Genomic DNA, 57,671 nt, shown 5'->3' on the forward strand with positions numbered 1-57,671 from the left:
AGAGCGGAGCTCGCTCCGCTGCTTTTTTTCCACGTTCGAGTCCACGAAGCCGAGCAAGCTCGGCTCTACGTGGAGCGGGGCTCGATGTCGCCCGGCTCAACCCGCCGGATTGAACCGCTCAGCCTGCGCCTGGAATTCCCGCACGATAAAGTCGATCAGCGCGCGCGGGCGCGGGGTGTCGCGGTTCCTGCCCAGCGACGCCTCGTCGTGGATCACCGGCGTGGTGCTGGATGTCGCCGGTGGCCGAATCATGCTCTGATCCGTTTCTGTCCCCTTCCCCCTCGACGCCATGAACCGGACCGACGCCTACCTGCGACATCACTACTGGACCGACACGCAGCTGGCGAACGCATGCGGCCTGACGCTCGAACAGCTGGATGCGTTGCTCGCGGAAGACCTGGTGCCCGCGCCCTCCTACGTCGTCAGCGCCGACGGCACGCTGCACTCGGCCGCGTTCGGCGAATTCCCGCAGACCGGCGCGACGCCCGGGCGCTACTTCCATCCCGGCACCGTGGCCTGGGTCACCCGCGCCCAGGAGGCTCGCGCGCAAGGCGGAGCCGAGGCCGCCCGTGCAACGCTGGAACAGCGGTTCCGGCATGGCTTCGCCGCCGCGCTGGCCGGACTGGATCGGGAACTGGCGCGCCTGCCCGACAGCTTCGATGATCACGGCACACCAATCGCCGCCGGCCTGGACACCCGTACCGCCGGCGCCTGGGACGCCTTCCGACAGGGCATCTTCGGCCTGTGCGTGGCCGATCCGGCGACCGAACAGGCCATCGCGACCAAGGAAATCCTGCAGGAAGCCTTGACCACACTGCGGGAACGGCACCTCCGGGACGCTCCCGGCGCGGACATCGACCGGACCGCCGCGCTGGCCCTGATCCAACGCTATGCGCGCGCCGCGATGCCGTTCTCCCCGCTCGAATACCCGCGCAGCAGCCGCAAGCGACTGGTCGAGGACTTCGCCGCTGACCTCCATACCGGCGCTGTCCCGGGCTGATCGGATCGACGCCAGCCACAGGCCTCCGTAGAGCGGAGCTCGCTCCGCTGCTTTTTTTCCACGTTCGAGTCCACGAAGCCGAGCAAGCTCGGCTCTACGGGCACCCGGCGTGCTATCGCTCAATCCAGCTTCACCACCAGCTTGCCGAAGTTGCGTCCCTTGAGCAGGCCGAAGAAGGCTTCGGGCGCGTTCTCCAGGCCTTCGATGATGTCCTCGCGATACTGGATGCGGCCGTCCGCCAGCCATTGGCCCATCTCTTCCAGGAAGCGGGGAAACAGATCGATGAAATCGCGCTGGATGAAGCCGCGCACGCTCAGGCGCTGGCGCAGGATCTGGCTGAAGAATCCGGGCAGGCGATCCGGTCCCGGCAATACCTGGCCGCGCGCGTTGTAGGTGGCAATCGTGCCGCAGACCGGGATCCGGGCGAAGTCGTTGAGCAGGGGAACGACCGCGTCGAACACCTTGCCGCCCACGTTCTCGAAGTACACGTCGATGCCGTCCGGTACCGCGGCGCGCAGCTGCTCGGAAAAATCATCCGCGCGGTGATCCAGCGCGACGTCGAAGCCGATCGTTTCCAGGTACCGCCGCTTGGCCTCGCCGCCGGCGATGCCGACGGTGCGCGCACCGCGCATCTTCGCGATCTGGCCGACCGTGGCGCCGACCGGGCCGCTGGCGGCGGCGACCACCAGCGTTTCCCCCGGCTGCGGCTTGCCGATCTCGTGCAGGCCCGCGTAAGCAGTGAAGCCCGGCATTCCGTACACGCCCAGCGCCGTGCTGATCGGCAGCGTCATGCCGTCGAGCCTGCGCGTGATCGCATCGCCATCGACGACCACGAACGTTTGCCAGCCGCCCGTGGCCACGACCTGATCGCCCACCGCGAATCCGGGATGGCGGGATTCCAGCACCTCGCCCACCGTGCGCCCTTCCATGACGTCGTCGATGGCCACCGGCGGCGAATAGGAACGCCCGGCATCCATGCGTCCGCGCATGTACGGATCCAGCGACAGGTAGCGGTTGCGCAGCAGCACCTGGCCCGGACCGGGCGCGGGCACCGGCAATCGTTCGAGCCGGAAGTGGGACGCGTCGGGCTCGCCACTCGGACGCGCCGCCAGGACGATACGGGTGTTGATGGGATTGCTCATTCGCGGGAACCGGGTTCAGGGGGGCCGACAGCATCGCACCGGCACCACTCTCCCTGCCCGGGAACCCGCTCGAAATCTGTGTTCCATCGGGAGCGGTGAACCAACGGGGCGGCCGTCCTCGCCTGCACCGGGGACATGCGACGTCAATCTGCCTTCCATCAGGCAGGTCGGGTCCCCGCGGGAAACGCCGTCCTTTGGCCGACGGGTGCCGTGCTTGGCAGACGGGCGTGCCGGGACTAAGGTGGCGGTCCGCCACGCCGCCGGCGCCGCCGATGAAGTCCTCCGCCCGGGGAACCCTGCAGGCTCGGATCAACCGCCGCGTCCGCCTTGAACTGCGGGCGGTGCGGCGCGCGCTCGCCGATCGGCGTCATCCGCACCGCGCGGTGCACGAGGCGCGCAAGGCCATCCGGCGCCTGCGCGCGTTGCTGGCGCTGGCCGTGCGGCGGCTGGAGGCGATCGAAGTCGTGGACCGGGAGTTGCGGCGCCTCGGCGACAGCCTGTCCCGGCTGCGCGATGCGCAGGTCGCGCTGGAAACGGCCGAGGCCATCGCATCGCAGGAACCGGCCTCTGCGCAGAACGTCGTGCGCTGGCTGGCCGAACGCCGCGATCACATGCTGGAACGCGCGCTCCGCCGCGATCCCGACTTCGCGCGCCGGCAGATGCTGCTTGATGCCTGCACGCGCGCGCTGGAGACGGTAGCGTGGTCGGAACTGGAGGACGACGACCTGCACGAGGCGCTCCGTCATTCGCGCAAGCGCCTGAAAAAAGCCGAACGCAAGGCGGAACGCGATCCGTCGCCGGAGCATCTGCACAGGTTGCGCCGCCGCGCGCGGCGCCTGCGCATGCAACTGGAACTGCTGCGCACGCTGGTCCCGGATTTCCATCCGGAGACGCTTCACGGCGAGACTCCGGGCAAGGCCATCCGCATCCTGCACAAGCAGAGCAATCGGCTGGGTCAACGCCAGGACAAGGAGCACCTGGCCGATGTGCTGGAACGCATGCCGATGACCTTCGAGCGCGAGGTCATGCGCCGGCGCATCGAACGCGAGCTGAAGGAACCGCGCTGACCGGGGCTGTCGCAACGGATACATGATGCCGTCGCGACGTCCCGCCGCACGCTATCGCCGGGAAACCACCCGCCGGTCCGCGTCCAGCCGTTCCATCACCACCTCCAGCGGTGCCGGCCTGGCCACGTAGAAGCCCTGCACGTAATCGCAGGCATTGTCGCGCAGCCAGTCGTACTCTCCCTTTTCCTCGACGCCCTCGGCGATGGTGCGCAAGCCAAGGCCTCGCCCCAGCGCGATGAGCGCGCGGCAGATGGAAGCATTCTTCTCGTCGCGATGCACGCCGATCACGAAACTGCGGTCGATCTTCAGGTAATCCAGCGGCAGATCGCGCAGGTACGCCATGCTGGAGAAGCCCGTGCCGAAATCGTCGATGGAAATGCAGACGCCCTGGCGCTGCAGTTCCTCCAGCGAAGCGCGCACGGCCTCCCGGCTCTTGAGCATCGCCGTTTCCGTGAGCTCCACATGCAGGGCGCCGCGCGGCAATCCATGCCTGTCCTGCACCTGGCGAAGACTCGATGGCAGGGTGCCCTGCAGGAACTGCACGGCGGACACATTGACGGCGATGGCGATGTCGTCCCAGCCTGCCGCGCCCAGCCGCGCCCTCGCCCGGGCCGCATGCTCCAGCACCCATTCGCCGATCGGCACGATCAAGCCGGATTCCTCGGCCAGCGGCACGAAATGGGCCGGCGGTACGTAGCTGCCGTCGTGCTGGCGCCAGCGCAGCAAGGCCTCCATCGCCACGACGTCGCCGGTGGTCAGGCAGGTGACGGGCTGGAAGAACAGCTCGAACTCGTTGCCTGCGATCGCACGGCGGAGCCGCGACAGGATGGCCAGGCGCTCGGCGGCCTGCTCGTTCATTTCCAGCCGGAACACGGTCGCGGGCTCGTTCTCGTTGCGGGAATGCAGCGCCGCCAGCGCGGCGTGATCGACCACCTGCTCCGCGGCGCCGGGCACCACGCCCGGTGAATCGGCCACGCCAATCCAGGCTTCGACCCGGTGGCTGCCGCCTTCGAATTCGACCGGATCCGCCAGCACCCTGACCACCTCCGCGACGAGCCGCTCGATCTCGCGCGCGTCCCGTGCGACGAGCACGAACGCATCCGAAGGCAGGTAGGCGGCCGGCCCGTAGCGGCCGGCCACCGCGGCCAGCCGGCGCGAGATCTCCGACAGGATGGCTTCGCCCATCCGCCGGCCGAGCGTGGGGGAGACCACCTCCAGATCCCGCAGTTGGAGGTAGACCGCGCCATAGGGCGTATGCCAGTTCTGCGAGCGCGCATTCACCTGATCGATCAGCGCGCGCAGTTTCAGCAGGCCCGTGCTTTCATCGTGAGTCGCCCGCCACGCCAGATCCTCCTCGTAGGCGACCCGTTCGCTGACGTCCTCGGCCAGCACCAGCCGGGCCGGGCGTCCGTCGAACTGGATGCTGCTGCTGTGCACGCGCACGTACATGGGGCGTCCGTCGCGGCTGTAGTGGATCCAGACATTTTCCGATTCGCGCGGCTCGGCGGTATCGTGCACCGACTTCAGCACCTCGGCCTGCTCCTCGGGCGAACGGATCTGGAGGATGGTCATGCCGAGGAACTCCTCGCGCGAATAGCCATACTTGCGGATGGCCGCCTCGTTCACCGCCAGGAACCGCAGCGATTCCAGATCGAATACCCAGAACGGCAGCGGATTCAGATCGAACAGCTCGCGGAACTGGATTTCCGCGCGCTCGATCTGGGCCTGGCTTTCACGGCGTTCGGTGATGTCGACGATGGTGCCGGTCATCAGCGGCTTGCCGGCTTCGTCTGCCACCCGCGCACCGCGCGCGCTGATCCAGCGGATCCTCCGATCCGGAAGGACGACCCGGTATTCGGAATGGAACGACTGCCCGCTGGACAGCGAGTCGGAGAACTCGCGGCTGACGCGCTCGCGATCCCCGTCGTGCATGCGTTCGAAAAAGTCCTCCAGCGGAATCAGGTCCGGCTTCTGGTCGAATCCGAACAGCGCGGCCGCCTGCGCGGAAGCGCGGACCTTTTCCTGATCCAGCTCCAGCGCCCAGACCCCGGCACGCGAGGCCTCCTGCGCCTTGGCCAGCCAGTCGGCATGCCGCGCCAGCTCGCCCTGCGTGGCCATGCGCGCGGTTTCCGAGGACAGCAATCGCCTGACCAGATAGGCGGCGCCCAGCCAATAGAAGATCAGCAGCAAGGACGCGCTGATCACGTAATTCCACCACGGCGCCAGTACTTCGCGTTCGGCGATGCCGACCGTCACCACGAACGGATAGCCGCTGGTGGAGGTGAAGCTGGCATAGCGCCGGATGCGGTCGATGGGGCTGACACGCCTGACCTGCGCGGTTCCTCCCGCCGCGAGTTCGGCCGGGATGTCGACCCGCTTGCCGATATCGCCCGCCTCCCCCTGGCGCGCCAGCAGGTATCCGCCGCGATCCAGGATCGCCGCGCTGCCCAGCTGGCCGATGTCCAATCCTTCCAGCAGGCGTTGCAGTTCGCCGGTCCGCAAACGCGCCACCAGCCAGTTGCCATCGGGGGTCCGCAACGCCAGCGGGACCACCGGATGGCTGTGGCCCTGTATCTGCAACCTGCCGATCCTGAGATCCCCCTCGCCCGACGGCGGCTGGAAATTGGTTCCCGAGGAATACTCGCTGACCCCGCGCCTTATCGGCTTTCCCTCGCGGTCGTAGAGATCGATGTCCTGGAGTTCGGCGTTTCTGGAAATCACGCCGCGGATGGCCGACGAGATATCCCAGGTGCTCTGCGACGGATAGGCGCGCACATGACCGTCGGCGTCGCCGGCCATGCCGCGCAGCGCGCGTTCCAGATGGCGGATTTCGTAGTGAAGCAGGCGGTCGACGCCCACCGCGACCGCCAGGCTGTGGCGCTCGGCGGCTTCGACCCGGGTGGCGCGGTCATGCACGATCGCCGCCAGCAGCGCGACGGTGAGGGCCAGTCCCAACAGGATGCCGAACCTGCGGAAGGCCGGCAGGGAGCGGGCCAGCGTGGCGAACCCGGCGGGATTCATGTCCTTTGAATCGTCAGTCATGGCGGGAAGATCGATCCGGACGACCCTCGTTCCACGGTGGAAGGATTTTTACGTTACCCAGTGCATAGGCGCGTTTTTGTGATGAACGTCGTCACTTGCCGTTGACCCGGAGTGCCCGGTCCCTCCGCAAGGACTCAGGCGCTCGATGCTTCCGCGCCCAGCACGCTCACCCGGTATTGATCACGGCCGTTCTCCTTCGCCTCGTACAGCGCATCGTCCGCCGCCACCAGCAGATCCTCCTGCGCCTCCACTTCGCGGGCGAAAGCGGCGCCGATGCTGGTGGAGATCTGCAAGGTCAGATCCTCCAGCTGCAGCGGTTCGCGGACGCTGGCGATGATCTTCTCGGCGACCACCTTGACCATCACCGGGTGGGTGATGTGTTCGAGCAGGATGACGAACTCGTCGCCGCCCAGCCGCACCACCAGATCGGTCGCGCGCACGCACGACACCAGCCGGCGCGCGAATTCGCGGATGACCCTGTCGCCGACCGCGTGTCCATGCGTGTCGTTGATGCACTTGAAGTGGTCGATGTCCAGGTACATCAGCGCCAGTGCCTCGCCGCTGCGCTCGATGCGCAGCAACGCCAGCGACAGCCGTTCCTCCAGTTGCCGGCGGTTGGGCACACCGGTGAGCGCATCCACCCGGCTCAACCGCTCCAGTTCGCGACGACTGGCTTCCAGCGCTTCTTCCGCCGCCACCCGCCGGCTGATGTCGCGCCCGGTCAGGATCAAGTCGTTCTCCGCCGGATTGTTCTCCTTGGGGATCGTCCGCATCACCACTTCCATCCACAGGTAGTGCCCGTCGTGGTGGCGGACCCGGTACTTGAGCGTCTGCGGCTGGCCGGAGGCGAGCACTTCGTCCATCGCCACCCGCTGCCTGCCCTGGTCCTCCGGATGCACCAGACTCCAGCGCAGGCCCAGCATTTCCGCCGGCTTCCAGCCCAGGATGTCCTCGGCGGCGGGCGAGACGTACACGCGCTCGCCATCCGGCCGCAGCCGCACCACCAGATCGCCGGAGTAGTCGGCCAGCAACCGGTAGCGGTGTTCGTTCTCGCGCACCTTCGAGGTCAGCTTGTCGCGCTCGGCCATGCCCAGCACCACCGGAATGGTGATCAGGCAGCCGCCGGCCAGGTACAGCTGAAACAGCGCGATGCGGCCGGCATCGCCCAGATCCTCCGGTCCCCACAACGGACCGTAGCCGTGGGCGGTCAGGGTGCCGCCGATGACGCCCAGCAGGATCACGCCCGCCGCCACGCCCGGGAACCGATGCCGGAACGCGGCCAGCAACAGCGGCGGATAGGTCAGGAAAAGCACCGGGTACGAAGTACTGAACACCAGCGCGCCCACCGCGGCGATCAGCGCCATGCTGATGACGAAGCTGCGCCGCTTGCCACGCGGCGCGATGGCCCGCCAGCCTTCCACGTGCAGGACCAGGGTGGTGGTGGCAAAGATCACCATGCCCACCACGTGCGCGGCATACCAGCCCAGGAAAGCCCGCACGAAACTGGACGGCACCGAAGCTTCCGCCATCCACGCCGCCAGCACGCCGGACAGCGCGCAGCCGGCCAGGGTGCTGGCGGTGGCGACGCCGCCCAGGGTCAACCAGCGCTGCGGGTCGCTCACGTTCGGCACCACCCGGCGCACCGACCAGGCGACCACCAGCACTTCAATCAGGTGGCAGGTCGCCAGGAACGCCGCGGCTCCAAGCGGCACCCCGGCCAGCCACTGGCCCAGCAGGTCCGCCGCGATGCCGACACCCAGACAGAACGGCCAGGCGCGCGTCTCGCGCGCCAGCAGCCAGCCGGTGAGGATGCCGCTGGATATCCAGACGGCGGCGAGTTCGTCCGCGCCCTTCCCCCATTTCAGGGAAAGCCACGCCGTCCCTCCGACCAGCACGGCCAGCGCGATGCCGTCGGACCATCGATTGACCTGCTTCCCAGCGCCCACCGCGCCCCCTCGCCACACCCGGCCAGACACCAGCCTGGCCTGCCTCCCGTCATCGACGTGTCGATGACCCCGCGCCAGTGTAGCCACCCTGGGGCCGGGGGATAACGGCGGCATGCATCGTCGGGGGGATTCGACGCTTCCTGGACGCCGGCCGTCAGCCGGCGCCGCGCACCGCCATCGCGCAACCCCATCGTCCGCCGGGTCCGGCCTGCCTGCGCGAGCCCCCCGCGGACGCGATGCTCAGACGACGCCGTGCCGCTTCAGCAGCGCCTGCTCGTCGCCCGATACCCAGCCGAAGACCCTGGCCTCGCCGCCCCGAATCTGGACCAGGTAATGCACCTCGAAATCGATCGCCGTTTCGGCAAGATCGTCGCGCGCATAGGTCGCGGTCCATGCCACGCTGGCCATGCAGTGAAGCCCGTCGATGGGCGCGACGCGGATATCCCGTATCCGCATCCGCCGGGTACCGATGTCGCGATAGTGCGCATACCCCTGGGCCATGACGTTCCTGAGCTGCTGATCGTTCTTGCCCGACATCACCCCGGCCGGCGAAGCGGCGATGAAGTCCGAGGCATACAGGGATGCGACCTCGTCCATGTCCGCCTCGCCCGCCAGGGCTTGCCGGAACAGCCGCTCGTAGCGTTCAAACAGCCTTCTTGTTTCCGTTTCCATGACAGGCGCTCCGATGAGGGTGCCGGCCCCATTCTGCCTCCCCGGAGCGGTGGCAAGCCGGTGAAGGCGCCGCCTGCAGCAGGATCGTCCCTCCTGACGCCTGCTGTCGCGTCCGCTGGCATGCACGGGTGGAATCCGGCACCCCAACCGGGGACCCGCGCCCACTCGCCGGCAAAGGCGCGCTTTTCACGACCCGACCACACTGGCGGCCGCAGGCTCGCCTGGCACCGCCGTGCCTCCGGAGATTCCGCCATGATGCGTCGTGGTTCGCATGCAGGGCTCCTGCTTGCCGCGTTGTCCGGGATGGCGGCGATTACCGGATCCGGCCAGGCGCACGCGGCCACGATCACGGTGGGCAACTGCGACGACACCGGTCCCGGAAGCCTCCGCGCGGCGGTGGGTTCCGCCGCCAGCGGCGACATCATCGACCTGCGCGGGCTGGCCTGCGATCGCATCGTGCTCGGCGGCAGCCTGTACTTCGGGCAGGGGGACCTGACCTTCAAGGGTCCCGGGCGCGCGCGGCTGGCCATCGACGGCAACTGGTACGGCAACCGGGCCATCGAGCACTGGGGGCGCGGGACGCTGCGCATCGAGGATCTTTCCATCGAGAATTCGCGCGACGAGGTCGGCGGATCGCACGACATGGGCGGCTGCATCAAGTCGCTGGGGAACATCGAGATCGTGCGTTCCCGCGTGCACCACTGCCTGCTGGTCGTCCGCGATGACATCTACTGGACCGAGGAAGGCCGTGGCGGCGCGATCTATGCCTTCGGCAACGTGCTCATCGAGCGCAGCATCGTGTCCGATGCCCACGTGACGACCTTCGGCTATGGCGGTGCGGTCAACGCGGGCGGCACGGTGACGGTCCTGGACAGCCAGATCCGCGACAGTTCGGCGTACTACGGCGGTGGCATCGCCGCGAACGACCTGACCCTGCGGCGTTCGGTCGTGAGCGGAAACCGGGCGCGGGTCGGTGGTGGATTGCACATCGATGGCGCCGCGTTGATCGAGGACTCCACGATTTCCGCCAATGCCGCCTCCGAGCCGCAGCATCCGGCCCGCGACGAACCCCTGGCCGGAGGTGGGATGAACGCCTACTCCGGTCCCGTCATCGTCAACAGCACCTTCAGCGGCAACATCGCCGAATACTGGGCGGCGATGCTCCTGCAGGGCGCGGGGGTTCGCATCCTCAACAGCACCATCGCATTCAACGAGAACACCCTGGATTGCAGGGGCGCTCTGCGATCGGTCCTGGAGATCGACCTGGAAAGCACGGTGGCCGCACGCAACACCTGCCTGGGCGCGCCATCTGCCGACGTATCCGTCTACATCGATGGTGTCGTGGGCAGCCACAACCTGATCCAGTCGTCGCAGGCGTCGTTGCCGGCGGATACCCTCCAGGCCGATCCGCTGCTTTCGCCGCTGGCGGACCACGGCGGTCCGTCGCCCACCCACCTGCTCCTGCGCGGCAGCCCGGCCATCGATCGTGGCAGCAACCTGCTCGACCTCCGCCACGACCAGCGTGGGCGTCCCTTCCCGCGCGTGCGCGGCGACGCGCCGGACATCGGCGCGACCGAGAGCAGGTTCCGGGCGGAGTGATCAGTGCGCGCCGGATGCCGTCCGGTGCGTGATGCGATCATTCCACCGGAAGCATGATCCCGCGATCCGGGGGACTCGCGCCGCTGGAGACTCCGCCGGCGTTCGTTGCCACGACGCTGGACGGGCAGAAGCATCCAGCCATTGAGCGCATGCGGCTCGCCGGGACGGGCTTCATCGGGTCCCGCCTGCGGGCGCGGCACCTTCGCCGACCGGCGGATCCAGCCATGGGGTTCCATCCTCGCGCCAATGCACCGGCTGGATGCGCGGGGATCGCTTCGCCGTGCATTTCATGTCGGGCCCGGGATTGGCGTGATACACGATCCAGGCACTGCCGTCGGGCATGTCGAAGAAGCCGTTGTGGCCGGGTGCGTGGACATGGCCAGCGGGATTCTTCGCCAGGATGGGTTGCGGCGCCTTGGTCCACGACGAGGCTTGCAGCGGATCGCTTCCAGGGCGCGCGTGCAGCAGGCCGATCGCATAATCGTCCGACCAGCAGGCGCTGCCCGAGTATGAGAGGAACAGATCGCCTCGGGGCCCGGCGAGGAATTCCGGCCCTTCCAGGATCTGCCGACCGCCCTGCCGCTCCCAGTCCTGGTCCGGGCGCGCGATGATGGTTTCCTCGCCGACCAGCGTCCACGGATCGGACATCGCCACGATTGCGAGCACGCTGTCCGGGCCGACGTATGGCGAATAGACGAAGTAGCGCTTGTCACCGATGGCGAACGTGGTGCCGTCGATGCCGGGATACCGGGTGGCGAGCCGACCACGATCGCGCCATTCGCCGGTGGTCGGATCGGCGTTTCCGTTTTCCAGCACGAAGACGCCGCGATGATCGTCGTCATCGTGGCCGCTGGCCGCGGCGGTGTAGTACACGTACCACTTGCCGTCGATGCGATGCAGCTCCGGCGCCCAGATCGACTGGGCGTTCGGACCGCGCGCCGGCGGCCGCCAGATGGTCGTCTCCTCCGCCTCGGCCAGGTGCGCGAGATCGCGGGTCTTGCGGATCGCCAGCCGGTTGCCGTGCGTGCCCATGTAGTAGTAGATCCCGCCGTCGCGGACGATCCAGGGATCCGGCCCGGAAGGCAGCAGCGGATTCCGGAACTCCGGTGGTTCGGCGGCGTTCGCCGTGCTCGTGTACAGCAGGATTGCGCCCAGCAACAGGCGTGCCGGCCAATGGAACATGAGTCCTCCTCGGTTTCCGGTCAGCCCGGCGCCGCGTGATGCGGACGACGGCGGGAAGACGGGCCGCGTGCGACCCGGTTTGCATGGAGCCGCCAACGTAATCATATAATCCGACAATATACAAGCCGCCTCCGCGCCGATCGCGGCCAGCGGATCGCACCGCCCACATTCGAGCCTCGCCATGAACCACGCGCACGCGGACAGCATCGTCGGAATCAACTGGGGCAGCTCCAATTTCCGCGCCTATCTCATCGCCGCCGACGGCCAGGTGATCGACACGCTCGAATCCGCCTCCGGCATCACCACGCTCTCGCGCGAGGGCATGGTCGATGTCGCCAATCGCGTGCGCGCACGCTGGCCACAGGCCGGCGCCGTCTACGCGGCCGGCATGATCGGCTCCAACATCGGCTGGATCGACGCGGGCTATGTCGACTGCCCGGCCGGCCTGCGGACGGTGGGTGCGGGCCTGGTGCCCGTGTGCATCGGGGAGCTGTCGCTGCACATCGTTCCCGGCCTGGCCTGCGTGCGCGAGGCCGATGGCGCGCCGGACATCATGCGCGGCGAGGAAACCGAACTGTTCGGCCTGCTGGCCGGCGATCGACTCGGTGATTCGCCCGTGATCGCCCTGCCCGGCACGCACACCAAATGGGTGCGCCTGCGCAACGGGCGCGTGCATGACTTCATGACCGCGATGTCGGGCGAAATCCACGACCGCCTGTCCGCGGCGGGCCTGCTCGCCTCGGTCGTGGAGGGCCCGGGCCACGATGGCCCCGCGTTCCGGGACGGCGTAGGCGCGGCCGCGGCCCATGCCCTCGGCCTGGGCGCGCTGCTGTTCGGCGTTCGCGCACGGGTGATTCGCGGCCTGCTGCCGCGCGCGGACGCCAGCGCCTACCTGCGCGGCCTGTTGATCGGGGCCGAGATCGCCGACGCGCTGGCGCTGTTTCCGGAACTGCGCGCCACCACCGTGCCGCTGGTCGGATCGGCACCGGTGTGCGTGTTGTACCAGGCCGCGCTGGCGGTGCAGGGGATCGCCTCGCGGCCGGTCGCCTCGGCGGATGCCGTCGTACGCGGGTTCACCGGCATCCATGCGTTGCGCGGCTAGCTTGGCCGAGGCTGCTCACGCGGGCCGCGTGACCGAGGCCGCCTGCCATGTGTTGCGCCGCAACGTGCATATTGTCTGATTATATGTTTTTGTAACCTTCCACGCCGTTGGGAGAGGTCAAGAGCGATGTTGCTTGGCAAGGGGATGGCAGTTGGTTGCATGGGTGCGCTGGCGCTCGCGGTCGCCGCATCGGCGGGCGCGCAGCAGCGCACGGTCGTCGGCACGCTGCCGGACGGCACGAAGGTCGAATCCATCCTGCTGCGCGACGGCAGCGGCATGCAGGCGCGCGTACTGACACTGGGCGCGGCGCTGCATTCGCTGGAAGTGCCGGATCGCGACGGCAAGTACGCCGACGTGGTGCTGGGCGACGCGACGCTGCAGGCCACGCTGGCCAAGCCGCAATATTTCGGCACCGTCGTCGGGCGCTTCGCCAACCGCATCGCCCGCGGCAGGTTCACGCTGGATGGACGCGAATACAGCGTGCCCACCAACGATGGACCCAACAGCCTGCACGGCGGCACCCGTGGCTTCGACAAGGTGGTCTGGGACGTGGTCGAGGCCAAGCCTGATCGCGCCACCCTGCGCCACGTCAGCGCCGACGGCGACCAGGGCTATCCCGGCACGCTGACGGTCACCGCCACCTACGCGCTCGAAGGCGACGGCCGCCTGGCGATTGAATACCGCGCCAGCACCGATGCGCCGACCATCGTCAACCTGAGCAACCACGCCTATTGGAACCTGTCCGGCGAAGGTTCGGGCACGGCGATGGATCACGAATTGATGATCGCCGCCGACGCCTATACGCCGGTCGACGCCACCCTGATTCCAACGGGCGAGTTCCGGCCAGTGGCCGGTACCGTGTTCGACTTCCGCACGCCCAAGCCAATCGGCCGGGATCTTCGCACCGGCAGCGAGCCGCAGTTGCTGCATGGTCGCGGCTACGACCACAACTGGGTGATCAGCCGCGAACCGGCGAAGGAAGCCCGTGAGGTGGCGCGCGTGCACGACCCGCGTTCCGGCCGGGTGATGTCGCTGGTGTCCGCGCAGCCTGGCCTGCAGTTCTATTCCGGCAACTTCCTGGACGGCACCACGGTGGGCAAGAGCGGCCGCGTATACCGCCAGGGTGATGCCATCGCGCTCGAACCCCAGCTGTTTCCCGACACGCCGAACCAGCCCGCCTTCGGTTCGGCGCGCCTTGTGCCCGGCCAGCAGTACGTGAACCGCATGGTCTACCGGTTCTCCACGGACAAGGACGCCAGCAGCACCCGTTGATCCCGGCGCCAACCGGCGCCGCATGCCACCCACCGCGACGGCCCCGGCCGCCGTGGATGCCGGAGGCATGCCCGAATCCTCTCAGGTAATGGAGATGCATCCGATGCAAAAGTGGCTCACCCCCCTGCTTGCAATCCTGTTCGCCGCGACCGCGCCGATGGCGACGGCCGCCGACGGCGAACGCTGGTCGCAGGCCGAAGCGAAGAGCTGGTACGAACAGCAGCCCTGGCTGGTCGGCGCCAACTACACCACCTCCAACGCGATCAACCAGCTGGAGATGTTCCAGGCCGAGAGCTTTGATCCGGTGGCGATCGATCGCGAGCTCGGCTGGGCGCGCGAAAAGTTCGGCATGAACACCATGCGCGTCTATCTGCACGACCTGCTGTGGAAGCAGGATCAGAAAGGTTTCCTGAAGCGCCTCGACCAGTTCCTCGCCATCGCTGCGAAGCACGGCATCCGGCCGATGCTGGTGCTGTTCGACAGCTGCTGGGATCCGGATCCGGTGCTCGGCGCGCAGCGCCGCCCGATTCCCGGCGTGCACAACTCCGGCTGGCTCCAGAGCCCGGGCCGGCACGAACTGGTCGATCCGGCCAACGACGCGCACTTCCGCGCCTACGTACAGGGCGTGGTCGGTGCCTTCGCCAACGACAAGCGGGTGCTGGCCTGGGACCTGTGGAACGAACCGGACAACCCGGGCGGCGGCAACTACATGGACAAGCAACTGGACCGCGAGCAGGCGCGCATCGAGGAACTGCTGCCCAGGATCTTCGAATGGGCGCGCGCGAAGAAGCCGATCCAGCCACTCACCAGCGGCGTGTGGATCGGCGACGACTGGTCGCCTGGCGCCAAGAGCCTGAACGCCATCCAGCGCACCCAGCTGGAGCAGTCCGACGTCATCACCTTCCACAACTACGAACAGCCCGAAGCCTTCGAGGTGCGCGTCGCCCAGTTGCGCGGTTACGATCGCCCGCTGATCTGCACCGAGTGGCTGGCGCGCGGCAACGGCTCCAACGTGGACACCATCCTGCCGATCGCGCGGCGCGAGAACATCGGCATGATCAACTGGGGCTTCGTCGACGGTGCCATCCAGACCCGCTTCCCGTGGGACAGCTGGCAGCGTCCGTACACCATGCAGGAGCCGACCCTGTGGTTCCACGATCTGCTCAAGGCCGATGGCACGCCCTACCGCGCGCGTGAAGCCGAGCTGTTCCGCAAGCTTGCCGACACGCCCGGGAACGCCGTTCCCAGTCACTGAACCGAGACGCCCCACTGGCCGCTCCCGCGGCCGGCGGGTCGCTCATGCCCCTCTTCCGGAGAAGATGTCATGAACACTCGTTTTCCCCGCTCCCTGCTGTCGCTTTCGATCCTGTCCGCCCTCATGTTGCCGACGCTGGCCATGGCCCAGGATGGCAACGCCGGTACGACCGCGCAGCAGGCGCCGGCCGACCAGAATCCTTCCTCCCAGGACGCCACCAACCTGGATACGGTCGTGGTCACCGCGTTGCGCCAGAGCCTGCAGACCGCGCAGGCGATCAAGCAGGACGCGGACATGGTGGTCGATTCGATCGTCGCCGAGGACATCGGCAAGTTGCCCGACAACAGCGTGGCCGACGCGCTCCAGCGCGTGACCGGCGTGCAGATCGCGCAGGGCGGACAGGGCGAGACGACCTCGGTGGTGATCCGCGGCCTGCCCAACGTCATCAGTACCCTCAACGGTCGCGAGATCTTCAGCGGTTCCGGGCGCGGTTACGCTTTCCAAAACCTGCCGGCCACCGCGGTGAAGACCCTGCGCGTCTACAAGAGCAGCGAGGCCAGCCTGCCGCTGGGCGGCATCGCCGGCCTGGTCGACATCGAGCTGCGCCGTCCGTTCGACTTCGACGGCGCCGAAGTGGCCGGCACCCTCACCGGTACCCACAGCGAGTACGGCGGCAAGGTCGACCCCAACGCCAGCCTGCTGCTCAGCAACCGCTGGGACACCGACGCCGGCGAATTCGGCGCGCTGGTCAACTTCGGCTATCTGGGCAAGCACTACGCCTACGACGCGGTGTGGGGCGACTTCCCGAAGATCGTGACCGACGGAAGCAACAACCCGATACGCACCACCGAGGGCAACCTGATCGCCGCACCGAATGGTTGGGGCACGGCGTACAACCAGGGCGATCGCAAGCGCGGCGCATTCAACTACGCCCTGCAGTGGAAGCCCAACGATCGCACCGAGGTCTACCTGGAAGGGCTGTACGACTGGGTCCGCGACGATTTCGACCAGGCGTTCTACTTCTCGTTCCCGAACGGCGCGGTGGCCCCGTCGCAGCTCGGCGTCGGCAACCACTGCTATCCCAACCAACTGGACGGACCGCTGGCCGGCCAGACCGTCTGCGACGCGACCAGCGGTTCCTGGACCGGCGACACCTACGCCGCGACCAGCACCCAGGCACACAAGCAGCGCGGCCAGGACATCCAGAACGCGCTGGGGGTGAAGTGGGACGGCGACCAATTGCACCTGTCCACCGAGTTCACCCGCACGTCCGGCTACTACCGCGACGAGAACTTCATCATCGACACCTTCCTGAGCGGTCCGATCACCACGGTCTGGGAAGGCACGTCCGGCAGCCACCAGAACTGGTACCTGGCCGGCGACCCGGCGCTGGATCCGTCGCGCTTCTACCTCAACGGCCTGTTCCAGACCTGGGCGCACTCGCGTGGCGAGGAGAACAGCTGGCGTGGCGATGGCCGCTTCGAATTCCTCGACGGCCCGATCGCGTCGATCCAGTTCGGCCTGCGCTATGCGGATCGCACCGCCAGCGCCAAGGGCAGCGTGGAAATCTCCACGCCGCCGCCGGGTGGCGCGGGCACCGACAACATCACCGCCAACCCGAACCCGGACAACCAGGTGGTGGGCCTTTTCCCGGCCTCCAGCTTCTTCTGCAGCAAGCGCGACAACGCCGCGCTGCATCAGAAATTCCTGGTGCCCTGCTACGACTACCTGATCGACAACGCCGACGCGCTGCGCGCGTTCTACGGCCTGCCCGCCGGACTGGCCCCGGAGAATCCCGGCCGCTTCTTCGACATCGGCGAGCGCAAGGCCGCCGGCTACCTGCAGGCCAAGTACGACTTCGAGTTGTTCGGCCTGCCGGTCGACGGCCTGGTCGGCGTGCGGGTGGAGAAGGTGAAGCGCGATCTCAGCGCCTTCTCCTTCGATGCAAGCACCAGCGTCTACAGCCCGATCACGCGCCAGACCGACGACACCAACACGCTGCCCAACGCCAGCATGAACCTGCACTTCAGCGATGAGTGGCAGCTCCGCCTGGTCGCCGCCAAGACCATCAGCTATCCGGACTTCGGCGCGCTCAACCCGTCGATATCGCTCAATCCGGGCACCATCAACCGCCCCGGGATCGCATCCAGCGGCAATCCGGATCTGAGCCCGATCGAATCGATGAACTACGACGCTTCGCTGGAGTGGTACTTCTCGCCGGTGGGCTATGCCAGCGCGGGCGTGTTCTATCGCGACATCGACGGCTACATCCAGACCTACGTCACCAACGTGACCATCGGTGGCGCGCCGTACGAACTGTCCTCGCCGCAGAGCGCCGGCAGCGGGCACCTGCAGGGCGTCGAGCTGGCGTACCAGCAGACCTTCGACTTCCTTCCCGGCGCCTGGAGCGGCCTGGGCGCGCAGTTGAACTACACCTACATCGACGGATCCACCCGCTCGCCACAGTTCATCGGCGGACCGGAGATCTCGCGGCCGCTGCAAAACGTGTCGAAGAACAACTACAACGCGGTGCTGTTCTACGAGAACCAGGGGCTTTCGGCGCGACTTGCCTACGGCTACCGCAGCCGCTACATCGACTTCTTCACCCAGCCCACCGTGTCCGGCAACGAGGACCAGGTGGAACCGGCCAGCTCGCTGGACTTTTCGGTCAGCTACGACGTGACCCCGCAGACCACGCTGGTGTTCTCGGCCACCAACCTGCTGGGCAACAACCTGCACCAGTTCTGGGGCGACGGCGATACCCGTCCGCGCGACATCCGCTTCCAGGACAAGACCCTCGCCCTGGGCCTGCGGTTCAAGCTGTGAAGAAGCACGCGACGCCCCGCGTGAAGTGGCTGGCACCGGCGCTGCTGTGCGCCGGTGCGGCCACCGCCGCGCCGGCCACGGACGATGCCGCTCGCGGCGCGCGCCTGGCCGCGGGCGTCGGTTACGTGTCGGCGATCCAGTTGGCGCACCAGCCGCGTGCGGATGACAACGGGCGCATGTTGCTGGTGTTCGAGCCGTCCGCTCCGGGCGGCATTCCGCTGTACGAAAGCCGCGACGCGGGTGGGCATTGGCGGCAGGTCGGCGAGATCACCGACCGGCCGCACGGCGACGCGCGCCGCTGGCAACTGCGCTGGCAACCGCATCTGAGCGAGCTGGCCCGTTCCAGCGGCGACCTTCCGGCGGGCACCCTGCTGCTCGCCGCCAATTCGACCGGCCGCAACGAACGCGATCAGGTGATCGCGCAGGACCTGCAGCTCTACGCCAGCCGTGACGGCGGCCGGCACTGGGAGTATCGCGGCAGCATCGTGCGGGGCGGTGGCCAGCCCTCCGACCGACTCAACCAGGGAGTCTGGGAACCCTACATCGTGGTGCTGGACGACGGCCGCATGGTCGCCTTCTACTCCAGCGAGCAGCACAAGCCGGCCGGTTTCAACCAGTTGCTGGCGCACAAGGTCTCGCTCGACGGTGGCCGCAGCTGGGGCGAGGAGACCGTGGACGTCGCACTCCCGGGCGGCGTCGAACGCCCCGGGATGGCCATCGTCGAACGCGTCCCCGGTCGCGGCTACGCGATGGTGTTCGAGAACATCGACGGTGAACGCAACGGCCAGGTCCATCTGAAATTCAGCGCCGATGGACTGGACTGGGGTGCGCCGGAGGATCCGGGCATCGCCCTGCGCACCGCCGCAGGCGCCTGGCCGGCGGCGTGCCCGAGCATCCGCTGGCTGCCCGGCGAAACCGCCGACGGCGTGTTGCTGGTGGCCGCGCAACGGGCCGGCGGCGGTGGCGATGCGGGTGGCCGCACGCTCTATCGCAATGACCATGGCGGACGCGGACCCTGGTGGGAAGTCGACGCCCCGGTGCGCAAGGCCAGCGGCAACATCCACGCCGGCTGGACCCAGGCCATGCTGGTCCGCGCCGACGGCCAGTTGCTGCACATCACCTCCTCCTCCATCGCCTCGGCGCCCGCGCGGGCCGAGTCCAACGAGATCCTGCATGCCACCGCGCCGCTGGCGCTGGGGCGGTACGAAGCCGAGAACGCGGCCCGCCGCCGCGCCGCGCAGATCGACGACGCCGGCGCGTCGGCCGGCCGCAAGGTGCGCCTGGCCAGCGGCGCCGACGCCAATCTCGTGTTCGAGGTCCGGGCCGGACGCGCCGGCGATCGCCACATCCGCCTGCGCTACGCCGACATCGGCTTCGCCGCCGCGCCGCGCGTGCGGGTGAATGGCCGGGAGCTGCCCGCCCCCGCTTCCGCCGCCAGCACGCCCCGCGCCGGCTGGCGCGAGGCGGCGTTCGTCGCATCCCTGGAGGAAGGCGACAACCGCATCGTCGTCAGCAACGGCGACCGGCCGCTGGACTACGACTATCTGGACATCGCCCCCGCGTCGGTGGCGCCATGATTTCCCACGGTTCCCATGCCATGCCCCCAGTCGTGCTATACCCCTATTGTCGGATAATCAGAGTGGCCGCCGGACGCGGCGCACCGAACCCAAGGGGCTCCAGTGAAGCAAATCGCGGTACGCAATCTCTACGACCAGGTCATCCAGGCGATCGGCCGGATGATCGTCAGCGGCGAGATCAAGCCCGGCGAACTCCTGCCGCGCGAGGAAGTGCTGGCCCAGCGCATGGCGGTGAGCCGGACCGCGCTGCGGGAAGGATTGAAGGTACTCGGTTCCAAGGGCCTGATCGAAACCAGGCAGAAGACCGGCACCCGGGTGCGCGAACCGCGCCACTGGAACCAGCTCGACGGCGACATCCTGGCCTGGCGATGCGCCTCGATGCCGACCGAGGACTTCGTCGAGAAGCTGGTGGAGATGCGCGAAATCATCGAACCGGCCGCGGCGGCGGCGGCGGCACGGCGGCGCTCGCCGGAGCAGTTGGCGAAGATCAAGGCGGCCTACGAGGCGATGGCCGCGGCCACCGACCAGGACGCCTGGGCCAAGGCGGACCTGGACTTCCACGAGAGCGTGCTGGACGCGACCAACAACGAACTGATGGCTTCGCTGTTCTCGGTCATCGACGCGGCGCTGGGCGCGTACTTCCTGCTGTCGGCTCAGACCGCGGCGGACTTCAAGTACTCGTTGCCGCGCCACTTCGACGTCTACGACGCGATCCGGCTCAAGCGGCCGGAATCCGCGCGCGAGGCGATGCTCGGCATGATCGAGGACTCGCGCGCCAACATCAAGAAAGGACGAGGGCGCACGCGCAAGTCCACCCGCTGAAGGAGTTCCCATGAGCACCGCCTGGATGCAACCCCTCCCTCTGGTTGCCATCCTGCGCGGGCTCACCCCGCAGGAAGCGCCGGCCATCGGCCTGGCGCTGGCCGAGGCCGGCTTCCGGATCCTGGAAGTCCCGCTCAACTCGCCGCAACCGCTGGAAAGCATCGCGCTGCTGGCGCGCGCGCTCGGTGACCATTGCCTGGTCGGTGCCGGCACGGTGCTCACGCCTCGCCAGGTCGAGGACGTGAAGGACGCCGGCGGCCGGCTGATCGTGATGCCGCACGCCGATGTCGACGTCATCGCCGCGGCGCACGCGCTCGGGCTGCGCTGCACGCCCGGCGTCGCCACCCCCACCGAGGCTTTCGCCGCGCTGCGCGCCGGCGCCGACGCGCTGAAGCTGTTTCCCGCCGAGCAACTGCCACCGCCGGTGCTGAAAGCCTGGCTCAGCGTGCTGCCGCGCGGCACCGGCGTGTTGCCGGTGGGCGGCATCACGCCCGAACGAATGGCCGCCTATCGCGACGCCGGTGCAACGGGCTTCGGCATCGGCTCGGCGCTGTACGCGCCCGGCACCCCGCCCACCGAAGTGGCGCGGCGGGCGCGCGCCTTCATCGATGCATGGAACAAGACCAACCGGGACCCCACCCCATGAAGATCACCGCCATCACGCCTTATCTCGTGCCGCCACGCTGGCTGTTCGTCCGCATCGATACCGATGCGGGCATCAGCGGCTGGGGCGAACCCATCGTGGAGGGCCGCGCGCATACCGTGGCCGCCGCGGTGGAGGAGCTGTCCGACTACCTCATCGGCCAGGATCCGCGCCTGATCGAGGATCACTGGAACGTGCTGTATCGCGGCGGTTTCTACCGCGGCGGGCCGGTGCTGATGAGCGCGCTGGCCGGGATCGACCAGGCGTTGTGGGATATCCACGGCAAGGCGCTGGGCGTGCCGGTGCATGCGCTGCTCGGCGGCAAGGTGCGCGATCGGATCCGGGTGTACTCGTGGATTGGCGGCGACCGCCCGGCGGACACCGCGCGCGCGGCGAAGGAAGCGGTGGCGCGCGGGTTCACCGCGGTCAAGATGAACGCGACCGAGGAGGTGCAGTTCGTCGACTCCCACGAGAAGGTGACCCACGTACTGGAAAACGTGCAGGCCGTGCGCGATGCGGTCGGCCGCGAAATCGGCCTGGCGGTCGATTTCCATGGTCGCGTGCACAAGCCGATGGCCAAGGTGCTGATGCGTGAACTCGCGCCGTTCGGGCTGATGTTCATCGAGGAGCCGGTGCTGTCCGAACACCTGGAAGCCATTCCCGAACTGGCCGCGCTCTCGCCCGCGCCGATCGCGCTGGGCGAGCGCCTGTACTCGCGCTTCGACTTCAAGCGCGTGCTGCAGACCGGCGGCGTCGACATCATCCAGCCGGATCCCTCGCATGCCGGCGGCATCACCGAAACCCGCAAGATCGCCGCGATGGCCGAGGCCTACGACGTCGCGCTGGCCCTGCATTGCCCGCTCGGGCCGATCGCGCTGGCCGCCAACCTGCAGCTGGACGCGATCTGCTACAACGCCTTCATCCAGGAGCAGAGCCTGGGGATTCACTACAACGCCGCCAATGATCTGCTCGACTACCTGGCCGACCGCGCGCCGTTCGCCTACAACGACGGCTACGTGGCGATTCCCGGCGGCCCGGGCCTGGGCATCGAAATCAACCAGGCCTACGTGGACGAGCGGGCCTCCGAGGGCCATCGCTGGCGCAATCCCGTCTGGCGCCACGCCGACGGCAGCGTGGCGGAGTGGTGATCCCGATGACTGAAACAACACCTCCCGCGGGCGCGATGGCGCGCTATCCCAGCCTCGCCGGCCGCAGCGTGCTGATCACCGGCGGCGCCACCGGCATCGGCGCCAGCTTCGTCGAACACTTCGCCCGCCAGGGCGCGCGCGTCGCCTTCCTGGACATCGACGATGCCGGCGCCAAGGATCTGCTGGACGGCCTCGGCGCGGTCGAGCACGTCCCCGTCCACCTGCGTTGCGACGTGACCGACCTGGACGCGCTGCATGCGGCCATCGCCGATGCACGCCGGCACGTCGGGCCGATCGCGGTGCTGGTCAACAACGCCGCCAACGACGGGCGGCATGGCTTCGGCGACACCACGCCGGCCGACTTCGAGCGCAACATGGCGGTGAATCTGCGCCACCAGTACTTCGCCACCCAGGCGGTGGTAGCCGACATGCGCGCGCTCGGCGGCGGCTCGGTGATCTGCCTGGGCTCCACCGGCTGGATGATCAAGAACGCCGGCTATCCGATGTATGCGATGGCCAAGTCCGCCGTGCATGGGCTGGTCAACGGTCTGGCGCGCGAACTGGGCGCTGATCGCATCCGCATCAACGCGCTGGTGCCGGGCTGGGTGATCACCGAAAAGCAGCGGCGGTTGTGGCTGGATGCGGAAGGCGAGGCGCAGATCCGGCGCGCGCAGTGCCTGCCCGGCCATCTGCAAGCCGAAGACCTGGCGCGCGCGGCGCTGTTCCTGGCCGCCGACGACAGCCGCATGTGCACCGGCCAGGACTTCATCGTCGACGGCGGCTGGGTGTGAACATGGACGTGAGCATCGTGGTGCCCGCCGGCAACCGGCTCGGTGAAGGCGTGTTGTGGTGCGACCGCGAACAAGCGCTGTACTGGACCGACATCCATGCCGCGCGGCTGTGGCGGTACGCGCCCGCGAGCGGCAAGGTCGATCAGTGGCCGCTGCCGGAGCGCCTGGCCTCGTTCGCGCTGTGCGAGGCGGAGGGGTGGCTGCTGCTGGCGCTGGCCTCGCGGCTGGCATTCTTCCACCCGCAGCGCTACGAGTTGCGCGAGCTGCACCGCATCGGCATCGTGCCCGAGACCCGCGCCAACGATGGCGCCTGCGATCGCCAGGGACGCTTCGTGTTCGGCACCCTGCACGAACCGGCGCGAGGACCCCGATACGCGGTGGGCGGATTCCATCGCCTGCATGCCGACCTGTCGCTGGAAGCCCTGCCGCTGCCCCGCGTGGCGATCGCCAACAGCGTCGCCTTCAGCCCCGACGGCGCGACCATGTACTTCTGCGATTCGCTGCGGAAGGTCATCCAGCGTTGCGACTATGGCGACGCATTGGGTCCGGCTTCCCCCTTCGCCGACCTGACCACGCAGGACGGCGAGCCGGACGGCAGCGTGGTGGATGCCGACGGAGGGCTGTGGAACGCGCAATGGGGCGCGGCGCGGGTGGTGCGCTACCTGCCCGACGGCCGTGAGGATCGCCGCGTGTCGATTCCCGCCACGCAGCCGACCCGCCCGGTCTTCGGCGGCGCCGATCTGCGCACGCTGTACGTCACCAGCGCGCATGACGGCCTGGACGCGGATGCGCGCGAGCGTGATCGCCATGCCGGTGACGTGTTCGCCTTCACTCCCGGCATCGCCGGGCTGCCGGAGCCCCGGTTCGCCGGCAACCCCGACGCCAAGCCGCGCCGCTGACGCGCGCCCCCTCCCGCGGAGATCCCATGACGCTTTCCACACTCGACGTTGGCATCGTGCTGGCCTACCTGGCCGCCATCTTCATCCTGGCGCAGTGGGTCTCGCGCGAGAAAGCGGGACACGAGAAGTCCGCGCAGGATTACTTCCTCGCCAGCCGCGCCCTGCCCTGGTGGGCGATCGGCGCCTCGCTGATCGCGGCCAACATCTCGGCCGAACAGATCATCGGCATGTCCGGTTCCGGCTACGCGATCGGCCTGGCCATCGCCTCCTATGAGTGGATGGCGGCGCTGACCCTGTTGATCGTCGGCAAATGGTTCCTGCCGATCTTCCTGCGCAACGGCATCACCACCATGCCGCAGTTCCTGGAGGAGCGTTACGGCAATCGCATCCGCACCCTGATGGCGGTGTTCTGGCTGGGCCTGTACGTGTTCGTCAACCTGACCTCGATCCTGTGGCTGGGATCCATCGCGGTCTCGCAGGTGGCCGGCCTCGATCAGAACCTGGCGCTGATCCTGCTCGGCACCTTCGCCCTGGCGTACCAGTTGTACGGCGGCCTGAAGGCGGTGGCGCTGACCGACATCGTGCAGGTATCGCTGCTGGTGCTGGGCGGATTGCTGGTCACCGGCATCACCCTGGGCCAGATCGGCGATGGCAGCGTGATCGACGGGTTCACCACGCTGTGGCGGCAGCAGCCGGAGAAGTTCGAGATGATCCTCGACCCGGCCAATCCCTTCTACAAGGATCTGCCCGGCCTGTCGGTGCTGCTGGGTGGCATGTGGATCGCCAACTTGAGCTACTGGGGTTTCAACCAGTACATCATCCAGCGCGCGCTCGCCGCCAAGGATATCCGCGAAGCGCAGAAGGGCGTGGTGTTCGCCGCGTTCCTCAAGCTGCTGATGCCGGTGATCGTGGTGCTGCCGGGCATCGCCGCGGTGGTGCTGGCGCCGCAACTGGAACGCCCGGACGCGGCCTATCCGACGATGATGCGGTTGCTTCCCAGCGGGGTGCTGGGACTGGTGTTCGCCGCGCTGGTGGCGGCGATCGTCGCGTCGCTGGCCTCCAAGATCAATTCGGTGGCGACCATCTTCACCCTCGATTTCTACGCCAAGCGCGATCACGATGCCTCGCAGGCCAAGCTGGTGCGGGTGGGCCGCATCGCCGCGGCCGTGGCGATCCTGGTGGCGGTGCTGACCGCGCGTCCGCTGCTGGGCGGATTCGACCAGGGTTTCCAGTACATCCAGGAATTCACCGGCTTCTTCACTCCCGGCATCGTGGTGATCTTCCTGCTGGGACTGTTCTGGAAGCGCGCCAACGAGGCCGGCGCGCTCGCCGCCGCGATCGGTTCGTTCCTGCTGTCGCTGGCGCTCAAGCTGGTGTGGCCGGAGCTGCCGTTCATGGATCGCATCGGCCTGGTGTTCCTGCTGGCGCTGGTCCTGGCCGTGGGCGTCGCGCTGGCGACACGCGCCAGTGGCGATCGCGATCGGATCCGCACCGCCGACGTCAGTTACGCCACCGCGCCTTCGTTCAACGTTGCCTCGCTCGCGGTCGTTGCCATCCTGGTCGCGCTGTACGCGGTTTTCTGGTGATGGGCATGCGCGCGCTTCGCATGTCGGCGCAAGGCGCGCTCCTGGCGGGCCTGATGCTGGCCGCGGCCCCGATCTGGGCAGTCGAGGTGCGCTGGACCGATACCGCCACCGTCGCCGCACGGGACGCCGGCTGGGGTCGCATGACCCGGCTGACCGACGGCCGCTGGCTGGCGGTGACCACGCGCTTCCACAAGGACTGGCCGACCACGCTCGCGCTGTCCGTCAGCGACGACCACGCGCGCAGTTGGCAGCCCTGGTCGGAACTGGCCGAACCCGGACGCAAGATCGACAACGGCGAAGTCCTCGCCCTGCCCGATGGGCGCGTGCTGCTGGCGATGCGCTCGCTGGTGGACGGCGTCTCCTACCGGTTGCATCTCTACGCCAGCGATGACGGCGCCCGCAGCTGGCGGTTCCTGAGTGTCATCGACCAGAACGAAACGCCCGGCGGCCGCAACGATCGCGGCGTATGGGAACCGGTGCTCACCCTCCTCGACGACGGCACGCTGTCGGTCCTGTATGCGGACGAGACCCTGGCCGACGGCCAGCCCGCCTACAACCAGGTGGTCTCGCAACGCCTGTCGCGTGACGGGGGACGCAGTTGGGAATCCAAAGCGGTGATCGCCGCCCAGCCCGGCGGCGGCGCGCTGCGACCCGGCATGCCGGTGATGGCGCGGCGTCCGCAGGGCGGCTACGTGCTGGTGTTCGAAATCTGCGGCGAGGACAAGCACTGCCCGGTTTCTTCCAAAATCTCGCCCGATGGCCGTTCCTGGCCCGCCGGACTGGGCACGCCGCTGGCGGATCAGCGCTGCGGGCCGCAGATCACCACCACCACCCGCGGCACGATGTTCGTCACCTCCTGCCAGAACGAGATCAGCGTGAGCGAAGACGGTGGCGGAAACTGGCAACGCTTGCCCGAACCCGCCTGGCCAATCGGTTTCCGCCATTCATGGCCGGCCGTCTACGAGATCGCGCCCGACGAAATCGGCGTCATCAACGTCACCGAGGGCGGCCGCGTGCAGATCCGGTTCGGCACCTACTGAGGCCGCGACATCACGCGGCGAGGCGCGGGCTTACCAGTCGATCCGCAACGCGAGCGATCCGTTCCTGGCTTCACCCAGGGTGTCCAGGTTCCAGTACCGCCGGTTGAACAGATTGTTGACGTTCGCAGTCACGGTGGCCATGCGTCCGCCGATCTGGGTCCGATACTGCAGGCCGACACTGGCGAGGGTACGCCCGGGAATCAGCACGCGGTTCGCGTCCTCGTAGTACTGGTCGCCGGAGTGGCGCACGTTGCCGTGCAGGCTCAGGCCGCTCACCGACGGCGGCCGGTACTCGAAGTTGGCCACGATCTGGCGGCGCGAGGATCCGGCGGGGCGATTGCCCTGCAAAGCGGCGTTTTCCGGCGACAGGTCTTCCAGGCTCGCGTCGAGCCACAGGAAACCCAGTCCAAGGTCGAGATCGTGGGTGAGGCCGAAGCTGCCGATGGCCTCCAGCCCGCGATACAGCGTCAGGCCATTTTGTACCCGGTACCGTTCCTCACCGCGCCACTGGTCCACCTGGGCCGCACGCTCGACGCGGAACGCCGCGGCGGTGAAGCCGAAGCGGCCGGCCTGGTACTTCGCGCCGATTTCGTACTGTTTGCTGGTGGTCGGATCCAGCGCTTCGCCCGCATTGACGTAAGGCGGTTCCGCGTCCATCGCCACGCGGCCGGCGGCCTCCAGCGATTCCACGTAGCTGGCATAGAGGGACAGGTTGTCCACCGGCTTGTAGACCAGGGCGAGCGTCGGTGTCAGCGATGAGGTGGTATAGCGCGAATCGGATTGGGGATCGCCGTCCAGGTCCTTCTGCTCGTAATCCACGTGGCGCACGCCCAGGACGGCTTGCCAGTGATCGCCGAAATGCATCGTGTCGCTGACGAACAGCGACTTCTGCCGTTCGTCGTAATCGACCGGGCCAAAGCCGAAGTCGGGGACGTGCGTCGACAGGAAGTCCAGCCGCCGATACAGGTTGCCGTTGAAATCGTTGCTCCAGTACCAGTCCGTTCCCCAGCGCTCCCACTTGCGCTGGTAGCTGGCACCGAATACCAGTTCGTGCCGGAGCGCGCCGGTCGTCGCTTCCCCCGTCACCAGCAGCTGGCCCACGCTGTTGCGCAGATCGCCGGCGAAGTTGTAGACGTTGCCGGCATAGTCGCCCGCCTCGTTCAGCAGGTCGGCGAACATCTTGTTGGAGTAGTGCGCGCCGGCTGCTGCCGACCGTCAGATCGATGCGCCAGGCATCGCCCAGGCGCCATTCCAGCCCGGTGGTCGCATGCAGTGTCCGGGACTTGTAGTAGCCGTTGCGGACGATGGCGTTCTCGTAGTCGTAGGTCGGCTTCGGCAGGCGCGTGCCCTCGTAGCGATCCCAATAGAAGTACAGCGGTTCGTGCTTGAGGTTGCTGTCCTCGCTCACCACTTCGGCGTGCCAGCGCAGGGCGTCGCCGATGGGCCGGTCCAGCGCCAGCGAAAGCAGCGTGCGGTCGATGCCCGCGCCGTTGTACGCATCGCCCTGTTCGGTCGCCGCATTGACGCGCAGGCCCAGCGAATCCGGCCCGTCCACCCGTTCACTGGCGTCCACGCGCAACGCGTACGCGCCGTCGTTGCGATAGCCCAGCGTGGTGGCCAGCAGCGGCGTGTCGGTGGGGCGCTTGAGCCGGTAGCTGATGATGCCGCCGGGCGAACCGAAGCCGTACATGAAGCCGCCCAGACCCTTGAGCGCCTGCACCGACTCCACGGCTTCCAGCGGGAACTCGCCGCCCCACTCCATCAGCATCGGCACGCCGTCCACGTAGTGGTTCAGCACACCGATGCCGCGAATCTGCGTGCCCCACCAGTTGGTGGTGGCCGAAGGCTCGGCGGCGAACACCGACGGGTCGTTGATGAACACCTGGCCCAGCGTGGTGGCGCCACGCTTGTTGATGTCCTCCTCGTCCACCACCGTCACCGAGAATGGCGTATCCAGCAGGCGCTTGTTGCCCAGTACGCCCACGCCGGCATCCTGGTCCAGGTTCAGGCCGACGCGCTGGCCCTCGACATGGATCGTGTCCAATTGCTTGGCTCCATTGCCGGCGGGCGGATCCTGCGCGGTCGCTTCCTGCGCGCGTGCGCCGGAGGTCGCCAGCATCAGGCCGAGGCAGAGGACGGAATGGCGCGGCAGCGCGGTGCGGATGGCGTGCGGGAACAAGGCGATACCCCTGGTGGAACCCGGAACGGGAGTCGAGACGTGGATAGCGGGAAGAGTCGAATGCGGCGGCGTCAGCGGCGAGATCCTGTCCACGGCGCCAGCACGCGCAGCGCGCGCGGACGCCATGCCAGTGACATCGCGATCACCAGTGCCGAGAACGCCAGCGTCATCACCCAGACCAGGACTGCCATGGAGGCGTGATCCACGCGCAGGCACAACGCCAGGGCCACGCCGATGCCCGTGGCGCCCAGCCAGCGCAACAGCCGCGATGCGGTGGCAGGCAAGGCCCTGCCCCATACCTGCTGGGCGTGCGCCTGCATCGACAGCGCCAGCCAGCCCATGCCGGCCAGGCCGGCCAGTACGGCGGCCGCGAGCAGCCAGTTCGACACGGTGGCGTCAGACATGCGCCGCCTCCCCGCCTGTCATGCGCGCATCTGCCGCGACCGCGCGGCGCCTCAACCGGCGCGCGGCCAGTGCGGCCAGCCCGGCGGTGGCCAACAGCGCCAGATCGATGCCGGCCACCGGCCAGTAGCCCGCCGACAGCGTGCGCAGCAGGTGATCGCCGGTGGTGATCCAGTTCAATCCGACCGCCGCCAGTGCGAAGACGGCGATGGCCCAGCATTGTTCGCGCCATGCCGGGTTCGGCAGCCCCTTCGATACCGGCGCGCTGCGCAGGACGGCATGCACCAACGCCAGGCACCACATGCCCCAGAACGCGTATTTCTCCCAGTCGCCGCGCCCGGGCATCGTCTCCGGCAACCACCGGTTGACGATCAGGATGCCCAGGGTCGCCAGCACCATGCCGGTCACCGTGGTGACGGCCAGCGCATCGACCACCCGCGCGCCCTGGCTGCCCTGCTGCGCGTGCTGGCGCTTGCGCTTTTCCACGAAAAAGATGAAACCGGTGGCGATGCACACCGCGCCGGCCAATCCGCCCAGCACGTACAGCCAGCGCAGCAGCCAATGGCGGAAGTGCTGCAGGTGCAGGCCGGTGAGGAATTCGCTGACGCGGCCGACCGCGGTGGCGGGCGGATCCTCGCGGATCAGCTCGCCGGTGGCCGCCTTGAAGTGGACGCCGTCGCCGACCAGCGCGATGCGATCGGTACCGGCGCGATAGACGCTGACGTAGCCGTTGGCATCGCCCACGTGCTGCAACACCAGGAAGCCCACATCACCGGCCTTGTCCTTTGCCGCCCAGCGCCGCTTCGCCTCGGCCACCATCGCATCCACCGGGGCCAGCCCCGCCGGCACGCCGGACCGCTCATGCGGCAGGCCGGTTTCCCGCGCCTCCACCTGCGCGTGCAGGTCGTGCAGTTCGTGCAGTTGGGTATGCCCGACCGGGAAATAATAGGTGGCGGCGAAAATCACCAGGCCGGTGAAGGCGAAGAAGAAGTGGAACGGCAACGCCACCACGCCGGTCAGGTTGTGCAGGTCCAGGGTGCTGCGCAGGCGCGCCTTGCCCGGGCGGAAGGTGAAGAATTCGCGGAACAGCTTCCGGTGCATGACCACGCCGCTGACCAGCGCGGCGAGCATCACCAGCGCCGAGAAACCGACGATCCAGAAACCCAGGTTCTTCCAGTCCCAGGTCAGGCTGTAGTGCATCGGATAGAAGAACTCGCTGCCGATCTTCAACTGGTCGTCGCGCAGCGCAGTTCCATTGCGCGGATCGATGGTGCCGTAGGCCCAGATGGCTTCTTCCGGATCCTTGGCGTTGGGCACCTCGTAACCCGCGTACAGGGCCAGCACCGGATCGCGGTGGGTGGTGTAGGCGCTCCAGCTGACCACCGTGTCGAACCGCCGCGGCATGTCGCCGTTCACGCGCGGGCGCATCTGCTCGATCGCCTCGGACGTGGGCTGCATGCGTTCGAAGGCCGGACGCAGGACCTGTTCGAACGAAGGCATCGGCTGGGGCTCGAAACGGGTGGCCGGCAGCGCCCAGCGGTCGAATTCGCGATCGAACACCGACAGCGCGCCGAAGAAGAACGCGGCCATCAGCACGAAGCCCAGCACCAGGCCGAACCAGGTATGCAGCCAGGCCATGGCCTGTCGGAAACTGTTGTGCATGGCGTCTCTCCGTCTCAGGCCAGCATCGATTGCAACAGCGAAGCCGCGCCGGTCATCAGCGCGCCCGCCGCCAGCAACACCGCCCATGCCCGGCCCAGCCGGCGCGTGGCGATGGTCCACAGGAACACCGCCAGGTAGGCCAGCAGGCCCAGCAGCGCGCCCATGAACTCGGCATCGTGGAAATCCAGCCCGGCGGCGAACAGCTGCGCGGTCACCAGCGCGACCGCGCCCCAGGCGAAGGCATAGCCGCCCAGCACCGCCGCGCACACGCGCGAGGCCACGCGAAGGCGGGAGGTGGCGGTGGCCGATGGCAATGTGGTCGTGCGTGACATGGCGTACAGAACCTCTTCGGCGGTGGACGGCGATTAGAACCGCCAGTTCAGGCTCAGCGTGTAGTTCGCGGGCGCGCCGTAGTAACCGCTGTAGCGCAGCGTGTTGATGTATTTCTCGTCGGTCAGGTTGTTGGCGTTCAGGCGCAAGGTGGCATTGGGCAGGAAGTCCCAGGCCAGGTAACCGTTGATCACCGCGTAGCTGCCCTGCCTCACGGTGAAGCCGTTGCTCTCCACGTTGGAGATCTCGCTCTGCCAGCGGCCACCGATGCCGTAGGAGACCGCTGTGTGGCCCGGCAGGCGCGCGCTCAGCATCAGGTTGGCGGTGCGGCGTGGTACCCAGCGATAGGTGTCGTCGCCATCCTGGCCGGTCAACTTCAGCGCGGTGGCACCGAACACCAGATTCATGTGCTCGCCGATCCGGCCGGTGGCCTCGAACTCGATGCCGCGGGATTCCACGTCCACGCCGGTGTAGTAGAACTGGCCGTTGTCGTTGTAGCCGGCACCGGTGGCCAGGTTGTCCTGCTTGGCCTGGAACACCGCCAGCGTGGTCAGCAATCGCTTGTCCAGCCAATCGGCCTTCACGCCGATCTCGTAGTTGGTGCCCTTGGTCGGGTCGAGATAGCGCTCGTTCTCGTCGGACTGGCTCTGCGGCTGGTAGATGTCCGAATAGCTGACATAGCCCAGCACATGCGCGTTGAAATCGAAGGTGAGGCCGGCGTAGGGGCTGGTGTGGCCTTCGGTCTGGTCGAACACCACGCCGTAGTTCACGCCATCGCGATGGTACTGCGCGTAGTTCGCGCCCACGACGGCCTTCAGGCGGTCGGTCAACGCCAGCCGGGTGGCGCCGAAGGCGCGCTTCAGGCGCTGGTTCAGGGTGCTGTAGAGCGAAGCGCTGCCCCACTCCGGCTCGGGGATGACGTTGCCGCTCCACGGAAAACCGGGCATCTCGATGTAACCGAACAGATCGCTGTCATAGACCGCGTTGGCGTACTCGTAGCTGCGGGTCTCGCTCTTGGACCAGCTGACGCCGAACATCACTTCCTGATCGCGCCCGCCCATCTGGAAATGGCCGTTGGCGGTCAGCGTGCCCAGGTGCGCGGTCATCTCGTCCTCGCCGCGCCACGGATAGCCGTACAGGCCCAGGTGGGTGCCCGGTTCCAGCCCGGTGCCGGCGTAGTCGGTGGCGTAGAACAGCTTGTCGTCGTTCTCCACCTTGCGATAGTTGTAGGTCGCCTTCAGTTGCCAGTCCGCGCCCAGCTGGTGGGTGTATTCGGCGAACGCGTTCTGCTGGGTGGTGTCCCAGTAGGTCCAGTCCTGGGTGGTGGAGGCGCTGCGATCCCACTCGGCCTGCGTGCCGTCGCTGTACATGAAGGCCAACGCGCCCCACATGTTGCCGTCGGTCTGGCCCTTCTGCCAGGAATAGCCGAGGGTGAGCGTGCCGTTGTCGCCGATCTGGCCATCGACGACGCCATACAGGAAATCACGCTGGTCCTGCTTGGCGCGCAGCCAGGAGTCTCCCTTTTCATGCGCGGCGACAACGCGCCCGGCCCAGCGGCCATCGGCGGTGAACGGCGTCGAGTAATCGGCTTCGGCGCGCACCGTGGCCCAGGAACCGTAGCTCAGTCCGAACGCGCCCTGGCGCTCGTTGGTGGGGCGCTTGCGCACGTAGTTGATGGTGCCGGCGGCATTGCCCACGCCGGTCAGCAGGCCATTGGCGCCGCGGATGACTTCCAGCTTCTCGTAGCCGAACGTGTCCATGGCACCGGTGACGATGCCCCAGTCGTTGGGCAGGCCGACGCCATCGATCTGCGTGTTGGCGATGTCGAAGCCGCGCGAGGTGAAGGTGGTCCGGTTGGTTTCCCACTCGTCCACCTGGATGCCGGTGGCCAGGCGCAGCGCTTCATTGAGGCTGTCGGCGCCGAACTCGCGCATCTGGGTGGCGTCCACGACGCTGATGGACTGCGGCGTGTCCTTGATGTCCAGGTCCAGGTTGGTGGCGCCGTTGCTCACGCGGTTGGCGCGCTGCGCGACCACCAGCACGGTGTCCAGATCGGTGGCGGCGTCGCTGGCGACCGTCGGGACGGCGGCGGTTTCCTGGGCCGAAGCCAGGGAGGTCGCCGACAGCGCGGCCAAGGCCAGGCAAATCGCCGCGCCGAGGCGGTGGGTGGCGGGCGGGGCACGGAAACGGAAGAACGGGGACGGAGGGGTGGGACGCATGGGGGGTGATCTGCTGGTCGGAATGGCGAGGGGGTCGGCAGGACGTCCGGCCGCCGCCCACCCGCACGCGGCGCGCTGGACACAGCACGGGCCGGCAGCGAGTGCCGGCGGCTCCTGCGGCTTCACATTAAATGCGAATGACTATCGTTTTGCAATTCATTCGCATTTGTTTTGCCCGGTTTGCCCGGAGAATGCCCTGTTCAGGGGCCAAGCGGCGGTCGCCGGCACCGGATCGGGCATGGCTACCTCCCCCGCCCGGACCGGCTGCCACCGGTATGGCGGCCGGGGCGTCGCCAGTGGTCATCACCCCTTCCCCGCCCCCGCGCTACGAACGGTTGCGGCGACCCGCGAATTTCGCCAGCGCGATCTTGGTCCCGAGCAATACCGGGACCGCCGCCACGAACAGCAATGCCACGGCCATGAACGCGGCGTCGAACGCGATGACCGTGGCCTGGCCTGCCATCGCCTTGCCCAGCAGACCAAACGACGCGCGGGTGGCGGACGCCAGGTCCATGCCGTGACCGGCGAGCATCGCAGTGGTTGCGGCCAGCCGTTCACCCAGGGGCGCGCCACCGGCGGTGAGGTGGCCACCAAGCACCGTCGCGTTGATGTGGGTTTCGTGCTCGATCAGGGTCTGCAGGCCGGCCACGCCGATCAGGCCGCCCAACTGGCGACCGGTATTGAACAGGGCCATGCCGCTGGCCAGGTTCCGCGAAGGCAGATGGCTGAAGGCAATCAGCGTGATCGACAGGAACAGCAAGCCCAGGCCGAATCCACGCAGCAGGATGGCCGCCATCATGTCGTCGGCGCCGCTTGCGCGATTCGATCCCGACAGCATCCACATGGCCGTCATGATCATCAGGATGCCGAACGGCACCGTGGCCACGGGCGGCAGCCGGCGCGCCTGCATCAGGTAAGCGGCGATCAGGAGCGCCACGATGAACAGGCCGCCGCCGGGCAGGAGCAGTCGCCCGGCGTCGGTCAGGGTGAAACCCAGCACGGACACCGCGAACGCCGGGATCAGGTAACCGCTGCCGAACAACGCGGCACCGGCCACGAAGCTGACGACGAAGGCAAAGCAGAATTCCTCGTCCGCGAATACCGAGAAGTCGACCAGGCCCCGGCCGCGCATCCGCAACTGCCAGCCGATGAACCCCAGCAGGCTCGTCGCGCCAATCGCGGTCATCCACGCAATGCGTGGTTCCTGGAACCAGTCCCACCGGTTGCCCTGGATCAGGGCATAGCCCAGGCAGAAAAACGCGACACCCCCCAGGGCGAAGCCGATTCCGTCGAAAGGCGCGGGCGCGTCGTTCACCGGCATGTCCGGCATCTCCGCCAGCAGCAGGATGCCCGCCGCCGCCAGCGCGATCGGCACCACTCCGAAGAAAATCCAGGTCCACGCCTGGGTATCGAGCAACCAGCCCTGCAGGGCGGGCGCCAGCGTCGCGGGTGCCACCACCGATCCCATCGCGAACAGTGCCTGCAAAAGCGGCTGGCGCGGACGCGGGAAGGCCAGGAACAGCAGCGCCTGCCCGGCGATCAGCAGCACGCCGCCGGAAACCCCCTGCAGGCAGCGCAGCGCGATCAGCAGATCCAGCCGCGCGGTGGCCGCGGCGAACAGGCAAGCCACTCCCATCATCAGCGCGGCGCCGGCAATCACATCGCGTGCCCGCAGCCACGCGATCAGCCAGGGCGCCAGCAGGAAGCCGACCAGCTTCATCGACACGTAGCCCACGTCCAGCCAGGCGAATTCGTCCGGCGTGGCATGGGTGTCGCCGATGATGTCCATCCGCCCGAGCGACAGCACGGTACCGGCAACGGCTTCCGTCAGCGCGGCCAGCACGATGCCGGCGACGAGCAACGATCCCGTGGCAGAGCGGGCATGGGCCGGCGCGGCGGCCACGTCCAGGTTCACGACCCGGCCCGTCGATCGATCCACACGCGCGCGCTCAGGCCGGGCACCAGCCGCGCCGGCAACGGTTGCCCGGTGAAGCGGATCTTCACCGGCACCCGCTGCACGACCCTGACGAAGTTGCCGGTGGCGTTGTCCACGGGCAACAGGCTGAAGGACGAGCCGCTGCCGGGCGCGAAGCTGTCGACCACGCCCCGGAACGCGGCGTCGGGGTAACCGTCGATCTCGATGCGCACGCGCTGGCCGGGGCGGACGTCCGCCAGTTGCGTTTCCTTGAAATTCGCCACCAGCCACAGGTCATCGACCGGCACGATGTCCAGCAGCGGCGCGCCCGCCGTGACGAAGCGGCCGACCCGCACCTGGCGATTGCCGACGACACCATCCAGCGGCGCCCGCACCACGGTGCCGTCCAGATCGATGCGCGCCAGGTCGCGCAGCGCGATGGCCTGGGCCACCGCCGCGAGCGCGGCTTCGCGCTGGGTGGCGAGCACGGCGATCCTGCGTGTCTGCGCTTCCACCGTCGCCGAAGCCGCCGATACGCCAGCCTCCGCGCGCGAGCGCGCCGCGTCGCTTTCATCCACCTGGTCCTGGCTGACGAAACGACCGCGGATCAGCTCGCGTCGTCGATCGGACACCTTCGCCGCCAGCCGCATCTCGGCCAGCTGCGAATGCCGTTGCGCACTGGCCTGGCGGATGAGCGCCTGTTGCAACGCGGTCTCCGCATCGACGTTGACCAGCCGCGCCCGCGCCGCCTGCACGTTGGCCTCGGCCTGGGCCAGCCGCGCCCGGTAGTCGCTGTCGTCGATGCGGAACAGCACATCGCCCGCGCGCACCGCCTGGTTGTCCCCGACCTTCACTTCCCGGACGTAGCCGGCGACCTTGGGCGCCAGCGAGGTGACGTCCCCGCGCACGTAGGCGTTGTCGGTGGACACGCTGGCGCCGGCACGCGCCCAGGCCCAGCCGGCCCCGACGGCGATGATCGCCCCAAGGCACAGCAGCACGCCGATTTTCCGGGCGCGGCCGCGCGGAGGTGCCGGTGCTCCCGGGTTGGGCGCCGCCCCTGCCCCTGCGCGGGTATTTTCTTCAGACGAAGGCATGTCGGTTCCTCCTCGCGATGGTCCTGACGGCGCTGCGGTCACGCAGCCGCGTTCGAACGGACCAGCCAGTCCTCGAAACGGAGCGCGCCCAGGCGCGCATCGGGACCGGGCGTCAGCGACTGGTCGTCCAGTTCGCCGCCGAAGTAGCGCGCATGCACGTCCGCCACGACCTTGCGCGTGTCTCCCGTCACCGCGAACAGGCGCTTGGCCATTTCGTCGAGCGGGACGGCCTCCGGACCGGCGATCTCGATCGTGCCGTCGATTGGCGTTGCCTGCGCGACATCGGCCAGCGCGGCCACCACGTCGTCCGATGCAATGGTCTGGATGAGCGCTGGCGACAGGCGGACTTCATCGCCGACGACGGCCGCCTGGGCGATGCCGGCGACGAATTCGTGGAACTGGGTGGCGCGCACGATGGTGTACGGAAGTCCCGACGCCTTGATCAGGTTCTCCTGCGCCACCTTCGCGCGGAAGTAGCCGTTGTCGGGATTGCGTTCACTTCCGACGATGGACAGCGCCACGTGGTGGCGTACGCCGGCGGCGGCTTCGGCGGCCAACAGGTTGCGGCCGGAGGTCTCGAAGAATTCCAGCACCGCCTGGTCGTCCCAGGCCGGTGCGTTCGCCACGTCGACCACTACCTGAGCACCGTCCATGGCCTCGGCCAGGCCTTCGCGGGTAATGGTGTTCACCCCCGTGCCCGGGGCGGCGGCCAATACTTCATGACCGTGATTGCGCAGGGTGGCGACGAGTTTCGAGCCAATCAGGCCGGTGCCCCCGATGACGACGATCTTCATGTGCATGTTCTCCGCTGGGTCAACGGCAGGACTTGCCGCCGATGGAGAAAGCTTGCGCGCCGGTCCCGGCGAAGTCCTTGCGGCGACCTTCAAGAAACCTTGGAATTCGCTTGGATTCGCGCCGGCGCCGGGACTGGCCGCTGGCCCGGTTCGGTACGGCCGTGCAATTCAATCGGGTACCATGACGCGATTCCCTCGGGCACGGGGCGCGAGGGTTCGGCAAGGGCGTGACCGTGCGATTCGCGTTCGAAGACTGCTTGCTCGATGACGAGCGCCGGGAACTGACGCTGCGCGGGCAGCCCGTTTCCATCGGCCCGCAGGTCTTCGATCTGTTGCTGTACCTGGTGCTCCATCGTGACCGCGTGGTCGGCAAGGACGAACTGCTGCAGGTGGTATGGAGCGGCCGGATCGTCTCCGAGTCCACGGTCGCCAGCCACATCAACGCCGTGCGCAAGGCGATCGCGGACACCGGCTCCGAACAGCGCCTGTTGCGCACCGTCGCGCGCAAGGGGTTCCGCTTCATCGGCGAGATCCGGGACGACGACATCGCGCCGGTCCCGGCCCTGCCGGATGCGCATGGCAGCGGCGTCGGCGCGCTGTCCGCACCGATGCTGCCCGACAGGCCCTCCATCGCCGTGCTGCCGTTCCAGAACCTGAGCGGTGACAGCGGCCAGGACTATTTCGCCGACGGCGTGGTCGAGGACGTCATCACCGCGCTCTCGCGCGTGCGCTGGCTGTTCGTCATCGCCCGCAACACCAGCTTCGCCTACAAGGACCATCGGGTGGATCCGCGGACGGTTGGGCGCGAGCTGGGCGTGCGCTACGTACTGGAAGGCAGCGTGCGCAGGGCTGGCAACAAGGTCCGCATCACCGGGCAGCTGATCGACGCCTCGACCGGCACGCACCTGTGGGCCGAGCGCTTCGAGGGCACGCTCGACGATATCTTCGAGCTGCAGGCGGAGGTTGCCGAAAGCGTGGTTGGCGCAATCTCTCCGCAGTTGGAGCGCGCGGAAATCGAACGCGCCAAGCGCAAGCCGACCCAGAGCCTGGATGCGTACGACTACTACCTGCGCGGGGTCGCGAACCTGCACAGCGGCAGCCGCGAAACCATCGAGGAAGCGCTGCGCCAGTTCTATCGCGCCATCGAGCTGGATCCGGAATACGGTTCGGCCTACGGCGGGGCGGCCTGGTGCCATGTCTGGCGCAAGGTCAATGGCTGGATGATCGACCGGCCCGCGGAGGTCGCCGAGGGCGTGCGCCTGGCGCGGCTGGCGGTGACCTGGGGACGGGACGACGCGGTGGCGCTGACCCGCGGTGGCCATGCGCTGGGCCACCTGACCCGCGATCTGGACGGCGGCATCGCACTGCTGGATCGGGCGGTGCTGCTGAATCCGAACTTCGCACCGGCCTGGTTCCTGGGCGGTTTCCTGCGCATCTTCCACGGCGAATCGGAAAGCGCGATGGCGTTGTTTTCCCGCGCGGTTCGGCTGAGTCCGCTGGATCCGGAAATGTTCCGCATGCAGGCGGGCATCGCGCTGGCGCACTTCTTCGCCGGCGATTTCGATGCCGCATCGATCTGGGCGGAAAAAGCGCTCAGCAACCTGCCCTCGCTGCTGGTCGCCGCCGTGGTGGCGGCGGCGAGCCATGCGCTGGCCGGACGCGCGCGGCAGGCCGGCCTCGCCGTCGCGCACGTGCGCGCGCTGGATCCGTCGCTGTCCCAGTCCAGCCTCGCCGACTGGCTGCCCATCCATCGCCCGCAGGATCTCGCGCGGCTGACCGAAGGGCTGCGCCTGGCGGGCCTGCCCTGACGGCTGCCCGGCGGGATCATCCGGCCCTGTTCCGGCGCTTCCCTACGAGGCGGGCGCGGCAGTCGACCCGCGCAACATCAGGCTGAATTCCAGCGTCTGCTGATGCGGCACGTCCACGCCCTCGATGATGGCGAGCAGCAGCTTGACCGCACGCATGCCGATCTCGCGCATCGGCTGGCTGATGGTGGTCAGCGGCGGGTTGAGGTAACGGGACGAGGCCAGATCGTCGAAGCCGACGATCGAGAAGTCCTCCGGCACGCGGATGCCCAGATCCCGGCACGCGGCCAGCATGCCCAGCGCCATCTGGTCGCTGAAACAGAATGCGGCGGTCGGCGCGGCCGCCTGGCCCAACAACCGCTTCGCGGCCGCATAGCCGGATTCCACCGAGAAGTCGCCCGGCACGATCGTCAGATGACGCAGGCGGCCGCGCGCCCTGGCCGCGATCCGGGCCCCTTCCAGCCGCTGCTGGTGCAGCGGATTGTCGGGCGGTCCGCCGATCACGGCGATCCGCTCATGGCCCAGGCCGTAGAGATGTTCCATCGCGGTGCGCGCGGCGGCGGCGTTGTCGATGTGGACACTGGGAATGCCCAGCGCCGGATCGAATTCGCTGCCGTTGACCACCGGCGCGTTGGCGCCGAGTTGCCGGACGATTTCCTGCGCCGTTGGCGGCAACCGGTGCCCCAGCACGATCAGGCCATCGGCTTCGTTGCGCGGAAGCATCTGCGCGTAGCGCTCCTCCCGATCCGGCTGGTGCTGGGTATCACCGAGCAGGACGGCGTAGTCGGCCGCCTGCGCGGCTTCCTCCGCACCCTGCAGGATCTGGGCGAAGAACGGATTGGCGATGTCCGGGACCGTGACCAGGATCTTGCTGCTGCGTTGGGTCTTGAGCGTCCGGGCCACCGTGTTGGGGACATAGCCCAGCGCGGCCGCCGCCTGTTCGATGCGCTTGCGCGTGGCCGGCAGGACCTTTTCCGGCCGCGACAGCGCGCGCGACACGGTGCCTGCCGAAACGCCGACGTGCTTCGCGATGTCGTAGATGGTCGCCATGTCAGTCCCGGGTTCCCCGATGCGGTGCACAACACGTGTCCGGGTTGGCCCATGCTAGGATAATGCAATCGATTGCATCGAGGCGGATTGACGTGAAAACACTCAAGGGTCCCGCGCTGTTCCTGGCGCAGTTCATCGGTGACAAGCCTCCTTTCAATCGTTTGGACACGCTGGCCGAATGGGCCGCGGGGCTCGGCTATTCTGGCCTACAAGTGCCGACCAGCGCGCCCCATATCTTCGATCTCGCCCAGGCCGCGCAGAGCCAGGCCTACTGCGACGACATGGCCGGCATGCTGGCCGGACACGGTATCCAGATCACCGAGCTGTCCACCCACCTGCAGGGACAACTGGTCGCCGTCCATCCCGCCTACGACAGCCTGTTCGACGGCTTCGCCCCGCCGGAACTGCGCGGCAATCCCGCCGCGCGGCAGGCCTGGGCCGTCGAGCAGGTGAAGCTGGCGGCCAAGGCCAGCCAGCGCCTGGGGCTGAAGGCGCATGCCACGTTCTCCGGCGCGCTGGCCTGGCCTTACTTCTATCCCTGGCCGCAACGGCCGCCCAGTCTGGTGGAAGAAGCCTTCGCCGAACTCGGCCGCCGCTGGCACCCGATCCTGGATGCCTTCGACGCCTGCGGCGTGGACCTTTGCTACGAGATCCATCCGGGCGAGGACCTGCACGACGGCGCGACCTTCGAGCGTTTCCTCGACGCGGTCGATCACCATCCGCGCGCCAAGATCCTCTACGACCCCAGCCACCTGCTGCTGCAGCAGATGGACTACCTGGGTTTCATCGACCGCTACCACGAGCGCATCGGCATCTTCCACGTCAAGGACGCCGAGTACCGCGCCAGCGCGCGCAGCGGCGTCTATGGCGGTTACGAGAACTGGATCGATCGTCCCGGCCGGTTCCGCTCGCTGGGGGACGGCCAGATCGACTTCAAGGCGATCTTCTCCAAGTTCGCCCAGTACGACTTCCCGGGCTGGGCCGTACTGGAATGGGAGTGCTGCCTGAAGCATCCGGAAGACGGCGCGCGCGAGGGCGCGCCCTTCATCCGCGACCACATCATCCGCGTCACCGAGCGCGCCTTCGACGACTTTGCCGACAGCGGCGCCGATCCGGAAGCGTTGCGCGGCATGCTGGGGATTTGAACCAACACCGACCTGGGAGGGGAAGTCATGACGTTCGCCATGTCGCGCCTGAGCGCGATGATGTTCCTTCAGTTCTTCATCTGGGGTGCGTGGTTCGTCACCCTGGGCACCTATCTGGTACAGGGACCGCTGAAGGCCAGCGCCAGCCAGGTGGCCACCGCGTTCCTCAGCCAGTCCATCGGCGCCATCGTCGCGCCGTTCCTGGTCGGCCTGGTCGCCGACCGCTACTTCGCCGCGCAGCGCATCCTGGCGGTGTTGCACCTGGCCGGCGCGGTGTTGATGTGGGTCGCGTCCACAGCCACCAGCTTCAACACCTTCGCGACCTGCGTGATGGTGTACATGCTGCTGTTCATGCCGACGCTGGCGCTGGTCAACAGCATCGCCATGCGCCACATGCAGTCGCCGGAAAAGCAGTTCCCGCTCGTCCGCGTCTCCGGCACCATCGGCTGGATCGTCGCCGGTGTGCTGATCGGCTGGCTGGGCTGGGAACAGGCCCATCGCCTTGAACTCACCTTCCGCATGGCCGCGGCGGCCTCGCTGGCGCTCGGCCTGTATGCGCTCACCCTGCCGCACACGCCGCCGCTGGCGCAGCAGCGCAACGCGGGCGTAGGACAGATCCTGGGACTGGACGCGCTGCGCCTGCTGAAATCGCGTTCGTACCTGGTGTTCTTCCTGGCCTCGATCGCGATCTGCGTCCCGCTGTCGTTCTACTACAACTTCACCAATCCCTATCTCAACGATCTGGGCGTGCGCGGCGCGGCCGGCCTGCAGTCGCTGGGCCAGGTATCCGAAGTGCTGCTGATGCTGGCCATGCCGTTCCTGTTCGTGCGGCTGGGCGTGAAGACCATGCTGGCGGTCGGCATGGCGGCGTGGGTGCTGCGTTACGGCATGTTCGCCTATGGCGACGCGGGCAGCGGGTTCTCCCTGCTGGTGATCGGCATCGTGCTGCACGGCATCTGCTACGACTTCTTCTTCGTCACCGGCCAGATCTACACCGACGCGCATGCCGGTCCCGACACCCGCAGCAGCGCGCAGGGTTTCATCACCCTGGCCACGTATGGCGTCGGCATGCTGATCGGCACCTTCCTGTCCGGCGCGGTCGTGGAGCACTACACCACCGCGGCGGGTCCGGATTGGCGGCAGATCTGGCTGTTCCCGGCGGGCGTCGCGCTGGTGGTGCTGATCGCCTTCCTGTTCCTGTTCCGCGATCGACCGGCCGCCGCCGCGTCGTCCGCACATTGAGGATTGCGTAGATGAGCAAGCTTGGAGTCGCCATCGTCGGCACCGGCATGATTGGCGCCGTGCATCGCCGCGCCGCGTTGCTGGCGGGCGCCGATGTCCGCGGCGTGGTCGGTTCGTCGCCTGGGCGCGGGAAGGAAGTGGCGCAGGCCTGGGATATCCCGCGCGCCTATCGCGACATCGAGGAAGCGCTTGCCGACCCGCAGGTGCAGGTCGTGCACGTGTGCACGCCCAACCATCTGCACCGGGCGATGGCGCAGGCCGCGCTGGAAGCCGGCAAGCACGTGATCTGCGAGAAGCCGCTGGCCACCACCCTGGAGGACGCCAAGGCGCTGGCGGCGCTGGCCGCCTCCACCGGCCGGGTGGCCACGGTACCGTTCGTCTACCGCTACCACCCGGTCGTGCGCGAAGCCCGCGCGCGCATCGCCCAGGGTGAACTGGGTCCGCTGCGGCTCATCCACGGCAGCTACCTGCAGGACTGGCTGCTGGATCCGGCCAGCAACAACTGGCGCGTGGATCCGGCGCTGGGCGGCGCTTCGCGCGTGTTCGCCGACATCGGTTCGCACTGGTGCGATCTGGTGGAATGGGTCAGCGGCGAGCGTTTCGTCGATGTCAGCGCCGCCTTCGAAACCGTGATCGCCGAACGCGCCGCCGCCACCGGCCAGAGTTTCGCCACGCCGGCGGCGGGCGGTGCGATGCAGGCGGTGTCGAGCGAGGACGTCGCCGCGGCCCTGTTCAAGACCGCCAACGGCACCCTGGCCTCGCTGACCGTCAGCCAGGTCTCGGCCGGTCGCCGGAACCGCCTGTGGTTCGAAATCGATGGCGCCCAGGCCAGCGTGGCGTTCGATCAGGAAGACAGCGAACGCCTGTGGATCGGCCTGCCCGACCAGCGCGAGGAAATCTTCACGCGCGGACCGGGTGCCGGAAGCGCCGAACAGCGCCGGCTCTCGGTGCTGCCGGCCGGCCACGCGCAGGGCTACGGCAACTGCTTCGAGGCCTTCGTCGCGGACACCTATCGCGCCATCTTGGCCGAACGGCCGGAAGGGTTGCCGACGTTCGAAGACGGACTGCGCTCGGCACTGATCGTCGATCGCGTCATCGCCTCGGCCCGCTCCCGCGCCTGGACCCCCATCGCCTGAACACACGAAGACAGGCCCCGACCGCTTTTCTTTCCTGTAGTCATCGGAATCCCCGGAGGACACCCTGATGCGCACCACCCCACGCAAAATCGCGACCACCGCCCTGCTGCTCCTGGCGGCCCTGCCCGGCTTCGCCAGGGACGCCGCCACGCCGGCGCAGCCCATCGCGGTGCAGATGTACACGCTGCGCAACGTCGCCACGCTGGATGAACAGCTGAAGATCGTCCACGACGCCGGCGTCCACGCGGTGGAAACCGTCGGCACGCAGAACGTCACCGCCGCCGAACTCAAGCAGCTGCTGGACCAATATGCGATCAAGGCCGTCTCCACCCACGTGCAGCTGGCGGATCTGCGCAAGGATCTCGATGGCGTGGTGGCGTTCAACCAGACGCTCGGCAACACCCATCTGGTCGTGCCCTACCTCGGCGAGAAGGAACGCCCCACCGACGCCGCCGGCTGGGCCGCACTGGGCAAGGAACTGGGCGAAATTGCCAGCAAGGCCCGGGCCAAGGGCATGACCCTGGCCTACCACAACCACGACTTCGAGCTGATCGATTTCGGTGGCAAGACCGGTCTGGAACTGCTGTTCGACGCGGCCGGCCCCGCGCTCAAGTCCGAACTGGATCTGGCCTGGGTGGCGCGTGCCGGCTACGACCCGGCCGCGATGCTCGGCAAGTTCAGCGGACGGGTGTTCGCGGTGCATGCCAAGGACAACGCGCCGAAGGGCCAGGCCACGGACGAGGGCGGCTTCGCCTCGCTGGGCCAGGGCGTCCTGGACTGGAAGACCATTCTCCCCGCCGCCGAGAAGGCCGGCGTGCAGTGGTACATCATCGAGCACGACCAGCCGCGCGATCCCGCCGCGGTCGTCAAGGCCGGCGCGGACTACCTGCGCGAACACCTGCCGGCCGGCGCGACGCACTGATGCGCGGGCAGCGGATGCTGAAATCCATCGGCATGGCGACCCTGGCCTTTGTCGCCGTGGCGTTGGCGACCGCCGCGGCTTCGGCGGAGGACGCCACCGCGGGCGCCAAGGTCTATGCCGCCAACTGCGCGGCCTGCCACGGCGCCAACCGCGCGGGCGTGGCGGGCGCGTTTCCGGCGCTCACCAATGTCGGCAAGCGGCTGGATCCGAAACAGATCAAGGAACGCATCCGGAAGGGCGGCGGCATGATGCCGCCCTTCGGCCATCTGTCGGAAAAGGATATCGAAGACCTCGCGGCCTTCCTGAAGCAGTAGGACGCGCGCGGAGGCTCGCTCCGCGCCATCGCTTACAGCTCGCGCACCCAGATGTTGCGGAAGCTGACCTTGGAATCGTGATCCTGGATGTAGATCGGCGCGCAGCCATGCGGCGCGTAGGACGGCGCGCCGATGTATTCGGTCTTGCCGGACAGCACGGTATCGTTCTGCACCAGCACGCCGTTGTGCAGCACGGTGATGCGCGCGGGCGAGAGCAACCCGCCGCCTTCGGAAAAGCGCGGTGCCTTCCAGATGACGTCGTACGCCTGCCATTCGCCCGGCGCGCGCGAGGCGTTCACCAGCGGGATGGCCTGCTTGTAGATCGAGGCGGCCTGGCCGTTGGGATAGGTCGCGTTGTTGTAGCTGTCGAGCACCTGCAGTTCGTAGACCTCCTGCAGGAAAATGCCGCTGTTGCCGCGATGCTGGCCATCGAAGCCTTTGGTCTCGGTGGGCGTGCGCCATTCCACGTGCAACTGGACGTCGCAGAAGCGCTGCCTGGTGCGGATGCCCTTGCTGCCCGGCACCACCGTGACCGCGCCATCGGCGACCGTCCAGGGCGCCTTGCCACCCAGCTCGCTCTCCCAGGCCGAGAGGTCCTTGCCGTCGAACAGCACCACGGCATCGGAAGGCGCGGCCTCGCGCGGCGTGGCCACCGTTGCCGGAATCGGCTTCCAGACCTCGGTCTTGGCGGGATCGCGTTGCGGGTCGGCCTGCGCCTGTGCGAGCGCGGGGCCCGCGGCCAGGAGGCAGGCCGCCATCAGGATCGGTTTGCTCATCGTGTTCCCCAGCCAGAACGGTTCGGACGAAGCGCCCATGTCCATCAGTCGGTCGCCCAGGCGGGCGTGCCCGGAACGTAGGGCATGTCGCCGTCATAACGGCCCGGCACGGCGACGTACTGCAGCGCCTCGTTCGCCCCCACCTGCGAGGTGAAGAAGGTGAAGATCGACAACTGCTTGAGCATGGTGAAGTAGTGCGGCTTCACCGGACCCTTGCTGGCGCCCCCGGCGGCCGCCTTCGCCGTGCTCAGGTAGTCGCGTGCTTCGGTGTCCAGGGCGCGCAGCAGTTCGGTGCGGGCCTGCGGCGCCAGTGCGACGAAGCGGCCACCGGCACGCTTGTCGAGATCGGCCAGTCCGGCGCGGAAGATCGCCAGGTTCTCCGGCGTATAACAGTCGGTCACGTACAGCGCCATGAAGGGACCCGCGCCCGCGTCCTTGGCACCCGGGGTCTTGGTCCGCGGCAGGATGGTGTCCGCGACCTCGTCCAGCAGGGCGATGTCGGTGGCCGAGAAAGCGCTCTTGCCGTTCGGAGCCGGCGCCTGTCCGTAGACAAAGCCCGGAATGCCAATCATGGCCGCGCCGGTGGCGGCGGCGATCATCTTCAGGAGTTCGCGACGTTCCATCACAGGTTCCCCGCCTTGAGTTCGCGCACCGCGTGATCCGCCGCCCGCGCCGTCATCGCCATGTAGGTCAGCGACGGATTCACGCAGGCACTGGAGGTCATGCAGGCGCCGTCGGTCACGTAGACGTTGGGCGCATCCCAGACCTGGTTGTGCTTGTTCAACACCGAGTTCTTCGGATCCCGGCCCATGCGCGCCGTGCCCATCTCATGGATGCCCATGCCGGGCGCGTAGTCGCTGTCGTGGGTCCTGACGTCCTTGACGCCCGCGGCCTCCAGCATCTCGGCCGCATCCGCGCCCATGTCATGGCGCATGGCCAGCTCGTTCTCGCGCATGGACACGTCCATCGCCAGCACCGGCAGGCCCCACTTGTCCTTGCGGTTCGGGTCCAGGCTGATCCGGTTCTCGTGGTAGGGCAGCATCTCGCCGAAGGCGGTCATGCCGATGGACCAGTCACCCGGCAGGGTCAGCGCGTCCTTCAGTTCGGCGCCCACGTTGAGTTCGGCGATTTCGCGCGACCAGCCGGAACGGCTGGCCCCGCCCTGGTAACCGAAGCCCCGGAGATAGTCGCGCTTGTCGTTGCCGACGTTGCGGAAGCGCGGAATGTAGAAACCGCAGGGACGACGACCGAAGTAGTACTTGTCCTCGTAGCCGTCGACCCGACCGGACGCGCCGACGCGGAAATGATGATCCATGACGTTGTGCCCCAACTCGCCGGAGGACGAGCCCAGTCCACCCTCCCAGATATCGGTGGCCGAGTTCATCAGCACCCAGGTCGAGTTGAACGACGAGGCATTGAGGAAGATGACGTTGGCCGTGTACTGGTAGGTCTGGCCGGTCTCGGCATCGATGATCTCCACCCCGCGCGCCCGCTTGCGATCCTTGTCGTACAGCACTTCCTTGACGATCGAGAACGGACGCAGGGTCAGGTTGCCCGTCTTCATCGCTGCCGGCAGCGTCGCCGACTGGGTCGAGAAGTAGGCGCCGTAGGGACAGCCCAGGATGCACTTGTTGCGGTACTGGCAGTTGACCCGGCCCTGCTCGGGCTTGGGCTGGGTGATGTTGGCGGTGCGCGAGTGGATCATGTGGCGGGTGCCGCCGAAAGCCTGCTTGATCCGCGCGGCCACGTCCTTCTCGACGATGTTCAGCGGAATGGGCGGCAGGAACTCGCCATCCGGCAGCACGTCCAGCCCCTCGCGGGTGCCGGCGATGCCGGCGAACTTCTCGACGTAGTCATACCAGGGCGCGATGTCGGCGTAACGGATCGGCCAGTCGGTGGCGATGCCTTCCTTGAGGTTCGCCTCGAAATCCATTTCCGACAGGCGATAGCTCTGCCGGCCCCACAACAGCGAACGGCCTCCCACGTGGTAGCCGCGAAACCAGTCGAAGCGCTTGGTCTCGGTATAGGGACAATCCTTTTCGTCGGCCCACATCCCCATCGTTTCCTCGGAAAGCGGGTAGTCGCGCATCAGGACCGGATGTTCCGCGATCATCGCCTGGGTCGGCCGGCCGCGATGCGGATAGTCCCACGACTCCTTCATCGCGTTGACGTAGTCCTTGACGTGCTCGATGTTGCGTCCGCGTTCCAGCATCAGGACCTTGAGGCCCTTCTCGGTCAGTTCCTTGGCAGCCCAGCCGCCACTGATTCCTGAGCCAACGACGATGGCGTCGTAGTGATTGTCTGCCATGGGTACTGTTTTTCCCTGGGTGGATAGCTGTTGTTTCAGACGTCGCAGAGGCGGATCGCCTCACGCAGCGAGGCGACCGGATCCGGTGCGGAAGGCATGAACTCCTGCGCCAGGTAACCGTCGAAGCCGGTGTCGCGAATCGCGCGACAGATGGCGGGATAGTTGAGTTCCTGGTCGTCGCCGATTTCGTGCCGACCCGGTACGCCCGCCGTGTGGTAGTGGGTGAAGAATTCGTGGTGCTTTCGGATGGTGGCGATGACGTCGCCTTCCATGATCTGCATGTGGTAGATGTCGTACAGCAGGCTGAAGTGCTTCGATCCCAGCCGCTTGCACAGGGCGACGCCCCAGTCGGAGTGATCGCACAGGTAATCGTGGTGATCCACCTTGGAATTCAGCAGTTCCATCACCAGCATCACGCCGCGCTTCTCGGCATGCCCGAGGATGCGCTTGAGCCCGGCCTCGGCGTTGGCCAGGCCCTGCTCGGGATCCATGCCGTTGCGGTTGCCCGAAAAGCAGATCAGGTTGCGATAGCCGGCGTCGGCCACCAGGTCGATGTGGCGGGTGTAGCGCGCCACCAGTTCGTCATGGAACTCGGCCCCGGCGAAGCCCTTCACCAGGTCAATCTCCGCGCCGTTGCACATCGAACTGTCCACGCCATGCGCCTTCAGCGTCGGCCAGTCTTCCGGCCCGACCAGGTCGATGGCGGAGAAACCAATCCCCTTCACTATCTGGCACAGCTCGGCGACCGACTGCTTCGGAAACGTCCAGCGCGCGACGGAATGTTTCAGCTTGCCCTTGAGCGCGAGCGGCTTCTCGGCGGCAAACCCGGGCATCACCCCGGCGGCGGCCAGTCCGATACCGCCCATCACCGCTGCGCGCAGCGCACTTCGTCTCGTGAACTTCGGGTCCAGGGGATTCATCCCGGCGTCCTCACACCACAAAGGAAAGCTTGCTCAAACGAATCTTTCGAGGCAACGCCAGTGCCACGGGAAGCGCACCGGCCGCCTGCGTGCTGCGCCGGTTCGATCGAATAGACATCCATCCATCCCCGGCCTCCCAACCGGCACGAAACCTCGAAGATTCGCCCTGATGCAATCGATTGCACCATAAAGCAGCCCCGCGTGTTCATGCAAGACTCCGGACACGAAATCTTATGCTGCACGGCACAACAACGACGTGCACCTCATCGCGTCATTTCCGCCTCCGCGCCGGGCGGCCGCCGCCAGGACTCAAGTCGATGATCGTGGCTGGAGCGGCAAGCCCGTGGCGCGTCCCAACAGGAGGCGATACCCATCAGTGCTTGGCTGGCACGCCGACGAAACTCAGTTGCGATATTTCCAATCCGCCTTGCGACAGGTGTTCATCGAACGTCAGCACCGGACCATGAACGCCAACGGGAACAACGCCAATGAATCGCACACCACGTACTTCGAGCAAGCTGTATCCGTCACCGACATAGCGGGGCGTAGCTCCATTGTGCATACGTCTGAAAGAAGTATCCCGTTTGGCGTGTATTGGCGGTCGGCCGACAAGGACGGCGCAGTAATCCACGGACGCGGCCCCCAGAATCGCGCAGTCAGAAGCGGAGACCTCTCCCAGATCGACCTTCCCGAACAGCGAACATCCCGTGTCGGCCGCCATCGGAATACCCGGCGAAGATACCGGTGATGTCTGTGAGAACGCCGCCAGAAGGATCAGGCACGGCAGAAAGCAGATCTTCATCCGATATTCCTCCCGATATCACCCATAGGTTCAGCCGAATCGGAATGTCTGTGGCGCCACCATTCATTGGAGCGTTGCGTTCGTGTCCTACGCTACTGGATAAGACGTCCACATTCCGGATGTATCCCTACCACAGCTTCGAGTCCGCTCCCGAACTCCAGACCGTCCGCCTCGATCCCGTCGCTGAAGATAACGCCGTTCTCCGGCATCATCGACCGGATGCGCAATGACCACCCTGAGGGGATTTTCCCGAAGATGAGTCCAGCACCGGTGGAACGGCTCGGATAGGGCTCGCGGACATTGAACACCAGGTCGTGGCTATCCCATGGCATGCCGTGTGTGCGTACCTCGCGCATTTCCCGGCCGGCGTCCGTACCTGCCACCGCATGCGCACCGGTCAGCACGCTCCTCAGCCAACCCGTCGATCCCAACCCGGTGGAGATGATCACACCACTGGAAGACTGACGCTCCTTTTTTGAGCCAAGCATAATTTCGTAGCGCGCGGATACATGGCTACGCATGCCTATGAACACGTCGTTGACGGCCAGCAGGGTCTGGCCGTCGCTCAGTTGCACCCGGGCCATTGTGATTTCCCTCGTGTCGCGTCTTCCCTGCAGGATTTCGGGAAGCACGCTGGCGAGATCTCCCACCTGGAACGGCAGCAGCATGCCCTCCCATCGATCCGGGTCGGGATTTATCGCCAACACCGGTTGCCGCTGCAGGTACTTCAAGGTGTTGGCTACCAGACCATCCTGGCCGACAACCACAACCACGCACTCGGGTGGAAACAGGAAGTTGGGCAGGAATCCACGATCCAACCGCTGCAGCCGGCCATGGCGCGTCAGTATCGCGACCACCGCCGTGATCGCACGTTGATATGTCCGGTCCTCCTCCAGGAAGTCACCAAAATCCATGTCCAGGTGTTCGGCATGGAAACGGGCCTGCTCCACGGTGTTATGGCGGGCCACCAGTTCCTGGAGACGCGTACGCCGCGTCACCAGGATGATTTTCCGGTCGCCGTCCATGACTTAGCCCTTGGTCGTGGCAAGTTGTCGCAGCAGGTCGGGTGAGAAATTGAATTCCCCGATCTTGGCGGCGTTGTCGGCGATATTCTGGAATCCCAGTGCCATCAGTACCTCTGGCGTGGTCTGTCCCAGGGTTAGTGCCTGCAGGGAACGGGCATCCAGCCCCTTCATCGCGTTGACCAGCGCCTGGACGCTGTAGGCCCTGACGTCCGCTTCCCGCTTGCGGTTGTCCGACTGTAGTTGGACCAGCTCCGCGGCCTGCTTCTCCAGTTGTACCTGACCGGCCAGATCCTCGGCCTGCATCTGCTGACGCCGGGCCAGCAGGCTGCGCTCGGATTCGATCTGGGTCTCCCTCACCTGTTGTTTCTTCTGTTCGATGATCAGTTCGCTGCGAAGTTCGTTTTCCTTGACCGAGCGTTCCTGCTCGATGGCCGCGTTGCGGCGCCCGTACAACGCATCATCGGCCCGCTTGAGGATCTCCTCACGCATCGGCGCCTCCAGCGCGCGGGCGGTTTCGGGATTGGGTTTGACCGCCAACAAGTTCAGATCACCGATCTCGATGCCCAGGGTGGTCAAGCCGGGCATCGCCGCGATGCTGCGATGTGCCGAGGCCGAGAGGCGTTCGGTGCCCTGCAGGACATCCCGCAGGTCATAATCAAGCAGCAACGTCCGGAACCTCGCTTTGACCGCATTCAAGACACGCAAGGGCAGGCGTTCAGGGTCTTCGGATGCATATTGCCCATTGGGCAGCAAGCTGTAGTTCTGCTGTTCTGCCAGACGCGCGGGATCGGCGATTCGATAACTGACCTGACCTTGCAGGGTGACCTGCTGGAAGTCGCGTGTGACCTCTTCGAACATGAAAGGTGCTTCCACGGCACTGAGGGGAATGCCGACCAGCGTGGTCCGGGGAGCGAAGTACCAGAAGGAAAGGCCGGTACCTTCTCGGACGACACGACCACTGCGGTACTGGAGCACGTACTGGCTGGGGGAGGATTTGACGTAGCGAAAACCAAACATGGACAGTCTCCTGGGAGAAGCCGCGCGCCAGGCGCGGGCTGCAAGTGTCCGCGCGACCTGGCCGTGCCGGGTCGCGGGGAGGAAGATGGAGCATTGAGCGGAGCTTAGAGCCGGGCGGCGTTGGCGCGGGTGCGGATGTCGGCGAACGTGTCGTCGTGGAGAATCTTTCCGTCCTCCCAGATCGTCACCATCGCATCATCGAAGCCCAACGGCTTCTCGACATCGGCCAACGATGCAGCTTCGGCCGGTACCGGCACGGTGCGATAGTTGCCGTACTCGCGATGCCGCAGCAGGGTCATGCGGCCACGCTTGCTCTGTTTGCCCTTGTCGGTGACCGGATCCTTGTAGACATCAATCCACTCGCCGTTGACATGGGCAGCCGAGCATTTGAGCGCGAACTTCTGGGTGTCGCGATCCAGCCGCTGCAGCAACGCCCCACCCATGCCAAAAGCCACGTTGTCAGTGGCGTAGCCGGCACTGGTGATGCGCTCCAGGATGGCACGGATGCTGGTCGGGTTGATGCCGTCGCCCTGGATGACCCGGACGTGGTTGAGCACTTTGTAGCCCTTGCCGTTGACGGCGTGCCCAAACGCCTCGTCCAGCAGTTCCAGGCATTGGTGCACCACCGCCACCGGATCGCCCGAATCGGGTCGGATGACCACCATGGCGCCAGAGTCGATGACCTCCTGGCGCAGGGTCTTGCCCCAGTGTTCCCTGATGGCGTGGTAGATGTCGTAGCTGTCCGACACCACGGCCACGATCGCGCCGGGCTTGGCGAACCGGGCCAGCATGTTGCGATAGGCCTGCACTTCATTCTCGCGGCCCCAACTGGTGATGGTGCTGTGCTCGGCGGCCGGGATGGAATAACCGGCCAGCGGCTCATGGTAGTAGGCCTTGGCCAATTGCAGACCGGAGACCGTGTCCGTGCCCAGGAAGTTGACCAGGTGGGCGGCGCCGCCAATGGCGGCGGACTCCACGCTGGACACCCCGCGACTGCCGAAATCATGCAGCTTGAACGGCAACTGGCCTTCCGGGTCGTCGCTGGTGCGTTCCAGGAACTGGCGAATGGTCTGCTTGGCATGCCAGCTGATGGTGGCCACCGTGACCGGATACCAGATGCGCAGCAACATGGTCTCAAGGTAGGACGGAACCCAATACGCCTGCGGATCCGTCGACTCGATGGTCATCAGCGCGTTGTGGGTCGGTACGACAGTGCCTTCGGGCACGGCTCGGATGCGGATGGGCAGCAGGCCGCCGTGCCGATCGACGATGTAGCGCCAGCCGGCTTCGTTGAACGGCTCGCCGTGCGCTGCGAACAGATCGCGCGCCTCGTCCACGTCGGCGTGGGTGATGGGCTTGGCCAGGTATTCCTTGAGGATGGCCTGCAGGCCGAAGAACACCGTGCGGTCATAGGTGCCGCCACGCGATTCCACGTAGAAGAACGTGGCATCGGTACCGGGTGGGTACTGCAGCCAGTGGCTGGCCTTGTAGCTGTCGGTGTTGAGGAGAAGATTGTTGAGGCATTGCATGACGGAAGCTCCTTCGCGTCGAGTGAAGCCGGCGGTCTATCCGCTGGCGGGGATGGGTCGGGTCAGCCTCGGCCCAGGAAGAACTCCAGGATGTGCAGGTGGTCTTCGTACAACTTGGGACCCATGTCCAGCGCTTCGGCCACCGGAATCCAACGCGCCTTGTCGGCATCGTCGCCGCCCCTGACCTCAGGCAGCTCGCCTGCGGGGAAATCGAAGTGGAAGGCATGGGTGATGGTGCGGCCGCGCTGGCTGCGCTCGGGGTGGTCGAACACGTGCTGGCCCTTGAGCGACCCTTTCAGGACCGGTACCGGAATCTTGAGCCGGGTTTCCTCGCGCAGTTCGCGCAGGCAGGCATCCAGCAGACCCTCATTCTGGCCGACGAAACCGCCCGGCAGCGCCCAAAGTCCCTTGCCTGGTTCGGCGCGGCGCCGCACCAGCAGCACGTGGCCCGAGTGCACCACCACGGCATCCGTGGTCACGAAGGTCGGCGGATACGGGGCGTCTTTCCAGGCGGCCTTGTAGTGCTCGATGAACTGGTACTCAGCGACCAGTTGCGGGTAGGCGGGGGAAGCCTTCCGGAAGGCCTCCAGCATGTCGTAGACCGGTGCCGGCACGTTGCCGCGCAGCATCAGCAACGCGCCGTGGAAGTCGATGCTGCCGGCCTCGAACAGATAGCGGCGCAACTCGGTGGCCGACAGGGCTTCGGTGTGCTGCACGTCCACCAGCGGCCATTGCGGAAATTCGCGCAGGTAGTAGCTGGAGGCATCCTTGTCCATACCCACCAGGCCAACCTTGGCTTCGGCATCACCGCCATCGGTGCGAATGGCTTCCGCTACGGCGCGCTGGACGCCGGCAATCCACTGCGCTTCGTTGTACAGGTGGTCCCGCAGGGGGCGAATCAACAGCCGGTCCACGGAACCTTCGAGCGCCGCCTGGATCATCACGGCCCGTTCGGCCACGGTCCAGGGATTGCGGATGGTGCGGGGAGTGTCGGCCGAGCCGATCAGGAAAATGAGTTTCTTGGCCCGGCTCAGCGCAAGGCGGGCAACGGCGGCATGGCCGTTATGAAAGGGCTCGAAACGCCCGATGAAAACCAGATAGTCGTATTCCATGAGAATCCCTCATGTCGTTGTTCGGCCCGGGGGTCTGTCCCCCGGATGGCTAAATCCTACGCTTGCCGGGGCCACAGTCAAGTCGCCGGGTCCAACATGCCCATTTGGAAGAATTTTCGATTCCGGAGACCAGATTCGCTGCTTTCCGGGCATCCCTTGCAAGCGCCATTCCCAGGACCCGTGGCAGCCTGAGCGCCATTGCTCTACGAGCATTCACCCGAGAGCGCGCGAGCACCGGAGCATGCCGGCACGCTTCGTCAAGCTCTGCCGTCGTCCTTCTGGTCCGTGCTTCCGACCGCCTTGCGTTCGCCGGTGCGCTGGTTGACCTTCACCCGCCATGGATAGTGATCGCCCTCGCCTCCCGCGTCGCGTTGCTGGAGATGGTTGGTGACCGCCTTGCGCCAGGCGGGGCCAAGGTTGGCGGTGCTCATGTGCGGCGTCTTGGAATGATGGAACGCCACGTCGCCGCGCTGCATCGGGCAGATGACGGTGCGGGTTTCATCCACCGCGCAAGTGAGCAGATCGCTCTGTACGCCTTCGACCAGGCGATGTGGAAGGATGCCGAGCCGATGTCCTTCGTCGATGAAGTGCATGCAACCGTTGGTGGCGTCCACGTCCTGCAGGGGAATCCAGCCAGTGATGCCGCGGTCGGCCAGATTGCGCCCCCAGTAGCCCTCGTCCTGGTGCCACTCGGTGACCGCGCCATGTCCGGGCGGTTTGCCGAGGAACTGGTCGTACCAGAACGCCATGTCCAGTCCCATCAACTGGGACGAAAAACGTTCCAGCCACCGGCGATACGGCTGCACGGCGATATCCGCCCAGACCTTGCTCGGCGAGGACTGCACGATGCGGAAGCTGCGGTTCTCGCGGGACTCGCCCTGGCTCCATGCCCAGTCGTTGGCCAGCTCGTTCTTCTGGGCGATGAGGATGTCGCAGTAACTTTCCAGTTCGTCCAGCGCCGGTGGCGGAAGGGCCTGTCTCACCACCAGGTAACCATGCTCCCGGAAGAATCCGATCTGCGCGGCATCTGCATCCGGGTACATGACGGCACCTGAGAGAGGACGGAAGCGGCAGTAGATACTCCGGCCCGGAGTCGATCACTGTGGCGCCTTTACCTTGATGCCATAGAAAAAGTACGGATTGAATCGCGCCGCCCACTGGCCGATGGCAGGCAAACTCGACGGCTCAACGTGCCTGCTGGAAAGCCAGCGATATCAGGCGCAAGGCTTCGCGCGATCGGCGATCGTTGAGGCTGCTGTAGAGCATCACTTCCTGCGCGGGAATCGGCGGCAAGGAGAGTATGTCGCCGGCGTCCACCGTGCCAGGGGGCGCGGTGCGCGGCGCCAGGACGGCAACGGCCATGCCGGCCGTCGCCGCCGCGCCGACCGTGGCGGCGCCCCTACCAACGAAGACTTCCTCCCACGCAATGCCGGCTTCATCGAGCGCGCGCGTGGCCGCGTTGCGAATGCGGCAGGCCTTGCCCTGCGTCGCCAGCGGCAAGGGCTGGCCGGGAACCGGCCGCCATCCCGGCACCGACACCCAGGCCATCGGCTCCGAATGGATGGCCTTGCCCCGCTTGCGACGATCATCCGGCCGCAGTACCCAGGCCGCATCGAGTTCATCCTGGTCGTACAGCGCCATCAGATCGCGGCTGCCGCCCACGCGCATCTCCACCCGCAAAGCCGGATCGTGGGCGTTGATCCGTCGCAGGAGCGAAGGCAGTTCGCTGCCGATAAGTTCGTGGCTGATGCCAACCACCAGCCGGCGCGCTTCGACATCCCATGCCGCGACGGCGCGGTCGTGGGCCGAGAGCAATTCGCGCGCGACCTCCAGGAACGCCTGGCCTTCCGCGGAAAGCCGGACATGGCGAGGCGAACGCTCCATCAGCCGCCTGCCGAGCTGCGCCTCCAGCTTGCCCAGCCGGAGGCTGATGGCGGACTGCGTGGTCTCCAGCGCATCGGCGGCACGGGTGAAGCTCTGCAGTTCCGCCGCCGTCACGAAGGCCTGCACCGCGGTGATGTCCAGGGGCTTCATTTCAAGGATTCGATTTTGGAATGACAGATATCATCATGAATGCATTTTTGAAATGCTGGCGGCAGGGTACCGTTTTCGCCAACCCCACGCACGGTTCCCCCGCCATGAATCCCATCCTCGGCATGACCCTCGCGATGCTCGCCGGCCTGGCCGCGCGCGACGCACGCGCCGCTTCACCGGAATCGCCCCTGCGGGGCACCTGGACACTGGTCGCGGCGGACAAGATCCTGCCCGGCGGAGAACGCGTCCGGGACTACGGCGAGTCCCCCACGGGCCGCCTGATCGTCGATGCCCGGGGGCGCTATTCCCTGCAGATCTTCAAGTCCGAACGCCTGCGGTTCGCCTCGGACGACAAAGCACGCGGCAGCGCCGACGAGTATGCCTCGGCCGCGCTGGGTTCCAGCACCCACTACGGCACGATTGCGGTCGACGCCTCGCGGCACACCCTCACCTTCCGCATCGAAGGCGCCTCGTTCCCGAACTGGGAAGGCACCAGCCAGCAGCGCGAGTACACCCTGGACAACGGCGTGCTGACCTACCGGGTGCCGGCCAGATCGGACGGCTCGATTCCGGTTTCCGTGTGGAAGCTGGACTAGGCCGCTCGCCGGCTCTACACCGACCTCAACCGGTCGGTCGCCGCCTTCGCGATCTCCCAGAACACCGAGGCATTGCCGGTCGCCCGCGCGGAGAGCATGGCGCCGTGTATCGACGCCATGAATACGGACGCTTCCGCGGACGGAGTGTCGTTCAATCGCATGTGGCCCTGCTCCACGCCTTGCGCCAGGGTTCGGCCAATCCAGGCATGAAGGTCGTTGAAATGCACCTTCACCTCATCGGCGATTTCGGCAGGTACCGCGGGCAGTTCCGCCGCCAGCAGCGCGCAGATGCAGATGGGTGGATTGGAGGCCTGGATGCAGTCCGCCCAGTAGCGCGAATAGGCCAGCAGCCGCGCGAAAGCATCCGGGGTGGATTCGTCCAGCGCGCGCAGGCCGCGCCGGGTGGCCTCCCGATGCTGCGCCACCGTCGCCTTCACCAGATCCACTTTTGCGGGGAAGTGGTGGTGGATGCTGGCCTTGCGTACGTCGACCAGTTCCGCGATGTCCGCATAGCTGAAACCGTTGTACCCGCCGGAGGCCAGCAGCTCGTTCGCCCGCCGGATGATCTCCTGCGCCTTGGGCGAGTACTGCGGCTGCATGTCTGTTTCTGGAGTAGGCATCAATCGTTCACCCGGCCTGGAGGATTTTTTGCCTGCGCAGCGCGAGCATCTGCAAGGGGATGCCGATGATCAACGCCAGAAACAGCGCGCCCTGCACGCCGAGCAGCAGCGG

At 67.1% G+C, this 57,671-nt stretch carries 50 protein-coding genes and 1 pseudogene (1 of these 51 running past the window's edge); 22 read left to right on the top strand and 29 right to left on the bottom strand.

Features of this window, described 5'->3' with window-relative positions; translation table 11 throughout:
• Positions 1–96 precede the first annotated feature (96 nt).
• On the bottom strand, positions 97–252 hold the full coding sequence (locus ACTJI2_RS12540; RefSeq protein WP_440842293.1) for a hypothetical protein: 156 nt from the start codon (positions 250–252) through the stop codon (positions 97–99).
• 37 nt (positions 253–289) lie between these two features.
• On the opposite strand from ACTJI2_RS12540, the gene ACTJI2_RS12545 reads away from it, so the two are divergent.
• Entirely contained in the window at positions 290–1,000 is a 711-nt protein-coding gene (locus ACTJI2_RS12545; protein ID WP_440842294.1) for a DUF6058 family natural product biosynthesis protein, read from the top strand.
• 119 nt (positions 1,001–1,119) lie between these two features.
• Here the strand turns inward: ACTJI2_RS12545 and ACTJI2_RS12550 are convergent, their stop codons facing one another.
• Positions 1,120–2,142, bottom strand: a complete 1,023-nt coding sequence (locus tag ACTJI2_RS12550) for an NADP-dependent oxidoreductase (protein WP_440842295.1) — start codon at positions 2,140–2,142, stop codon at positions 1,120–1,122.
• Between the two features lie 272 nt (positions 2,143–2,414).
• Here ACTJI2_RS12550 and ACTJI2_RS12555 point away from each other — a divergent pair, with 272 nt between their 5' ends.
• Complete coding sequence (locus tag ACTJI2_RS12555) at positions 2,415–3,209, top strand: CHAD domain-containing protein (protein WP_183639459.1); 795 nt, start codon at positions 2,415–2,417, stop codon at positions 3,207–3,209.
• Between the two features lie 51 nt (positions 3,210–3,260).
• Here ACTJI2_RS12555 and ACTJI2_RS12560 read toward each other — a convergent pair whose 3' ends face one another.
• The 3 genes from ACTJI2_RS12560 to ACTJI2_RS12570 all read right to left on the bottom strand — a co-directional run bounded on the left by ACTJI2_RS12560 (position 3,261) and on the right by ACTJI2_RS12570 (position 8,869).
• Complete coding sequence (locus tag ACTJI2_RS12560) at positions 3,261–6,251, bottom strand: bifunctional diguanylate cyclase/phosphodiesterase (RefSeq protein WP_440842296.1); 2,991 nt, start codon at positions 6,249–6,251, stop codon at positions 3,261–3,263.
• A gap of 134 nt (positions 6,252–6,385) precedes the next feature.
• Positions 6,386–8,197 carry a diguanylate cyclase domain-containing protein gene (locus tag ACTJI2_RS12565; RefSeq protein ID WP_440842297.1) on the bottom strand — a complete coding sequence of 604 codons (1,812 nt, stop codon included), beginning with the start codon at positions 8,195–8,197 and terminating at the stop codon, positions 6,386–6,388.
• Between the two features lie 240 nt (positions 8,198–8,437).
• Complete coding sequence (locus ACTJI2_RS12570) at positions 8,438–8,869, bottom strand: nuclear transport factor 2 family protein (RefSeq protein ID WP_440842298.1); 432 nt, start codon at positions 8,867–8,869, stop codon at positions 8,438–8,440.
• A gap of 252 nt (positions 8,870–9,121) precedes the next feature.
• Here ACTJI2_RS12570 and ACTJI2_RS12575 point away from each other — a divergent pair, with 252 nt between their 5' ends.
• On the top strand, positions 9,122–10,468 hold the full coding sequence (locus ACTJI2_RS12575; RefSeq protein ID WP_440842299.1) for a choice-of-anchor Q domain-containing protein: 1,347 nt from the start codon (positions 9,122–9,124) through the stop codon (positions 10,466–10,468).
• A gap of 171 nt (positions 10,469–10,639) precedes the next feature.
• Here ACTJI2_RS12575 and ACTJI2_RS12580 read toward each other — a convergent pair whose 3' ends face one another.
• The gene (locus tag ACTJI2_RS12580) at positions 10,640–11,650 is read right to left on the bottom strand and encodes a glycoside hydrolase family 43 protein (RefSeq protein WP_440842300.1); all 1,011 of its coding nucleotides are present in this window, start codon (positions 11,648–11,650) and stop codon (positions 10,640–10,642) included.
• 181 nt (positions 11,651–11,831) lie between these two features.
• On the opposite strand from ACTJI2_RS12580, the gene ACTJI2_RS12585 reads away from it, so the two are divergent.
• From ACTJI2_RS12585 to ACTJI2_RS12640, 12 genes are all read left to right on the top strand, one after another.
• A complete protein-coding gene (locus ACTJI2_RS12585) occupies positions 11,832–12,752 on the top strand; it encodes a 2-dehydro-3-deoxygalactonokinase (protein WP_440842301.1) in 921 nt (306 codons plus the stop codon).
• Positions 12,753–12,896: 144 nt separating this feature from the next.
• Positions 12,897–14,024, top strand: a complete 1,128-nt coding sequence (locus ACTJI2_RS12590; protein WP_440842302.1) for an aldose epimerase family protein — start codon at positions 12,897–12,899, stop codon at positions 14,022–14,024.
• Positions 14,025–14,127: 103 nt separating this feature from the next.
• Positions 14,128–15,279: a cellulase family glycosylhydrolase gene (locus ACTJI2_RS12595; protein WP_440842303.1), complete on the top strand. Its 1,152-nt coding sequence runs from the start codon at positions 14,128–14,130 to the stop codon at positions 15,277–15,279.
• Positions 15,280–15,348: 69 nt separating this feature from the next.
• A complete protein-coding gene (locus ACTJI2_RS12600) occupies positions 15,349–18,105 on the top strand; it encodes a TonB-dependent receptor (protein ID WP_318287884.1) in 2,757 nt (918 codons plus the stop codon).
• Positions 18,102–19,682, top strand: a complete 1,581-nt coding sequence (locus tag ACTJI2_RS12605; protein WP_440842305.1) for a sialidase family protein — start codon at positions 18,102–18,104, stop codon at positions 19,680–19,682. Before ACTJI2_RS12600 ends, ACTJI2_RS12605 begins: the two co-directional genes overlap by 4 nt.
• A gap of 102 nt (positions 19,683–19,784) precedes the next feature.
• Positions 19,785–20,504 (top strand): FadR/GntR family transcriptional regulator, encoded by a 720-nt coding sequence (locus ACTJI2_RS12610; RefSeq protein WP_203322771.1) that lies wholly within the window; start codon positions 19,785–19,787, stop codon positions 20,502–20,504.
• A 10-nt stretch (positions 20,505–20,514) separates the two neighbouring features.
• Positions 20,515–21,150 carry a 2-dehydro-3-deoxy-6-phosphogalactonate aldolase gene (locus ACTJI2_RS12615; RefSeq protein ID WP_141455254.1) on the top strand — a complete coding sequence of 212 codons (636 nt, stop codon included), beginning with the start codon at positions 20,515–20,517 and terminating at the stop codon, positions 21,148–21,150.
• Entirely contained in the window at positions 21,147–22,295 is a 1,149-nt protein-coding gene (dgoD, locus tag ACTJI2_RS12620; protein ID WP_183639469.1) for a galactonate dehydratase, read from the top strand. Before ACTJI2_RS12615 ends, dgoD begins: the two co-directional genes overlap by 4 nt.
• A gap of 5 nt (positions 22,296–22,300) precedes the next feature.
• Entirely contained in the window at positions 22,301–23,086 is a 786-nt protein-coding gene (locus ACTJI2_RS12625; protein ID WP_318287886.1) for an SDR family NAD(P)-dependent oxidoreductase, read from the top strand.
• Positions 23,087–23,088: 2 nt separating this feature from the next.
• Positions 23,089–23,985 carry an SMP-30/gluconolactonase/LRE family protein gene (locus tag ACTJI2_RS12630; protein WP_318287887.1) on the top strand — a complete coding sequence of 299 codons (897 nt, stop codon included), beginning with the start codon at positions 23,089–23,091 and terminating at the stop codon, positions 23,983–23,985.
• 26 nt (positions 23,986–24,011) lie between these two features.
• Positions 24,012–25,571: a sodium/sugar symporter gene (locus ACTJI2_RS12635; RefSeq protein ID WP_318287888.1), complete on the top strand. Its 1,560-nt coding sequence runs from the start codon at positions 24,012–24,014 to the stop codon at positions 25,569–25,571.
• A 5-nt stretch (positions 25,572–25,576) separates the two neighbouring features.
• A complete protein-coding gene (locus ACTJI2_RS12640) occupies positions 25,577–26,611 on the top strand; it encodes a sialidase family protein (RefSeq protein WP_440842306.1) in 1,035 nt (344 codons plus the stop codon).
• 30 nt (positions 26,612–26,641) lie between these two features.
• On the opposite strand, the gene ACTJI2_RS12645 is transcribed toward ACTJI2_RS12640, so the two are convergent.
• The 9 genes and pseudogenes from ACTJI2_RS12645 to ACTJI2_RS12685 form a co-directional block, all read right to left on the bottom strand.
• Complete coding sequence (locus ACTJI2_RS12645) at positions 26,642–27,790, bottom strand: TonB-dependent siderophore receptor (protein WP_440842307.1); 1,149 nt, start codon at positions 27,788–27,790, stop codon at positions 26,642–26,644.
• A gap of 541 nt (positions 27,791–28,331) precedes the next feature.
• Positions 28,332–28,916, bottom strand: a pseudogene (locus ACTJI2_RS12650) (TonB-dependent receptor plug domain-containing protein); the annotation flags it as partial.
• Entirely contained in the window at positions 28,862–29,194 is a 333-nt protein-coding gene (locus tag ACTJI2_RS12655; protein WP_318287891.1) for a DUF3325 domain-containing protein, read from the bottom strand. The pseudogene ACTJI2_RS12650 and the gene ACTJI2_RS12655, both read right to left, overlap by 55 nt.
• Entirely contained in the window at positions 29,187–30,854 is a 1,668-nt protein-coding gene (locus ACTJI2_RS12660; RefSeq protein ID WP_318287892.1) for a PepSY-associated TM helix domain-containing protein, read from the bottom strand. Before ACTJI2_RS12660 ends, ACTJI2_RS12655 begins: the two co-directional genes overlap by 8 nt.
• Positions 30,855–30,868: 14 nt before the next feature.
• A complete protein-coding gene (locus ACTJI2_RS12665) occupies positions 30,869–31,186 on the bottom strand; it encodes an iron uptake protein (RefSeq protein ID WP_318287893.1) in 318 nt (105 codons plus the stop codon).
• Between the two features lie 33 nt (positions 31,187–31,219).
• Complete coding sequence (locus ACTJI2_RS12670) at positions 31,220–33,403, bottom strand: TonB-dependent siderophore receptor (RefSeq protein ID WP_440842308.1); 2,184 nt, start codon at positions 33,401–33,403, stop codon at positions 31,220–31,222.
• A 325-nt stretch (positions 33,404–33,728) separates the two neighbouring features.
• A complete protein-coding gene (locus ACTJI2_RS12675) occupies positions 33,729–35,318 on the bottom strand; it encodes an MFS transporter (RefSeq protein WP_440842309.1) in 1,590 nt (529 codons plus the stop codon).
• Positions 35,315–36,316 carry an HlyD family secretion protein gene (locus ACTJI2_RS12680; protein WP_218533440.1) on the bottom strand — a complete coding sequence of 334 codons (1,002 nt, stop codon included), beginning with the start codon at positions 36,314–36,316 and terminating at the stop codon, positions 35,315–35,317. Before ACTJI2_RS12680 ends, ACTJI2_RS12675 begins: the two co-directional genes overlap by 4 nt.
• Positions 36,317–36,450: 134 nt before the next feature.
• Entirely contained in the window at positions 36,451–37,206 is a 756-nt protein-coding gene (locus ACTJI2_RS12685) for an SDR family oxidoreductase (RefSeq protein ID WP_440842310.1), read from the bottom strand.
• Between the two features lie 227 nt (positions 37,207–37,433).
• On the opposite strand from ACTJI2_RS12685, the gene ACTJI2_RS12690 reads away from it, so the two are divergent.
• Positions 37,434–39,014, top strand: a complete 1,581-nt coding sequence (locus ACTJI2_RS12690) for a winged helix-turn-helix domain-containing tetratricopeptide repeat protein (protein WP_440842311.1) — start codon at positions 37,434–37,436, stop codon at positions 39,012–39,014.
• A gap of 42 nt (positions 39,015–39,056) precedes the next feature.
• On the opposite strand, the gene ACTJI2_RS12695 is transcribed toward ACTJI2_RS12690, so the two are convergent.
• A complete protein-coding gene (locus tag ACTJI2_RS12695; protein WP_440842312.1) occupies positions 39,057–40,061 on the bottom strand; it encodes a LacI family DNA-binding transcriptional regulator in 1,005 nt (334 codons plus the stop codon).
• 92 nt (positions 40,062–40,153) lie between these two features.
• Between ACTJI2_RS12695 and ACTJI2_RS12700 the strand changes: the two genes are divergently transcribed.
• The 5 genes from ACTJI2_RS12700 (at position 40,154) to ACTJI2_RS12720 (ending at position 44,820) form a co-directional block, all read left to right on the top strand.
• Positions 40,154–41,206 (top strand): sugar phosphate isomerase/epimerase family protein, encoded by a 1,053-nt coding sequence (locus tag ACTJI2_RS12700; RefSeq protein WP_440842314.1) that lies wholly within the window; start codon positions 40,154–40,156, stop codon positions 41,204–41,206.
• Between the two features lie 27 nt (positions 41,207–41,233).
• Positions 41,234–42,448 carry a nucleoside permease gene (locus tag ACTJI2_RS12705; protein ID WP_183639483.1) on the top strand — a complete coding sequence of 405 codons (1,215 nt, stop codon included), beginning with the start codon at positions 41,234–41,236 and terminating at the stop codon, positions 42,446–42,448.
• An 11-nt stretch (positions 42,449–42,459) separates the two neighbouring features.
• Positions 42,460–43,584 (top strand): Gfo/Idh/MocA family protein, encoded by a 1,125-nt coding sequence (locus tag ACTJI2_RS12710; protein WP_183639484.1) that lies wholly within the window; start codon positions 42,460–42,462, stop codon positions 43,582–43,584.
• A 67-nt stretch (positions 43,585–43,651) separates the two neighbouring features.
• Entirely contained in the window at positions 43,652–44,506 is an 855-nt protein-coding gene (locus ACTJI2_RS12715; protein ID WP_440842315.1) for a sugar phosphate isomerase/epimerase family protein, read from the top strand.
• Positions 44,507–44,538: 32 nt separating this feature from the next.
• Positions 44,539–44,820: a c-type cytochrome gene (locus ACTJI2_RS12720; RefSeq protein WP_440842316.1), complete on the top strand. Its 282-nt coding sequence runs from the start codon at positions 44,539–44,541 to the stop codon at positions 44,818–44,820.
• Between the two features lie 32 nt (positions 44,821–44,852).
• On the opposite strand, the gene ACTJI2_RS12725 is transcribed toward ACTJI2_RS12720, so the two are convergent.
• The 11 genes from ACTJI2_RS12725 to ACTJI2_RS12775 all read right to left on the bottom strand — a co-directional run bounded on the left by ACTJI2_RS12725 (position 44,853) and on the right by ACTJI2_RS12775 (position 56,343).
• Positions 44,853–45,596: a 3-keto-disaccharide hydrolase gene (locus ACTJI2_RS12725; protein ID WP_192199557.1), complete on the bottom strand. Its 744-nt coding sequence runs from the start codon at positions 45,594–45,596 to the stop codon at positions 44,853–44,855.
• A gap of 44 nt (positions 45,597–45,640) precedes the next feature.
• Positions 45,641–46,219, bottom strand: coding sequence for a gluconate 2-dehydrogenase subunit 3 family protein (locus tag ACTJI2_RS12730; RefSeq protein WP_183639488.1), 579 nt, complete (start codon positions 46,217–46,219; stop codon positions 45,641–45,643).
• On the bottom strand, positions 46,219–47,904 hold the full coding sequence (locus ACTJI2_RS12735) for a GMC oxidoreductase (RefSeq protein ID WP_440842317.1): 1,686 nt from the start codon (positions 47,902–47,904) through the stop codon (positions 46,219–46,221). The genes ACTJI2_RS12730 and ACTJI2_RS12735 overlap by 1 nt, the downstream gene beginning before the upstream one ends.
• Before the next feature lie 35 nt (positions 47,905–47,939).
• Positions 47,940–48,770 carry a hydroxypyruvate isomerase family protein gene (locus tag ACTJI2_RS12740; RefSeq protein WP_318289398.1) on the bottom strand — a complete coding sequence of 277 codons (831 nt, stop codon included), beginning with the start codon at positions 48,768–48,770 and terminating at the stop codon, positions 47,940–47,942.
• A 427-nt stretch (positions 48,771–49,197) separates the two neighbouring features.
• On the bottom strand, positions 49,198–49,626 hold the full coding sequence (locus tag ACTJI2_RS12745) for a hypothetical protein (protein WP_440842318.1): 429 nt from the start codon (positions 49,624–49,626) through the stop codon (positions 49,198–49,200).
• A 92-nt stretch (positions 49,627–49,718) separates the two neighbouring features.
• Entirely contained in the window at positions 49,719–50,651 is a 933-nt protein-coding gene (locus tag ACTJI2_RS12750; RefSeq protein ID WP_440842319.1) for a sugar kinase, read from the bottom strand.
• 3 nt (positions 50,652–50,654) lie between these two features.
• Positions 50,655–51,668: an SPFH domain-containing protein gene (locus ACTJI2_RS12755; protein WP_440842320.1), complete on the bottom strand. Its 1,014-nt coding sequence runs from the start codon at positions 51,666–51,668 to the stop codon at positions 50,655–50,657.
• A gap of 104 nt (positions 51,669–51,772) precedes the next feature.
• The gene (locus ACTJI2_RS12760; RefSeq protein ID WP_440842321.1) at positions 51,773–53,197 is read right to left on the bottom strand and encodes a nicotinate phosphoribosyltransferase; all 1,425 of its coding nucleotides are present in this window, start codon (positions 53,195–53,197) and stop codon (positions 51,773–51,775) included.
• A gap of 62 nt (positions 53,198–53,259) precedes the next feature.
• Entirely contained in the window at positions 53,260–54,315 is a 1,056-nt protein-coding gene (locus ACTJI2_RS12765) for a bifunctional nicotinamide-nucleotide adenylyltransferase/Nudix hydroxylase (RefSeq protein WP_440842405.1), read from the bottom strand.
• A gap of 251 nt (positions 54,316–54,566) precedes the next feature.
• Positions 54,567–55,352 (bottom strand): phytanoyl-CoA dioxygenase family protein, encoded by a 786-nt coding sequence (locus ACTJI2_RS12770; RefSeq protein WP_440842322.1) that lies wholly within the window; start codon positions 55,350–55,352, stop codon positions 54,567–54,569.
• A 142-nt stretch (positions 55,353–55,494) separates the two neighbouring features.
• On the bottom strand, positions 55,495–56,343 hold the full coding sequence (locus ACTJI2_RS12775) for a LysR family transcriptional regulator (protein ID WP_440842323.1): 849 nt from the start codon (positions 56,341–56,343) through the stop codon (positions 55,495–55,497).
• A gap of 104 nt (positions 56,344–56,447) precedes the next feature.
• Between ACTJI2_RS12775 and ACTJI2_RS12780 the strand changes: the two genes are divergently transcribed.
• Positions 56,448–56,939: a lipocalin-like domain-containing protein gene (locus ACTJI2_RS12780; RefSeq protein ID WP_440842324.1), complete on the top strand. Its 492-nt coding sequence runs from the start codon at positions 56,448–56,450 to the stop codon at positions 56,937–56,939.
• 14 nt (positions 56,940–56,953) lie between these two features.
• On the opposite strand, the gene ACTJI2_RS12785 is transcribed toward ACTJI2_RS12780, so the two are convergent.
• Complete coding sequence (locus ACTJI2_RS12785) at positions 56,954–57,538, bottom strand: TetR/AcrR family transcriptional regulator (protein ID WP_440842325.1); 585 nt, start codon at positions 57,536–57,538, stop codon at positions 56,954–56,956.
• A 28-nt stretch (positions 57,539–57,566) separates the two neighbouring features.
• A protein-coding gene (locus ACTJI2_RS12790) for a hypothetical protein (protein ID WP_440842327.1) crosses the window boundary here: on the bottom strand, positions 57,567–57,671 show its final stretch. The gene runs 312 nt beyond the window's last position; only the last 105 of its 417 coding nucleotides appear in the window; the start codon falls outside the window, past its right edge; it ends in the stop codon at positions 57,567–57,569.

It is taken from the genome of Pseudoxanthomonas sp. 22568, from assembly GCF_052044485.1.
Lineage (GTDB): Bacteria > Pseudomonadota > Gammaproteobacteria > Xanthomonadales > Xanthomonadaceae > Pseudoxanthomonas_A > Pseudoxanthomonas_A beigongshangi.

Bases quoted from the DNA above. Each gene is read 5' to 3' on its own strand.
- ACTJI2_RS12555 (WP_183639459.1), top strand. From the start codon at position 2,415: ATGAAGTCCTCCGCCCGGGGAACCCTGCAGGCTCGGATCAACCGCCGC.
- ACTJI2_RS12730 (WP_183639488.1), bottom strand. From the start codon at position 46,219: ATGGAACGTCGCGAACTCCTGAAGATGATCGCCGCCGCCACCGGCGCG.
- dgoD (WP_183639469.1), top strand. From the start codon at position 21,147: ATGAAGATCACCGCCATCACGCCTTATCTCGTGCCGCCACGCTGGCTG.
- ACTJI2_RS12575 (WP_440842299.1), top strand. From the start codon at position 9,122: ATGATGCGTCGTGGTTCGCATGCAGGGCTCCTGCTTGCCGCGTTGTCC.
- ACTJI2_RS12740 (WP_318289398.1), bottom strand. From the start codon at position 48,770: ATGGGCGGTATCGGACTGGCCGCCGCCGGGGTGATGCCCGGGTTTGCC.
- ACTJI2_RS12760 (WP_440842321.1), bottom strand. From the start codon at position 53,197: ATGCAATGCCTCAACAATCTTCTCCTCAACACCGACAGCTACAAGGCC.
- ACTJI2_RS12635 (WP_318287888.1), top strand. From the start codon at position 24,012: ATGACGCTTTCCACACTCGACGTTGGCATCGTGCTGGCCTACCTGGCC.
- ACTJI2_RS12600 (WP_318287884.1), top strand. From the start codon at position 15,349: ATGAACACTCGTTTTCCCCGCTCCCTGCTGTCGCTTTCGATCCTGTCC.
- ACTJI2_RS12670 (WP_440842308.1), bottom strand. From the start codon at position 33,403: ATGCGTCCCACCCCTCCGTCCCCGTTCTTCCGTTTCCGTGCCCCGCCC.
- ACTJI2_RS12770 (WP_440842322.1), bottom strand. From the start codon at position 55,352: ATGTACCCGGATGCAGATGCCGCGCAGATCGGATTCTTCCGGGAGCAT.
- ACTJI2_RS12560 (WP_440842296.1), bottom strand. From the start codon at position 6,251: ATGACTGACGATTCAAAGGACATGAATCCCGCCGGGTTCGCCACGCTG.
- ACTJI2_RS12780 (WP_440842324.1), top strand. From the start codon at position 56,448: ATGAATCCCATCCTCGGCATGACCCTCGCGATGCTCGCCGGCCTGGCC.
- ACTJI2_RS12590 (WP_440842302.1), top strand. From the start codon at position 12,897: ATGGCAGTTGGTTGCATGGGTGCGCTGGCGCTCGCGGTCGCCGCATCG.
- ACTJI2_RS12640 (WP_440842306.1), top strand. From the start codon at position 25,577: ATGCGCGCGCTTCGCATGTCGGCGCAAGGCGCGCTCCTGGCGGGCCTG.
- ACTJI2_RS12665 (WP_318287893.1), bottom strand. From the start codon at position 31,186: ATGTCACGCACGACCACATTGCCATCGGCCACCGCCACCTCCCGCCTT.
- ACTJI2_RS12745 (WP_440842318.1), bottom strand. From the start codon at position 49,626: ATGAAGATCTGCTTTCTGCCGTGCCTGATCCTTCTGGCGGCGTTCTCA.
- ACTJI2_RS12785 (WP_440842325.1), bottom strand. From the start codon at position 57,538: ATGCAGCCGCAGTACTCGCCCAAGGCGCAGGAGATCATCCGGCGGGCG.
- ACTJI2_RS12630 (WP_318287887.1), top strand. From the start codon at position 23,089: ATGGACGTGAGCATCGTGGTGCCCGCCGGCAACCGGCTCGGTGAAGGC.
- ACTJI2_RS12550 (WP_440842295.1), bottom strand. From the start codon at position 2,142: ATGAGCAATCCCATCAACACCCGTATCGTCCTGGCGGCGCGTCCGAGT.
- ACTJI2_RS12645 (WP_440842307.1), bottom strand. From the start codon at position 27,790: ATGTTCGCCGACCTGCTGAACGAGGCGGGCGACTATGCCGGCAACGTC.
- ACTJI2_RS12735 (WP_440842317.1), bottom strand. From the start codon at position 47,904: ATGGCAGACAATCACTACGACGCCATCGTCGTTGGCTCAGGAATCAGT.
- ACTJI2_RS12715 (WP_440842315.1), top strand. From the start codon at position 43,652: ATGCGCACCACCCCACGCAAAATCGCGACCACCGCCCTGCTGCTCCTG.
- ACTJI2_RS12540 (WP_440842293.1), bottom strand. From the start codon at position 252: ATGATTCGGCCACCGGCGACATCCAGCACCACGCCGGTGATCCACGAC.
- ACTJI2_RS12695 (WP_440842312.1), bottom strand. From the start codon at position 40,061: ATGGCGACCATCTACGACATCGCGAAGCACGTCGGCGTTTCGGCAGGC.
- ACTJI2_RS12750 (WP_440842319.1), bottom strand. From the start codon at position 50,651: ATGGACGGCGACCGGAAAATCATCCTGGTGACGCGGCGTACGCGTCTC.
- ACTJI2_RS12705 (WP_183639483.1), top strand. From the start codon at position 41,234: ATGACGTTCGCCATGTCGCGCCTGAGCGCGATGATGTTCCTTCAGTTC.
- ACTJI2_RS12595 (WP_440842303.1), top strand. From the start codon at position 14,128: ATGCAAAAGTGGCTCACCCCCCTGCTTGCAATCCTGTTCGCCGCGACC.
- ACTJI2_RS12570 (WP_440842298.1), bottom strand. From the start codon at position 8,869: ATGGAAACGGAAACAAGAAGGCTGTTTGAACGCTACGAGCGGCTGTTC.
- ACTJI2_RS12775 (WP_440842323.1), bottom strand. From the start codon at position 56,343: ATGAAGCCCCTGGACATCACCGCGGTGCAGGCCTTCGTGACGGCGGCG.
- ACTJI2_RS12655 (WP_318287891.1), bottom strand. From the start codon at position 29,194: ATGTCTGACGCCACCGTGTCGAACTGGCTGCTCGCGGCCGCCGTACTG.
- ACTJI2_RS12720 (WP_440842316.1), top strand. From the start codon at position 44,539: ATGGCGACCCTGGCCTTTGTCGCCGTGGCGTTGGCGACCGCCGCGGCT.
- ACTJI2_RS12580 (WP_440842300.1), bottom strand. From the start codon at position 11,650: ATGTTCCATTGGCCGGCACGCCTGTTGCTGGGCGCAATCCTGCTGTAC.
- ACTJI2_RS12585 (WP_440842301.1), top strand. From the start codon at position 11,832: ATGAACCACGCGCACGCGGACAGCATCGTCGGAATCAACTGGGGCAGC.
- ACTJI2_RS12755 (WP_440842320.1), bottom strand. From the start codon at position 51,668: ATGTTTGGTTTTCGCTACGTCAAATCCTCCCCCAGCCAGTACGTGCTC.
- ACTJI2_RS12545 (WP_440842294.1), top strand. From the start codon at position 290: ATGAACCGGACCGACGCCTACCTGCGACATCACTACTGGACCGACACG.
- ACTJI2_RS12710 (WP_183639484.1), top strand. From the start codon at position 42,460: ATGAGCAAGCTTGGAGTCGCCATCGTCGGCACCGGCATGATTGGCGCC.
- ACTJI2_RS12685 (WP_440842310.1), bottom strand. From the start codon at position 37,206: ATGAAGATCGTCGTCATCGGGGGCACCGGCCTGATTGGCTCGAAACTC.
- ACTJI2_RS12725 (WP_192199557.1), bottom strand. From the start codon at position 45,596: ATGAGCAAACCGATCCTGATGGCGGCCTGCCTCCTGGCCGCGGGCCCC.
- ACTJI2_RS12660 (WP_318287892.1), bottom strand. From the start codon at position 30,854: ATGCACAACAGTTTCCGACAGGCCATGGCCTGGCTGCATACCTGGTTC.
- ACTJI2_RS12625 (WP_318287886.1), top strand. From the start codon at position 22,301: ATGACTGAAACAACACCTCCCGCGGGCGCGATGGCGCGCTATCCCAGC.
- ACTJI2_RS12615 (WP_141455254.1), top strand. From the start codon at position 20,515: ATGAGCACCGCCTGGATGCAACCCCTCCCTCTGGTTGCCATCCTGCGC.